The 57671-nt window shown below is 42.2% G+C and carries 50 protein-coding genes (1 of these 50 running past the window's edge); 17 read left to right on the top strand and 33 right to left on the bottom strand.

Going from position 1 to position 57671, the window contains the following annotated elements:
* Positions 1-303 carry the final stretch of a Dyp-type peroxidase gene (locus tag NLF92_RS10070; RefSeq protein WP_254101440.1) on the top strand. Its footprint begins 621 nt before the window's first position, so only the last 303 of its 924 coding nucleotides appear in the window; its start codon lies off the left edge, out of view; it ends in the stop codon at positions 301-303.
* Positions 304-308: 5 nt separating this feature from the next.
* On the opposite strand, the gene NLF92_RS10065 is transcribed toward NLF92_RS10070, so the two are convergent.
* The 4 genes from NLF92_RS10065 to NLF92_RS10050 all read right to left on the bottom strand — a co-directional run bounded on the left by NLF92_RS10065 (position 309) and on the right by NLF92_RS10050 (position 4548).
* The gene (locus tag NLF92_RS10065; protein ID WP_254101438.1) at positions 309-1328 is read right to left on the bottom strand and encodes an adenylate/guanylate cyclase domain-containing protein; all 1020 of its coding nucleotides are present in this window, start codon (positions 1326-1328) and stop codon (positions 309-311) included.
* Between the two features lie 132 nt (positions 1329-1460).
* Positions 1461-2753: a glutamate-1-semialdehyde 2,1-aminomutase gene (hemL, locus tag NLF92_RS10060; RefSeq protein ID WP_254101436.1), complete on the bottom strand. Its 1293-nt coding sequence runs from the start codon at positions 2751-2753 to the stop codon at positions 1461-1463.
* 8 nt (positions 2754-2761) lie between these two features.
* The gene (locus NLF92_RS10055; RefSeq protein ID WP_254101434.1) at positions 2762-3784 is read right to left on the bottom strand and encodes an aspartate carbamoyltransferase; all 1023 of its coding nucleotides are present in this window, start codon (positions 3782-3784) and stop codon (positions 2762-2764) included.
* Between the two features lie 68 nt (positions 3785-3852).
* A complete protein-coding gene (locus tag NLF92_RS10050; RefSeq protein WP_254101432.1) occupies positions 3853-4548 on the bottom strand; it encodes a TetR/AcrR family transcriptional regulator in 696 nt (231 codons plus the stop codon).
* A 124-nt stretch (positions 4549-4672) separates the two neighbouring features.
* Between NLF92_RS10050 and NLF92_RS10045 the strand changes: the two genes are divergently transcribed.
* The 3 genes from NLF92_RS10045 (at position 4673) to NLF92_RS10035 (ending at position 9807) form a co-directional block, all read left to right on the top strand.
* Complete coding sequence (locus tag NLF92_RS10045; RefSeq protein WP_254101430.1) at positions 4673-5836, top strand: efflux RND transporter periplasmic adaptor subunit; 1164 nt, start codon at positions 4673-4675, stop codon at positions 5834-5836.
* A gap of 14 nt (positions 5837-5850) precedes the next feature.
* Entirely contained in the window at positions 5851-8991 is a 3141-nt protein-coding gene (locus tag NLF92_RS10040) for an efflux RND transporter permease subunit (protein WP_254101428.1), read from the top strand.
* Between the two features lie 126 nt (positions 8992-9117).
* On the top strand, positions 9118-9807 hold the full coding sequence (locus NLF92_RS10035) for a DUF2982 domain-containing protein (protein ID WP_254101426.1): 690 nt from the start codon (positions 9118-9120) through the stop codon (positions 9805-9807).
* A 127-nt stretch (positions 9808-9934) separates the two neighbouring features.
* Here the strand turns inward: NLF92_RS10035 and NLF92_RS10030 are convergent, their stop codons facing one another.
* The gene (locus NLF92_RS10030) at positions 9935-12706 is read right to left on the bottom strand and encodes a response regulator (RefSeq protein WP_254101424.1); all 2772 of its coding nucleotides are present in this window, start codon (positions 12704-12706) and stop codon (positions 9935-9937) included.
* A gap of 115 nt (positions 12707-12821) precedes the next feature.
* Here NLF92_RS10030 and parC point away from each other — a divergent pair, with 115 nt between their 5' ends.
* Positions 12822-15155, top strand: a complete 2334-nt coding sequence (parC, locus tag NLF92_RS10025) for a DNA topoisomerase IV subunit A (protein WP_254101422.1) — start codon at positions 12822-12824, stop codon at positions 15153-15155.
* Positions 15156-15426: 271 nt separating this feature from the next.
* Positions 15427-17064, top strand: coding sequence for a methyl-accepting chemotaxis protein (locus NLF92_RS10020; protein WP_254101420.1), 1638 nt, complete (start codon positions 15427-15429; stop codon positions 17062-17064).
* On the opposite strand, the gene NLF92_RS10015 is transcribed toward NLF92_RS10020, so the two are convergent.
* The 9 genes from NLF92_RS10015 to rpe form a co-directional block, all read right to left on the bottom strand.
* Positions 17043-17786: a lipase family protein gene (locus NLF92_RS10015; RefSeq protein WP_254101418.1), complete on the bottom strand. Its 744-nt coding sequence runs from the start codon at positions 17784-17786 to the stop codon at positions 17043-17045. The genes NLF92_RS10020 and NLF92_RS10015 overlap by 22 nt on opposite strands.
* Before the next feature lie 185 nt (positions 17787-17971).
* Complete coding sequence (locus NLF92_RS10010; RefSeq protein ID WP_254101416.1) at positions 17972-18778, bottom strand: DUF1338 domain-containing protein; 807 nt, start codon at positions 18776-18778, stop codon at positions 17972-17974.
* Between the two features lie 42 nt (positions 18779-18820).
* Positions 18821-20290, bottom strand: coding sequence for a succinylglutamate-semialdehyde dehydrogenase (astD, locus tag NLF92_RS10005; protein WP_254101414.1), 1470 nt, complete (start codon positions 20288-20290; stop codon positions 18821-18823).
* Positions 20291-20310: 20 nt separating this feature from the next.
* Positions 20311-21321: an arginine N-succinyltransferase gene (astA, locus tag NLF92_RS10000; RefSeq protein ID WP_254101412.1), complete on the bottom strand. Its 1011-nt coding sequence runs from the start codon at positions 21319-21321 to the stop codon at positions 20311-20313.
* A 1-nt stretch (position 21322) separates the two neighbouring features.
* Positions 21323-22549: an aspartate aminotransferase family protein gene (locus tag NLF92_RS09995; RefSeq protein WP_254101410.1), complete on the bottom strand. Its 1227-nt coding sequence runs from the start codon at positions 22547-22549 to the stop codon at positions 21323-21325.
* Between the two features lie 247 nt (positions 22550-22796).
* On the bottom strand, positions 22797-23921 hold the full coding sequence (locus tag NLF92_RS09990) for an HDOD domain-containing protein (RefSeq protein ID WP_254101408.1): 1125 nt from the start codon (positions 23919-23921) through the stop codon (positions 22797-22799).
* Between the two features lie 62 nt (positions 23922-23983).
* The gene (locus NLF92_RS09985) at positions 23984-24571 is read right to left on the bottom strand and encodes an anthranilate synthase component II (RefSeq protein ID WP_254101406.1); all 588 of its coding nucleotides are present in this window, start codon (positions 24569-24571) and stop codon (positions 23984-23986) included.
* 8 nt (positions 24572-24579) lie between these two features.
* Positions 24580-25590: a tryptophan--tRNA ligase gene (gene trpS, locus NLF92_RS09980; protein ID WP_254101404.1), complete on the bottom strand. Its 1011-nt coding sequence runs from the start codon at positions 25588-25590 to the stop codon at positions 24580-24582.
* Positions 25591-25667: 77 nt separating this feature from the next.
* Positions 25668-26336 (bottom strand): ribulose-phosphate 3-epimerase, encoded by a 669-nt coding sequence (rpe, locus tag NLF92_RS09975; protein ID WP_254101402.1) that lies wholly within the window; start codon positions 26334-26336, stop codon positions 25668-25670.
* Positions 26337-26697: 361 nt separating this feature from the next.
* Between rpe and NLF92_RS09970 the strand changes: the two genes are divergently transcribed.
* From NLF92_RS09970 to NLF92_RS09960, 3 genes are all read left to right on the top strand, one after another.
* Positions 26698-27315 (top strand): TorF family putative porin, encoded by a 618-nt coding sequence (locus NLF92_RS09970; protein ID WP_254101400.1) that lies wholly within the window; start codon positions 26698-26700, stop codon positions 27313-27315.
* A 212-nt stretch (positions 27316-27527) separates the two neighbouring features.
* Positions 27528-27929, top strand: coding sequence for a hypothetical protein (locus tag NLF92_RS09965; protein ID WP_254101398.1), 402 nt, complete (start codon positions 27528-27530; stop codon positions 27927-27929).
* A gap of 19 nt (positions 27930-27948) precedes the next feature.
* A complete protein-coding gene (locus NLF92_RS09960; RefSeq protein WP_254101396.1) occupies positions 27949-28140 on the top strand; it encodes a DUF2970 domain-containing protein in 192 nt (63 codons plus the stop codon).
* A 96-nt stretch (positions 28141-28236) separates the two neighbouring features.
* Here the strand turns inward: NLF92_RS09960 and NLF92_RS09955 are convergent, their stop codons facing one another.
* From NLF92_RS09955 to pilM, 9 genes are all read right to left on the bottom strand, one after another.
* Positions 28237-29076, bottom strand: coding sequence for a Dam family site-specific DNA-(adenine-N6)-methyltransferase (locus tag NLF92_RS09955; protein ID WP_254101394.1), 840 nt, complete (start codon positions 29074-29076; stop codon positions 28237-28239).
* The gene (locus NLF92_RS09950) at positions 29063-30478 is read right to left on the bottom strand and encodes an SPOR domain-containing protein (RefSeq protein ID WP_254101392.1); all 1416 of its coding nucleotides are present in this window, start codon (positions 30476-30478) and stop codon (positions 29063-29065) included. The genes NLF92_RS09955 and NLF92_RS09950 overlap by 14 nt, the downstream gene beginning before the upstream one ends.
* Positions 30479-30507: 29 nt before the next feature.
* A complete protein-coding gene (gene aroB / locus NLF92_RS09945; protein ID WP_254101390.1) occupies positions 30508-31584 on the bottom strand; it encodes a 3-dehydroquinate synthase in 1077 nt (358 codons plus the stop codon).
* Positions 31585-31603: 19 nt separating this feature from the next.
* Positions 31604-32119 carry a shikimate kinase AroK gene (gene aroK / locus NLF92_RS09940; protein WP_254101388.1) on the bottom strand — a complete coding sequence of 172 codons (516 nt, stop codon included), beginning with the start codon at positions 32117-32119 and terminating at the stop codon, positions 31604-31606.
* 189 nt (positions 32120-32308) lie between these two features.
* Positions 32309-34006, bottom strand: coding sequence for a type IV pilus secretin PilQ (locus NLF92_RS09935; RefSeq protein WP_432420222.1), 1698 nt, complete (start codon positions 34004-34006; stop codon positions 32309-32311).
* A gap of 103 nt (positions 34007-34109) precedes the next feature.
* Positions 34110-34646: a pilus assembly protein PilP gene (locus tag NLF92_RS09930; protein WP_254101384.1), complete on the bottom strand. Its 537-nt coding sequence runs from the start codon at positions 34644-34646 to the stop codon at positions 34110-34112.
* Complete coding sequence (locus NLF92_RS09925; protein WP_254101381.1) at positions 34643-35251, bottom strand: type IV pilus inner membrane component PilO; 609 nt, start codon at positions 35249-35251, stop codon at positions 34643-34645. The genes NLF92_RS09930 and NLF92_RS09925 overlap by 4 nt, the downstream gene beginning before the upstream one ends.
* Entirely contained in the window at positions 35248-35835 is a 588-nt protein-coding gene (locus NLF92_RS09920; RefSeq protein ID WP_254101379.1) for a PilN domain-containing protein, read from the bottom strand. The genes NLF92_RS09925 and NLF92_RS09920 overlap by 4 nt, the downstream gene beginning before the upstream one ends.
* Positions 35823-36899 carry a type IV pilus assembly protein PilM gene (pilM, locus tag NLF92_RS09915; protein ID WP_254101377.1) on the bottom strand — a complete coding sequence of 359 codons (1077 nt, stop codon included), beginning with the start codon at positions 36897-36899 and terminating at the stop codon, positions 35823-35825. The genes NLF92_RS09920 and pilM overlap by 13 nt, the downstream gene beginning before the upstream one ends.
* A gap of 201 nt (positions 36900-37100) precedes the next feature.
* On the opposite strand from pilM, the gene NLF92_RS09910 reads away from it, so the two are divergent.
* Both NLF92_RS09910 and NLF92_RS09905 read left to right on the top strand, forming a co-directional pair.
* Positions 37101-39953, top strand: coding sequence for a penicillin-binding protein 1A (locus NLF92_RS09910; RefSeq protein WP_432420221.1), 2853 nt, complete (start codon positions 37101-37103; stop codon positions 39951-39953).
* 75 nt (positions 39954-40028) lie between these two features.
* Complete coding sequence (locus NLF92_RS09905; RefSeq protein ID WP_254101373.1) at positions 40029-41714, top strand: NAD-dependent malic enzyme; 1686 nt, start codon at positions 40029-40031, stop codon at positions 41712-41714.
* A gap of 54 nt (positions 41715-41768) precedes the next feature.
* Here NLF92_RS09905 and argA read toward each other — a convergent pair whose 3' ends face one another.
* The 6 genes from argA to argC form a co-directional block, all read right to left on the bottom strand.
* The gene (argA, locus tag NLF92_RS09900) at positions 41769-43076 is read right to left on the bottom strand and encodes an amino-acid N-acetyltransferase (RefSeq protein WP_254101371.1); all 1308 of its coding nucleotides are present in this window, start codon (positions 43074-43076) and stop codon (positions 41769-41771) included.
* Between the two features lie 51 nt (positions 43077-43127).
* Positions 43128-44522: an argininosuccinate lyase gene (gene argH, locus NLF92_RS09895; RefSeq protein ID WP_254101369.1), complete on the bottom strand. Its 1395-nt coding sequence runs from the start codon at positions 44520-44522 to the stop codon at positions 43128-43130.
* 17 nt (positions 44523-44539) lie between these two features.
* Complete coding sequence (locus NLF92_RS09890; protein ID WP_254101367.1) at positions 44540-45757, bottom strand: argininosuccinate synthase; 1218 nt, start codon at positions 45755-45757, stop codon at positions 44540-44542.
* Between the two features lie 2 nt (positions 45758-45759).
* Positions 45760-46677 (bottom strand): ornithine carbamoyltransferase, encoded by a 918-nt coding sequence (locus tag NLF92_RS09885; RefSeq protein WP_254101365.1) that lies wholly within the window; start codon positions 46675-46677, stop codon positions 45760-45762.
* Positions 46678-46755: 78 nt separating this feature from the next.
* A complete protein-coding gene (gene argB / locus NLF92_RS09880; protein ID WP_254101363.1) occupies positions 46756-47532 on the bottom strand; it encodes an acetylglutamate kinase in 777 nt (258 codons plus the stop codon).
* Positions 47529-48554, bottom strand: a complete 1026-nt coding sequence (gene argC, locus NLF92_RS09875) for an N-acetyl-gamma-glutamyl-phosphate reductase (protein WP_254101361.1) — start codon at positions 48552-48554, stop codon at positions 47529-47531. The genes argB and argC overlap by 4 nt, the downstream gene beginning before the upstream one ends.
* A gap of 485 nt (positions 48555-49039) precedes the next feature.
* Here argC and NLF92_RS09870 point away from each other — a divergent pair, with 485 nt between their 5' ends.
* From NLF92_RS09870 to trmL, 3 genes are all read left to right on the top strand, one after another.
* A complete protein-coding gene (locus NLF92_RS09870; RefSeq protein WP_254101359.1) occupies positions 49040-49696 on the top strand; it encodes a GrpB family protein in 657 nt (218 codons plus the stop codon).
* Positions 49693-50652, top strand: coding sequence for an alpha/beta fold hydrolase (locus NLF92_RS09865; protein ID WP_254101357.1), 960 nt, complete (start codon positions 49693-49695; stop codon positions 50650-50652). The genes NLF92_RS09870 and NLF92_RS09865 overlap by 4 nt, the downstream gene beginning before the upstream one ends.
* A gap of 67 nt (positions 50653-50719) precedes the next feature.
* The gene (gene trmL / locus NLF92_RS09860) at positions 50720-51184 is read left to right on the top strand and encodes a tRNA (uridine(34)/cytosine(34)/5-carboxymethylaminomethyluridine(34)-2'-O)-methyltransferase TrmL (protein ID WP_254101355.1); all 465 of its coding nucleotides are present in this window, start codon (positions 50720-50722) and stop codon (positions 51182-51184) included.
* Between the two features lie 71 nt (positions 51185-51255).
* Here trmL and gpsA read toward each other — a convergent pair whose 3' ends face one another.
* From gpsA to NLF92_RS09840, 4 genes are read right to left on the bottom strand one after another with little or no spacing between them, the layout of a single operon-like run.
* The gene (gpsA, locus tag NLF92_RS09855; protein WP_254101353.1) at positions 51256-52257 is read right to left on the bottom strand and encodes an NAD(P)H-dependent glycerol-3-phosphate dehydrogenase; all 1002 of its coding nucleotides are present in this window, start codon (positions 52255-52257) and stop codon (positions 51256-51258) included.
* 3 nt (positions 52258-52260) lie between these two features.
* Complete coding sequence (secB, locus tag NLF92_RS09850; protein WP_254101351.1) at positions 52261-52752, bottom strand: protein-export chaperone SecB; 492 nt, start codon at positions 52750-52752, stop codon at positions 52261-52263.
* Between the two features lie 21 nt (positions 52753-52773).
* Positions 52774-53028, bottom strand: coding sequence for a glutaredoxin 3 (grxC, locus tag NLF92_RS09845; protein ID WP_254101349.1), 255 nt, complete (start codon positions 53026-53028; stop codon positions 52774-52776).
* A 22-nt stretch (positions 53029-53050) separates the two neighbouring features.
* Complete coding sequence (locus tag NLF92_RS09840) at positions 53051-53476, bottom strand: rhodanese-like domain-containing protein (protein WP_254101347.1); 426 nt, start codon at positions 53474-53476, stop codon at positions 53051-53053.
* A 186-nt stretch (positions 53477-53662) separates the two neighbouring features.
* On the opposite strand from NLF92_RS09840, the gene gpmI reads away from it, so the two are divergent.
* The 3 genes from gpmI (at position 53663) to NLF92_RS09825 (ending at position 57139) form a co-directional block, all read left to right on the top strand.
* Positions 53663-55216 carry a 2,3-bisphosphoglycerate-independent phosphoglycerate mutase gene (gene gpmI, locus NLF92_RS09835; RefSeq protein ID WP_254101345.1) on the top strand — a complete coding sequence of 518 codons (1554 nt, stop codon included), beginning with the start codon at positions 53663-53665 and terminating at the stop codon, positions 55214-55216.
* Between the two features lie 73 nt (positions 55217-55289).
* Positions 55290-56378: a murein hydrolase activator EnvC family protein gene (locus tag NLF92_RS09830; RefSeq protein WP_254101343.1), complete on the top strand. Its 1089-nt coding sequence runs from the start codon at positions 55290-55292 to the stop codon at positions 56376-56378.
* On the top strand, positions 56378-57139 hold the full coding sequence (locus tag NLF92_RS09825; RefSeq protein WP_254101341.1) for a divergent polysaccharide deacetylase family protein: 762 nt from the start codon (positions 56378-56380) through the stop codon (positions 57137-57139). Before NLF92_RS09830 ends, NLF92_RS09825 begins: the two co-directional genes overlap by 1 nt.
* The last annotated feature ends 532 nt before the right edge of the window (positions 57140-57671 follow it).

Genomic DNA, 57671 nt, shown 5'->3' with positions numbered 1-57671 from the left:
CCCAGTGCGGAAGCGAATGCCAGTTCCCATTATATTCGCACCCGCAATGCTGATGATGGTTTTCATGACAATCATAACCAGATTGTCAGGCAGTCCATGCCATATGCAAATATCCAAGTACAAGGCTTATTTCAAGTCACGTGTAGTGCATCCACAAAACCATTTAAGTCGATGTTGCATTCTATGATTTTTGGCGGTCCAGACGGTGAATACGATGCGTGGTTAGATTATACCAACGCAGAATCAGGAGGAGCTTATTTTGCCCCTTCAATTGAGTTTATTCGTAAAAGAGCCCAAGATTAATCATTTCATTCTGTGACATCTGTAGAAGTTGGATTTAGGCGCTGTTCTGCGGTTTGATAAAAACGCTTAAATACGACTTCTCTTGGATGGATTGCCTGTAGATTTGCAGCAAGACTGATCAACTTGTGGTATTCATGTGTCTCTGCCAGCGCTATACACCGGTTGATATCATCTTGTAATGCTAGTTTATCTTCTTGTATTGCCTTTGGTAGGTGATTTAACACCTCATAGATAACATGGGGTTGTGATTCTCCTTTTACCTCTACATATGAAATTTTACGTAAAAGATAAGAATGGTCGGTAGGTAAGTTCTGTACCATTGCCTCAGAAATTATAATATCGCTTTGGAAATGTTTGGCTAAATATTCTAGATAGTTTGCAGTATTCACTGTTTGTCCTAACACGGTTGTATCCATCCGATCATCTGAGCCCACTGTGCCTATAATAACTGGCCCAAAATGGACCCCTATACCGATATTGATACTGGCATAGCCAGACTTTTGTCTATGTGAATTATAAAGATCCAGTGCTTGTCTGAGACCAATAGCAGCATTCAAAGCGTCGCATACTTTTATTTCAGGTGTGCCTTTCGGGTGGTCAAATAAAGCGAGAATAGCGTCACCAATGAATTTGTCTACAAAACCATAATTGGCGTGAATGGGGGCATTCATACGCATAAAAAAAGCATTTAAAAAATTAAGCGTTTGCTGTGGGGTAAGTTGTTGAGATAATTCACTGAATTTTCGAATATCTAAAAACATCACTGCGATGTCTTCTTCATCAGCTTTGCCCAAGCGTAACTCTCTTTCATCATGCTCTGTTAGATGCTCGATGAATTGGGTCGGAATAAACTTGCGAAAAGTGTCATGAAGATCCATCGCTTCAAGCGCTTTTGCCTCTAGCGCTTCTTGTGTCGATAAAGTTGTTGGATGGTAAGGCTTTGCTGTATCAGTGCGAGCTTGTGTAGAGGAATAGCTACCTAGCTCGGCAGACAGTGTTTTCTGCTTGATAAACCAAAATAGCATAAGCCCCGATTTGACTAAAAAAATCAGGGAAAAAAGGGCAATAACCCAAAAAGGGACAGCAAATGATTGGGTGAACAATACAACACTCCAGTACAAAAAAATGCACCGAGAGGTTGTATTCTCAGTCCATTGTTAGCTTAAATGCGCAACATCTGCGAAGACTTTATCTGCAGCAGCTAGCGTTGCATCAATAATCTCAGCGGTATGAGCCTTGGAAACAAAGCCCGCTTCAAAGATTGCTGGCGCAAGGTAGACACCGGCTTCTAACATGCCATGATAAAACGCTTTAAATTGCTCGTTATTACACGAAATCGCTTGTTGGTAATTAGTCACTTTTTCGGCCTCAGTAAAGAAGATACCGAACATAGAGCCTGCGACATTGTAGGTCATTGGTATACCGTGTTTATGTGCAAGTTTAGTAAGTCCCTCAGCAAGCGCTTGGGTGTTACTAAAGATACTAGTATATAAGTCAGGTTCTTCAAGTTGATTCAGTGCAGCCAAACCTGCTGCCATGGCCACTGGATTACCAGAAAGCGTACCTGCTTGGTAGATCGGGCCAGTTGGAGCGATATGGGTAATGATTTTCGCCTTCCCACCAAAACAACCGACAGGCATACCACCACCGATAACTTTCCCTAAACAAGTCAAGTCAGGTGTCACACCAAAACGTTCTTGTGCGCCACCACGGGAAACACGGAAGCCTGTCATCACCTCATCAAAGATCAGAACGGCACCATACTCATCACATACCTCGCGCAACCCTTCAAGGAAGCCTTCTACAGGAGGAATACAATTCATGTTCCCCGCTACAGGCTCCACAATAATACAAGAGATATCATCAGGGCATTCAGCAAATGCTTGTTTAACACTTTCTAGGTTGTTGAATTCTACGGTTATCGTGTGTTTAGCAAAGTCATCAGGTACCCCAGGAGATGACGGTACGCCCAAGGTTAATGCGCCAGAACCGGCTTTTACTAAAAGCGAGTCAGCATGCCCGTGATAGCAACCTTCAAATTTTAAAATTTTATTGCGACTGGTGTAGCCACGGGCCAGACGTATAGCTGACATGGTCGCCTCGGTACCTGAGTTGACCATTCTAACCATTTCCATAGAGGGTACCAGTTGGCTGACTTTTTCGGCCATGTGGATTTCGGCTTCAGTAGGTGCACCAAAACTTAATCCTTCATAGCTAGCTGTGATCACAGCATTGCGAATTTTTTCGTTGTTGTGGCCTAGGACCATTGGGCCCCAAGATTGAATATAATCAATATAGCGATGACCATCGGCATCCCAAATATAGGGGCCGTCAGCTTTTGTGATAAAGCGAGGTGTACCACCAACTGCTTTAAAAGCTCTGACGGGAGAGTTCACGCCACCGGGAATCGTTTTTTGTGCGCGAGCGAATAATTCTTCTGATTTAGTCATACTATCTTTTACTCTTCAATATTTTTATTAGTGTGCCACAACACCGGTTGTTCATGTTTGTGGAGAATATTTGAAACACCCAAGGTCAGTGCAAACAAGGCCATTCTGACTAAAACACCATTATCAGTTTGTCGAAAAATAGCTAGGTTAGGGTGGCTGTTTAAATCATTATCGAGCTCGTTCGCTTCAGCACGGGAATCTCGAGGGAGGGGATGCATAATCACGGTTTTTGATTGAAAATGTTTGGTGTAAATCTGTTGATCCAAACGAAATTTGCCACGGTATTTATCTGCTTCATCCTGGTTCGCAAAGCGCTCTTCTTGGACACGAGTTTGATAACAAATATCGGCATCTAAACTGCCTTCTAACTGTTCGGTGATGGTAATTTTATGTCCAGCTGAGGCTATAACATCCAATATGGCTTGTGGCATGGCTAATGCTGTAGGTGCGACGAGAGTAAAGTGAATATTGTTATAAAGACTCAATAGCTTGGCTAGAGAATGCACCGTTCGACCATATTTAAGATCGCCAATCATCGCAATATGCAAACCATCAATAGCTTGGCCATGCGCTAAACATTCTTTTTCGATTGTGAAGAGATCTAATAAAGCTTGTGTGGGATGTTCATTGGCACCGTCACCACCATTAATCACAGGAACTCGACTTCCTGAGGCAAATTCTGCTACAGAGCCGGCATCTGGGTGACGCATAGCAACAATATCAGAATAGCCGCTAAGTACTCTAGCGGTATCATATAATGATTCACCCTTGGCCAATGCCGAATTGCTCATACCGGTGGTTTCTCTAACTTCACCACCGAGTAAGTTGAAAGCAGTGCCAAAACTCACTCGTGTGCGCGTACTAGGTTCGAAAAATAAGTTACCTAAAATAGCACCGCGCAGTACTTCAGTACGTTTTTGGCGTAAAGCATAGGGTTGCATTTGATTAGCAACAGCAAATACTTCTTCTATAGCGTCTCGGTTAAATTGATTGACCGATAATATGTGGTGGCCAGTAAATTGGGCAGTCATATGAAATGCAGATCTCTACGCAGGAATAATACTTTGATTATATCAAAAAAAATGGTTTAAAGACTAATTTACTCTGCTAACTCTAGCGTTAATATTGCTTGGAATTTTTTACAACATATAGCAGCAAAACTTCTTTGTTCTAACAAGGTCATTGGGGTGGATAAGCCAAGGAGACTTTTCATATGGAAATCGCTTTTCAGTAAATTATAAAAATCGACACTCAATCCATGGATTTTTGCACTATCTAATTTGGGATAGGTCTGTTTAATGCAGTCGGAAACAAAATCGATTGCCTGTTGTGGACCTGTCAGATAGAACATTTCAGCGACTTCTGGATGGGTTTTCGCTTCGGCTATGACAACGTTATACATGGCAACGACTAATTCGTCATGTATCAAAGCAATAAAATGTTCTGCGATTTGCGTCAATTTTTCATCTAGACTACATGGGGACTCTAGCAATGTTTGATCGTTGAGTTGGTATTGAGTGCATTTTTCGTTGATCACCGCTTGGAATAAAACGGCTTTATTTTTGAAATGTGAATATACGGTTTGTTTTGATACGTCAGATGCTTTCGCTACTTGGTCCATAGAAGTATTCGTAAAACCTTGGCGTAAAAACAATAATGAAGCCTGTTGCAGTACTTGTTGTCTTTTTTGTAGGTTTTTCGGCCGACCAGCACAAGCGTGGGGTTCGCTAGTTATAATATGTGCATCAGTATTTTTAACCGTTGTATTTTTATCTGAGCTAAGTTGTGCTGGCATTAGGTCGCCTCCAATAAATATACAACGAATTAATACTGCTTATTTAATAATCATACTGGACAGTCTAGTAATTCCATATTAGCATTAGTTCATTAATTGTTCATCTTCTTTTTTAGGAAAACATATGACAGGTACTACGTCACAAAACAGGACCAATACAGTCAGCGCGACGGCTGCAAAAAGTTCACCAACCACTTTATTCGGTTTAGTTTTGGTCGGTCTTTTAGGCTTAGTTGTCTTAATGATGTTTTCTGGCAGTGGCATCGCTCAACAAGAAGCTCCGCCGGTGGTTGAGCAGCCCGTATTAGTTGTTCCTATTGCTTACCAAACACAATATGCCAAACCTTATCGCGCGACAGGTAAGGTAGAGTCTAATCAACAAGCATTAATCGGTTTTGAAAATGGTGGAAAAGTTGCGCAGATATTGGTGGAAGATGGTGCGCAAATCAGTGCCGGTCAAATACTTGCTAAGCTGGATATACAACGCCTAGAAGCTCAATTAGCTGAATTAACTGCCGCGCAAAGTTTAGTTGAAGCAGAAGTACGCCTAGCGAAAAATACGAAAGAGCGCGTGGTGGATTTAGTCTCGCGAAAATTGGATTCTGCACAGCGTTTGGACGAAGTATCGGAAAATTTAAATATTGCCCAAGCACGTCTGACACAGATTACCGCTCAGTTAAACACTGTGCGTCTGGAAGTCAAAAAATCAACCATTTATGCCAGTACTGACGGCAACATAATCAAACGTATGGTCGACCCTGGAGCTGTCGTTGGGGTAGGTCAACCTATTTTTGAAATAGCATCGAATACTGAATTACAAGCCCGTATTCCACTTCCACCAGAGGTAGCAACGACCCTAAATCAAGGCGATTTCACGGCTTTGAGTGTTGGCAATATATCGTTAAATGGGCAGTTAAGTGCTTTAGGTAGCCAGCGCAATCTCCGGACTCGTACATTGGATGCATTCTTCTCTTTACCCGCTAATGCTAATGTCTTGGTGGGGGATTTGGTGAGAGCAAACCTGACCGTTACCGTGGCACAAACCGGTGCGTGGGTTCCAGTCTCAGCTTTGGCCAATGGTATTCGGGGAATGTGGACGGTGTTGGTTGCCCAAAACACCGGCGAGACATTATTAGAAAGTCGTACCGTAGAAGTTATTTATACCGATGGCGATATGGCATATATCACCGGTGCGCTACAAACCAATGAGCTGGTTGTCTTGGCGGGTACACATCGCTTTATTGCCGGACAAAAAGTGACTGCAGCACTGTATTCACAATTGCCATAAAAGGGAGATTTTAGATGTCTAATACGGATAAAAAATACCCATGGTATACAATGTTTGTCAGAAGTGGGCACTTACTTTCATTGGCGATAATTATTGTTATGGTGGCAGGGCTTTCAGCGATTAATAATTTACCCAGGTTAGAGGATCCGCGCATTGATTTGCGCTATACCTTAGTGCTGACTTTCTTCCCAGGGGCGTCTGCAGAACGCGTTGAAGCATTGGTTTCCGATGTTTTAGAAGACGAGTTACGTGAGCTGTATGAAATTAAAAAGGTTGAATCAACTTCTAAAGCAGGTTTCTCATTATTGACCATCGAATTACAAGATTGGGTCGATAATCGCACCAATCAACAAATATTTGGGAAAATTCGAGACCGATTAGATGATGCCGCAGAGCGTTTTCCAGAGGGTGCTATGGATCCTATTATGGAGGATAATCGAGGTGCTACAGCATATACGGTTCAGTATGCGTTGAGTGCGAAATATCCTGATACATCTTCTGTGAATATGGTTTCACGTTTTGCCCAAGAGTTTGCGGATAACTTGCGCAATGTCTCGGGTACTGAAGTAGTCAATATTTATGGTGCACCTGTAGAAGAGATCACGGTCAGTATTGATCCTAATAAATTGGCGGTTGTAGGCCTCACACCTATGGATATAAGTGCTGCGATATCCGGTGCTGATCCCAAATTACCCGCAGGTATAGTGTATACCGATAATCTCAACTTACGTGTCCAAGTCGCCCAAGAATTATCCAGCCTAGATGTCATCAACAACATTCCTTTGCTGGAGGTTAACGGGGATTATTTGCGTGTTGCAGATGTTGCTGCAGTTACTCGGGGCTACCAAAGCCCACGTCAAACATATGCCTTGTTAGAAGAACAAGACGTTATTTTTGTCGCTGCTCGAATGCAAACATCGGTGCGCGTGGACCAATGGACTGAGCAAATAAAAGCGCAAGCTGCAACATTTGAGCAAATGTACGGTGCATCCGTGAATGTTGATATAGTATTTGAGCAAAACCGTTATACCGAAGAGCGACTCAGTGAACTCAGTGGTAATTTACTGCTAGGTTGTGTCGTTGTCATGTTAGTTATTCTGCTGTTTATGGGGTACAAAGCATCTTGGATAGTCGGTTTATCTCTGCCGTTATGTGCTTTTTTTGCCGTTTTTTCACTCGGTTTCTTTGGTGAGTCCATCCACCAAATGTCGATATTTGGGATCATCATTGCGATAGGTTTGTTGATTGATAACGCCATCGTGATGACTGACGAGATTAGACAAAACTTATTATTACCGGGAATGAGTCGGGTAGGTGCTTTGGTAAAAAGTGTCAATCATTTATTTGTTCCTTTGTTTGCTTCAACACTGACAACGATCTTGGGCTTTATGCCGATTTTCTTATTAAATGGGAATATTGGTGATTTTATTGGGTCGATTGCGATCAGTGTTGTGATGGCTTTGTTCGGTTCTTTTTGGATTTCCTTATCCATCATAGCCGCGCTTGCTGCACGGTTCCTACCGAAATCTCATGCGGAAAATACCCCATGGTATGTCCAAGGTTTACAGCGTCCACAAATATCCAATGCGTTCCAAATGCTGTTGAAAAAAGGGCTGACGAAACCCTTACAAATTTTACCTATAATCATTGTGATTTGCATTATGGGGTTTATCTTAGCCGGTAATCTAGCGAATGTATTCTTCCCATCGGCTGATCGCGACCAATTTGCGATAGAGGTAAATCTACCGGTTGGAGCAAACATCGAAAGCACTTATGCGTTGACCAAACAAATTCATCAAAAAATTAAATCCTATGAAGGGGTTGAGCAGGTACATTGGTTGATCGGTAGCTCTATTCCAACGGTCTACTATAACCAAGTGATGAATCGTGATAATTCACCAGAATATGCTAATGGCGTTATAAAAGTAGATACGATGAACCGCGCCGCTCAGCTTATTGACCGTTTGCAATTTGATATACAAGCCGCATTTCCACAAGCAAAAATTGTGGTGAAAGCATTTGGTCAAGGTCCTCCTATTCCAGCACCTGTAGAAGTTGATATTTTTGGACCAGACCTCGTTGTGTTAGAAGAGATTGGTCGCGATGTGCGTTTGATCTTTTCGCAGACGCCTGGGATTTCTCAATCGTTTGCATCTATTTCTTTGAATGAGCCCGAAGTCATAGTGAACACCTCCCGTGATCAAGTAAGTTTGTCAGGTTTATCCTTAAATGATCTGTCTTTACAGCTGCAGCTTGCACTTAACGGCGTGGTAGGTGGTTCTATCGTTGAGCAGACCGAAGAAGTCCCCATCCGAGTGCGTATTTCAGATGCAGATCGCAGTGATTTAACTAGCTTGGCGGCTTTACCTTTGGCGAGTACTCAGTACGATATTAATAATCCATTTCTACAAGTGTCTGCCTTAGGTGATTTCTCAGTCGTACCTTCCTTGACTGGGATTACACGAAAAAACAGTGAGCGGGTAAATCGCATTCAAGGTTTTTTACTCCAGGGCGTACCTGCAGTGAGTGTCGCGCAACAAATTGCTGCTGCACTCGAAGATTATCAATTACCCCCCGGCTATTCGATAAAAATGGCTGGCGATGCCGATAAACAAAATGAAGCACTCGGTCAGTTAGGAACTTATGCACCGGTGCTATTGGTCATGATGATTACCACTTTGATTTTATCATTCCAAAGCGTTCGGTTTGCCATCGTGATTGGTTCCGTGGCGATTTTGTCTGTTGGTCTGGGGATGCTGAGCTTATGGTTATCAGGACTGCCAATCGGGTTTAACCCCTTGTTAGGCTGTGCGGGGTTAATTGGAGTGGCAATAAATGGCTCCATAGTCGTGATTGCAGCCATTAAAGCTAACCCTAAGGCCATGTCAGGTGATACGGATGAGATAGTTGCGGAAACAATGAGCTGTAGTCGTCACATATTGTCCACAACATTTACCACTGTGGGAGGGTTAATTCCCTTGTTGTTATTTACCGCAGGATCATTTTGGCCTCCACTTGCTGTCGTATTAGCTGGTGGAGTAGGCTTTTCTGTCATGTTATCTTTGGTTTATACACCTATACTTATCGGTACACTGTGTCGTATTCGTCAACGAAAAATAGTCCGTGCAGAGCAAAAACGTCTCGCCCATAGGTAGATAAAGTGAACCAAAAACCCAGCAAAGGCTTAAAAAGGCTATTACATACGAATTGCGCACGTTGTAAACGCATGCGTGCTATCATTTTATTTACCATTTTAGCTTTCGGGATATATTACATTTGGTATGGCTGAACAACGCATAAACATTAAAGCGAACTCCAAGGGCAACGGTATTACTTCATCCATTATTGGAGGCACTGCACTGGCACTTGGTTTTATTTTGCTGACGTCCTTACCAAAATCTCTTATTTTAATTGCGATTGGGGTTATTAGCTTGGGTATTATTGCCTCGGTTATTGGGTTTTATAAAATTAAAGAGCCGGAATATAGTATTGTTTTGGACCAAATGGGTATCTCCTACCATCATCGTCATGGGCAATGGCATATCCCTTGGGATAATATCCAACGGATTGACCAACCGCGTGTTACTCGCGGGATTGAACAAGTCGATTTACATTTAGTGGGGATAAAGTTGAAAACGTATCCCGCCTTTTTGGCTTCGATTTCACGTCGCCTTATGACCAATACGTTGATTGAACAGCGCCCATTGCTGATGCAAAACCCAGATGCTCAGTGTAGTAGTGGGATGTGTGGGGCTGATGATTTAATCGAAAAAGATCGCTTCAAATTGCCTGATGGTTCTTTTGTGACAGGTGTTCAGGGCATGTTTGCTAATCGTATGGATAAGTTGCGCAGTCGCTTAGGATTTGATGTATATATCAATGAAGCTGAGTTAGATCGTCCAGTAGATGAGTTTGTCCAACTTTTACGAGCCTGTCAGGCTGATATTGTAACAAAACAGTCGTCAGTATAAACGATTTAGCTTCTTGGTTACGATACGTACTTGTACACGATAAACCTATTAGTGCGCAGTATAACAATGAATTTTCCAATGGGTGTACCTATGAGTCTGCGAGCCCATAGAAACAGCCTATATAAAATTATGAGGCGTTGGTAAACGCCTCGTCCTCAACTGTTTTAATAACTTCTCTAGCCTCAATTACGACTCGCTCGGCTTCATTGAGTAACATATCCACTTGAGCACTGAGATCTTGGGTAATCCCATTTTTATAATCTCTTTCTATCGTAAAGCAGAGCTTCTGGAGTTGCGGAACACCGGTGTAACAGCATGCACCATGAAGTTTGTGAATATTCGCTTGGAGTTCTTTGGTCTTGGACTGAGTAAATTGGCGTTTTATATCCCGCATAATCTTCGGTAGCATGATCATGAACTCACCGAGCAACTCTTTTGCCGCACTGCTGTTGTAGTTTGCGCGTCGGATAGCTAACTCCCAATCAACACTCTTAATCTCTTGTAAGCCTTCTACCAAGCCATCAGGTAAAATAATATCGGGTAGAGTTTCTGGAGGTTGGCACCACATTTCAATCAAGTCTAATAACGCAGATAAATCGATGGGTTTAGCAATAAAATCATCAAAACCAGATTTTAGGAAATGCTCTCTGTCTTCATTAAAACCATGTGCGGTGAGAGCAACAACAGGTGTCCCCATATTTCTGTCTGTTTTGCGAATATGAGAGGTTGTAACCACACCGTCCATATTCGGCATTTGAATATCCATCAAAATCATATCAAAGTCTTCATCAGCACATTTTTCAAGTGCTTCGTGGCCTGAATTCGCTAGCACTAATGTGATATTTGTTGTCTTTAGCCAGGTTTCGAGGAGACGCAGATTTATGGGCAAGTCGTCTACAGCGAGTATTTTTAATGGCGGCAGTGCTTTCATGCGGATCTGCATGGGATTAATACGATTTTTAAGTTGCGTGTTTTCGAGTTGTTCCACTTTACTAGGCGTCAATGGCAGTGATAACTCTGCAAAAATATCAGGGGTAAACTTTGGATGCTGTTCCAAAGGTTTGATGCCAGAATATAATACGACGGGTTTTTTGATCTTAAACTTTTCAACTTGGTTTAAGATGCTCAAACGCTGCAATGAGTGGGCTTGTGGACAAGCAAAAAACGCATAGTCGAATTTATTTTCGGTCTGGCAAGAGAGCGCTTGTAAATATTCAAAGCTATCTACAGAGGTTGTACGCATGCCAATGTTATGGAGAAGCTTGGCTGTTGCCGAACGCGATTCATGCAGAGGGTCAAACACCAAAGCATGCTTCCCACGCAGTGTCGATTGCACATCAAATATTTGTTCTTTTGACGCTAGTTGTTGTTTTATGGCCACCGTAAATGTGCTCCCAAATCCTTCGGTTGATTCTATCGAAATGTGTCCTTTCATCATCTTTATAATCTCTCGGGAGATTACTAGACCAAGACCGCTACCTTGGAACTGTCGATTTACATCGTCATCAATCTGACTAAAAGCAGAAAAAAGCTTTCTGATATTTTCTGGTGATATGCCAATCCCAGTATCGGAGACTTTTATGATTAGTTCAACTTTATTACGCTGTAAGATTCTGCTTACAACCGATAACTTAATAATGCCTGTGTCGGTAAATTTCAAGGCATTGCTAAGCAAGTTGTTTAGAACCTGCTTCAATCTCAATACATCACCAGTCAGTTTAGCCGGTAGGTTATTAGTTTCGAAAATAAATTCTAAATGTTTTAGCTGGGCAGATTTTGCTGTAACTTCACTGAGTTCTTCAAATAATGATAGAGGCGAGTACTCAGCAGTTTTAATATTGAGTTTGCCAGCTTCAATTTTTGAAAAATCTAGTACATCATTGACCAAAGCATTGAGGTTATTTGCGGCAAAATTAATAAGATTTATTTGCTCTTTTTTCTCAGTGGGTAAATTCGCGGATTGTAACTCGCGACTGAATCCGACAATGGCATTTAATGGTGTTCTAATTTCATGGGATATATTTGCTAAAAAACGTGATTTAGCGTTACTCGATTTTAATGCTGTCTTTCGAGCAATGTCTAAACTTGCATTTTGTTCTTCAATAAATAACAAATTGGTTTGTAGGTCATGCGTAATGTCGTTGATCTCTGCGAGTAGCTTAATCCGTTCTTTTTGATTTAATGCAACGGTAAATAATAGGCTTTGGACAAATAACAACAGTGAGATCCCAAACAGCGTAAAACTTGGGGCTTGCCCAAAGAGGCCGATAGATAGAAGGTGTAGAAAAATTGCAATGAGGGGAAGAAGTATCGCTAGTGAAGCAAAAAATAGAGGGGATTGTACAGTCTGAGTGTGTTTGCAAGAGATATAGGCCAAGGCCGATAAACTTAATATAACAACCACAATCAATGGCACATAATACAGCGGCGAATTTACTTCAAAAGCGAGTAATGCGGTAAAACACAAGCCGCATAAGACATTAACAAACATGTGTGTTTGTTTGACCAATGGTGTTTTTTCTTCTTCTGTAAATAGGTGATACAAGAAACCTGCTATCGCCACAATACAAAATAGCACCAACGAAGGGTTATTAATATTTTCACTATATGGAAAAACACTAGTCGGTTTAAAATCATAAGTACCATAAGCAAGGTACGTCAAAACGCTAATCGTATACAATGAAAAAGTCAGTGAAGAATAGTCACGAGAGGTCAAAAATAAAAGCAGATTGTATGCTGCCAAAATCACTAGGCCACCGACAATCGAACCAAAATAAAAGAAATTATTAGAGCTTGGGGAGACTGTTAGAGTATCAGCACTGACGGTACTCGAAAGAGCCAAACACAGTAATAGAGAGAGGCTGAGGGTAAAACGCTTAATCTGAGTCAAACCAATCATTTTTTGAGTATTCTTTTATTAATGAATTTTCATATTAACACATTAAGTCGTGTAATTTAGCATCGACCTGTATTATTATTCGTACAAGTATAACCCATAATAATAAAGATAGCTGATGAGTAATGAAGTCACAATAAATCAAGATGGTATTGAACAACTTCCTATGCGTCGCTTTACGGAAGAAGCGTATTTGAATTATTCGATGTACGTTATCATGGACCGAGCCTTACCGCATATTGGTGACGGTTTAAAACCGGTTCAGCGACGTATCATTTACGCTATGTCTGATCTGGGATTAAGTGCTAATGCCAAATACAAAAAGTCAGCCCGAACGGTTGGTGATGTTCTAGGTAAGTTTCACCCGCATGGTGACAGTGCTTGCTATGAAGCCATGGTATTGATGGCTCAGCCATTCACATATCGTTATCCTCTGGTCGATGGCCAAGGTAATTGGGGTGCCCCTGACGACCCTAAATCATTTGCTGCTATGCGTTATACCGAGGCGCGGCTATCAAAGTTTTCCGAAGTTCTGCTGGCAGAATTGGGACAAGGTACGGCTGATTGGCAACCTAATTTTGATGGTACCATTGAAGAACCTAAAGTATTACCGGCACGTTTGCCGCACATATTACTGAACGGTATTACAGGGATAGCGGTTGGTATGGCCACCGATATTCCACCGCACAATGTACGTGAGCTTGCCAATGCGTGTGCCAAGCTACTCGATAATTCTAAAACAGAATTATCCGAGTTACTTGAAGATGTACAAGGACCAGATTATCCGACTGACGCCGAAATCATTACACCTCGTGCAGATATTCAAAAAATCTACGAAACGGGTCGTGGCTCAATTAAGATGCGAGCTGTGTATAGTGATGAAGGGGGTGAAATTGTTATTACAGCTTTGCCACATCAAGCCTCAGGCGCCAAAATTTTAGAGCAAATTGCCAATCAAATGCAGAACAAAAAACTGCCTATGGTGAGTGATTTACGAGATGAGTCTGATCATGAAAATCCGACTCGTTTGGTGGTAACGCCTCGTTCTAATAGAGTTGATATAGAACAGCTGATGCAGCATTTATTTGCGACTACCGATTTAGAAAAAAACTATCGGGTCAACATCAACATGATTGGTTTGGATGGGCGTCCCAAAGTCAAAGATTTAAAGACCATCTTATCAGAATGGCTGGAGTATCGACGTGATACGGTGACTCGTCGTTTGCAATTCCGTTTGGACAAAATTTTAGCGCGCCTCCATATTTTAGAAGGCTTAATGATAGCCTTCCTGAATATCGATGAAGTCATTGAAATTATTCGCAATGAAGAAAAACCCAAGCAAGAGTTGATGGCGCGTTTTGGTTTGTCGGACATCCAAGCAGAAGCGATTCTGGATTTAAAATTACGCCATCTTGCAAAACTAGAAGAGATGAAAATCAAGGGTGAGCAAGACGAGCTTGCCGCTGAGCGTGACAAACTCCAATTGTTACTTAGCTCAGATCGTCGTATGAAGACGTTGATCAAAAAGGAAATCTTGGCGGATGCCGAAACTTATGGTGATGATCGTCGCTCTCCTATAGTCGAGCGCGGTGAAGCGAAAGCACTGAGTGAAAAAGAATTAGTACCATCAGAACCTGTTACCGTTGTGCTATCTGAAAAAGGTTGGGCACGTTGTGCTAAAGGCCATGATGTTGACGCAGCTGGGCTCAGCTATAAAGGTGATGACAAATATTTAGCCAGTGCCAAAGGACGTTCGAATCAACCTGCCGTGTTTATTGATACCTCAGGTCGAACATTTAGCTGTGATGCGCATGGTCTACCTTCTGCCAGAAGCCAAGGTGAGCCATTGTCAGGCCGTTTTGGCATCGTTGCTGGAGAGAATTTTACAGATGTCATCATGGGTAAGGATGAACAGCAATTCTTAGTCTCTTGTGATGCTGGATATGGTTTTGTGGGCACATTCAAAGATATGTTGAGTAAAGCCAAAGCAGGTAAAGCGTATTTATCATTACCACCAGCTGCCAAAGTAATCACACCACAACCCGTTAACGATATTGCAACGGACTTGTGTCTGTTTATATCTAACGAAGGGCGGATGTTGCTCTTCCCATTAAGAGATTTACCCTCTTTAGGCAAAGGGAAAGGTAACAAACTCATCAATATTCCTTCTGCGAAAGCGAAAACCCGAGAAGAGTTTGTGGTACATGCTGCGGTTGTACCGATTGATGCAGAGGTTAAAATCATTTCAGGAAAACGAGGAATGACGTTAAAACCCTCTGATTTAGCTCATTACATTGGAGAAAGAGGGCGTCGTGGCAATAAATTACCACGTGGTTTGCAACGGGTCGATGAGATCCTGATTTCCCGAACAGAGGATGTCGTAGAGGATCCAGAATTGGGTGCAGAAAATTCTGCATTAGAGAGCTCATCAGGACAACAGACCGAGCTTTAAAAGCGTCTAAATAGTACTGTGAAAGTGATAAAGCTGAAGGTAGTCAAAGATTACCTTCAGCTTTTTTGTTTTAAATTTTCAGTAATGCCTAATTTTATATCTTTGTTTATGCTAACTTTTTTTACGCACTATGAAAAAGGATTGATTTATATCAATATCTGGCACTACATTCAGCCCCTTTCTGGCCGTTAAATTAAGTGTAATAAATTCGTTACACTAAATCTAACACTGATAACAATAAGAATAAGATACATCCCAGCAAGGACATACCATGATAGCAACAGAAAACGCTTCTGTGGCAGCGCAAGGAAAGCAAACTCGTACTTCTCGTGCGGTTATATCTGATCGCGTCACACAAAATAATATCCCAGTAAAACCTGGAACCAATATTTTATCCGTTACGAATAAAGATTCTCAGATTACTTATGTCAACAATGACTTCGTGCAATATGCAGGATTAACTACGGAACAACTCTATGGCGAATATCATAATATTATTCGTCATCCGGACATGCCTAAGGCCGCCTTTGCGGAACTATGGCGACGTCTTCAGGCCGGCCAATCTTGGATGGGGATCGTTAAAAACAAAAGTGCGAATGGCGATCATTACTGGGTGGATGCCTTCGCATCACCACTGCTAACGGCTAAAGGTGAAACAGAGTACCAATCCGTTCGTGTTAAGGCTTCAGAAGCCGTTATTGCCAGAGCACAGTTTGTGTATCACCAGATAAACCAAGGTAAAGATTTTCTGAAGACCAACAAGCTGAAAAATATATTTTTGAGTCCGTTTAGTGCTATTGCCGCGAGTTTTGCTGGATCATTGGGGCTGACCTTTGCCATAGCGTCTGAACAAGCCGTAGTACTTTCTCCTGTGTTAATCGGAGCTCACGCTATTTGTGCCTTGGCGATGGCACACATGAATAAACGTTGGGATCCCGTCGTTCGTCATGCTAAATCTATTATTGATGATCCGCTAGCACAGTTTATTTATACCGCAGATACATCAGCAGTGGGACAAGTCAAACTTGCTCTGGAAGCCTCGAAAAAACAACAAGGGGCTATTCTTGGCCGACTAAAAGAAACAGGGGGAATGATTGATAGAACCTTACAGGATGTTGCAAACTATAGCGAAGAGACTGCGAAAAACTGCTCTGAACAAGAACATGAAGTGAGTCAGGTTTCTACTGCAATTACCGAAATGTCAGCAAGTTTCGCCGAAGTTGGGCACTCGAGCCATCGCGTGTTAGATTTGATGAATCAAAATGCAACAGATATCAACCAAACATTAGCTAATACCCAAAAAACGGTTGCGGTGATGGAGCAATTAGATAACCAAGTCTCATCAGTAAAACAAACGACTGAATCATTATCCGTACAAACCCAACAAGTAACGGGTATTGTTAATATTATTCAAAGCATTGCTGACCAAACCAATTTGTTGGCATTAAATGCTGCGATTGAAGCCGCTCGTGCTGGTGAACACGGGCGCGGATTTGCAGTGGTTGCAAATGAAGTGCGCGAGTTAGCTAATAAGACACATGCCTCTACCCAGCAAATTATCGATACCGTATCCGCGTTAAACGAACAAACAGACTCGACGGTTGGCTTAATTAAGCAAGTGAACAAAAATATCGATATTGCACGTGATGCAGCTATTCAATCAGAACAAAATGTTGAGCGTATTCAGGCGGCGAGTGATGAAATTGTTAGTCAAAATACGCAAATTGCTGCGGCTTTAGAGGAGCAGGTTTTTGTGTCTGAATCGATTAATCAAAGTGTCCACAAAATTTACGAGGTCTCTCAAGCTTGTTCTTCATTAGCACAGCAATCTAATGAAGAAAGTCAAAAAGCCCAAAGAGAAGTACAGCAATTAGCCGCTGTTGGTGATTATTTCTGGAAAAATTTATAAGTAGAGGGGGCGAGTGCGTGTGTAATTTGCACGCACATGTCTGTATTTATACACGTTCCGAAACGTTCTTGGTTGGCATGGATAAAAGTGGTACGCATCTCGACTTGTGCAGACTGCTGAGCCTTGAGTGGGGATGTTTTACCAATCATAACAACTTGACCAATTATTTCGGGTAGCTTTTCTTGTAGTTCAGCACACAACAAATTACCAAAACTACAACCGATCAATGAGATGGGCTGTTGTGCCTTGGTATATAACCCACATATCTCTTTGGTAACAGCCGCTAAATATTTCTCTAAATCAGAAGGCTTGATGGTGAGTTCTAGTTGATAAACAGAGTAATTAAGATATTTTAATAACTGGGCTAATAATTCTAAAGAACGTTTATCAGTAAAATATCCTGGCGCTATTACGACAGGTTCCCCGTGGCCTCTGGGAAAAGAGAGTATTTGAGGGAACCGAAAGACAATCGACACCCAATCCAAAGGGGAAGAAACGGCATGTAAACAAGGTGATTGCTTATTGGCTAACAACTCAATAACAGGGCTAGATGTAAATGGAACCTGATGTGTTGTAGATGCCTTTGGCGAATCAGCTAGTTGCTCATCGGCAAAGTTGTCTTGTTCTTGAGAAGCTAAAAACACAGAAGAGTTGTCGACTAATGTCCGCTTTATTTTTTTTGCTAGCACTTCTGAGGTTTTGTATGGAACACTTATGATCAAAATATTACATCCTTGTATGCCTACAGTTAGATTTACGTCAATGAACGCTCTTGCCAACTTATGTTTACGCCAAATATCCTTTTTTAGCTCATTAGACTATGGTCTAGCAGTGTAAATATAAAAAGTTTACTCGAGTAAACTCAAGCCACTAGACGAAGCCTAATAGGATTGTTAAAAATACCCGCTTAATTGACGTTTGTACTTTCAAAAATTTTATCTGCAGATGCAGCAACAAATCCATGGTATAGCTTACCATTATTCAAAGGATAACGTTGTGCAAATTCATAGAAACAACTTGGAATATTTTTTTCTAGATCACTGAATTTGACCAATGCGTGATCGGCCATGGTAGCCGATTGGGCTAAACAGACATCCTCGCCCCCTTTGATGACTCCACCAGATTGATTTAATACAAAGCCATGATCTTGGAGTAATGCATTCATTTGTGTCAGTTCAGTAATTTTTTGTAAATGGTTGATACTGACAGTAAAGTGATTAGCTCTGAATCCCCACGCCGCTAACCAAGCTGCATATTCACTCTCTGCTAGCAGCTGGGTATAATCTTCATAACTAATTGCCCAATGCGTACCTGAATACAAAAAGTCAGTTTGCTGAGCGAGATCGCTGGGCAACGTTTTCGTCAAGTTATGAATAATCGCCTGAGCTCGAGCGGAAAGTTCATCGACTCTTAATTCACTAATAAACACTTTAGGTTGATTCTCATCAGAGTGTTCGTAGTGAAACGCATTCAATTTTTTACTGGAGAAGTCATATTCGCCAGCCTGGCGATAGCCTAACTGCACAAAGTGCTCGGCTAGGTCCGTCACACGCATGCCCGGTAAAGCAAAGGTACGCAAAGCAATATGATCATTGACAATATTCGCTTGCTCATCTTCCGCTTGAATCAGTTTGTGGATCTGCATTGCTGAGGGGGTAATGGTTAAGTAATCCTCCCATAAACCAGCAAATAAACTTTCGATTTGAGTATGCATCTCTTTATCCTTATTTGGTCAGTCGAAATCAGTCGCTACTTGTTATTCAAAATTTAAACCTGGGTTTAATGTACCAGGTAGTTCGCCTTGCTCAAGTTCGACTGAAGCAACAGGGTAAGCACAGTAATCAGCGGCATAAAACGCACTCGCACGATGATTACCACTGTCACCAATACCACCGAATGGTGCCGCACCTGATGCGCCGGTAATCGGTCGGTTCCAGTTCACAATACCGGCTCTAATATGCGTGTAGAAGATCTCCCAAAGTGCGGGATCATCAGCCAGTAAACCCGCTGATAAACCATACTTGGTATTATTCGCTTCAGTAATTGCAGCAGAGAAATCTGTGTACCGGATCACTTTCACTAGAGGACCAAAATGTTCTTCATCAGGTAACGCCTCAAGGATAGACGTCACATCGATAATCCCAGGTGATACCAAACCTGTCTTCGTGTCTAAATGTGTCAATGGTAATAAGCTTTGTGCACCTAAGGCGGTTAAATCGGCTTGGGCTCTCACCATCATGTTAGCTACCTGCGCTGAGATCATGGCGCCCATAAATGGTTGTTCGACTGCATCATAAACTCCGACACGAATTTTTTTGGTAACTTCAACGAGGCGTGCCAACACCTGATCACCATATTGGCCGGTTGGAATAAACAAGCGTCTCGCACAAGTACAACGTTGTCCAGAAGTGATAAAAGCCGATTGGACGATATCGTGAACGGTCGCGTCTATATTTGCGGTTTCAGCGACAATCAAAGGATTGTTGCCACCCATTTCTAATGCGAGGATTTTACCTGGATGTCCGGCAAATTGCTCATGGAGTAATTTGCCAGTATTTGACGAGCCCGTGAAAAATAGTCCATCAATTTGTGGGTGTGCTGCTAATGCTTTGCCGGTCTCAACACGTCCTTGCACAAGGTTTAGAACACCTTTGGGGAGCCCAGCTTTGGCCCAAAGTTGGACCATGATTTGGGCAACCTTTGGTGTCAGGTCACTGGGTTTAAATACCACGGTATTACCTGCTAGTAATGCAGGAACAATATGTCCATTAGGTAAATGACCAGGGAAGTTGTAAGGGCCAAACACTGCCACAACACCATGCGGCTTATGCCGAATAAACGCTTTGCCAAGCGGCATTGGGTTTTCGGTAACACCTGTGCGTTGCTGGTAGGATTTTTCTGACAAGGCAATTTTACCGACCATTGCAGCTGCTTCGGTAGCGGTTTCCCACAAAGGTTTACCCGTTTCTTCGGCGATGGTTCGAGCGAGTAATTCTTTATTTGCGACCAGCTCTCGACCATATGCTTGGACGTAAGCTTGACGCTCTGCAAATGTCAATAAAGACCAATCTTGAAAGGCTGAACGAGCACTGGCAATAGCGGCATCGACCTGTGTGTCTGAGGCAGCTTGCCCAGTCCAAATGACTGAGTTTTTTGCTGGATCCGTTGATTCAATAGTCGCGCCTAAGCCAGCGACCCATTGGCCGTCAATAAAATGTGTCGTCATGATACTTCCTAATTCTGTCGTTAAACTGGACTGACTCTCACGATATCGCCATTTTTTATGTGCAATGTCTCCATTGCTTGTTGGCTCATAATGATATGGTCGTCAGTAATTCTGATAGGCTGACAAACTGCTCGAAAATCAGCAACTTCAGTGTTTATTATTATGTGTAAATTATCTTCTGGAACAGCCCCTGCTATGGCAGGTTTACGGGTTGATTCACGAATTGTTTTGATCTGGTCAATATCAGCTTCAACTGCTGGTCCAGCATCAAATATGTCGACATAGCCACGGTTTTTAAAACCTTCCTTTTCTAACAAAGCGAGTGCGGGCTTAGTTTTTTCATGAACAGCACCGATCACCGCTTGGGCAGCTTCAGAAAGTAGGTTAACGTAAATTGGATATTTGGGCATAAGCTCAGCAATAAAGACTTTATTGCCAATGCCAGTCAAATAATCTGCAGTGGGAAAATCGAGTGAGAAGAAATGTTTTTCAAGCCAATCCCAGAACGGAGAACGACCATTTTCGTCACTTACGCCACGCATTTCAGCGAAAATTTTGTCAGTAAAGCGTTCTTTGTGTTCAGCAATAAAGAGAAAGCGAGATTTGGACAAGAACTTACCCACATTCGGTAACCGTGCTTGCTCCCTTAGAAATAGGGTGCAAATCTCGCTCATTCCAGTGTAATCATTACAAAAAGTGAGGATCTCAACCGTGTTGTGTATGTTTAGCTCTCGTGAAGAATGGACGACTTTACCCACATGGTAATTATAAAAGGCATCATCAACGCCCACACTCGATTCGATACCACAGGTCCCAACCACTGTGCTTGTGTCGGTATCCTCTAATACAAAAAGGTAACCTTCATCTTCTGGGTGTGCGACCACTTTAGTAAATGAATGAGTAGCCCTGTGTATTTTATTTTCTAGCAACGTGTCGTTGTCAGGTAATGACGTAAAGCCAATACCTGATTCAATTGCCACTGCCTTTAATGAGGAAAAATCTTGCGCCGCAATAGGGCGAATCACTAGCATGTTAGACTGTCTCTGCTAATTTATCGTTAGCGACTACATGGGCAATACCTGCTTCAAAGCGTTTTAGACCCTCAACAATATCAGCATCAGGGATCACGAGTGATGGTGCAAAACGCACAACATTCATACCAGCTACTAGGCACATTAGGCCTTGTTCGGTAGCAGCCATCATAAAGTCACGTGCACGACCTTGATATTTTTCATTCATGGCACAGCCCAACAACATCCCTTTACCACGGATTTCAGAGAAAATATGATATTTGGCATTGATGCGCTCGAGGTGCTCTCGAAATAACGCTTCTTTGCTTTTAACACCATCAAGAATAGCCTGGTCATTAATGATATCTAGCGTCTTTTCAGCAATGGCACAAGCCAACGGGTTACCCCCATAGGTCGAGCCGTGAGTCCCTGGTTTTAAACTGGCTGCAATTTTAGCCGTAGTCAGCATTGCACCGATAGGGATGCCTCCACCTAGGGACTTCGCCGTAGTTAAAATATCAGGAATAACATCTAAACCCATATAAGCATAAAGGTGACCTGTACGACCCACACCGGATTGGACTTCATCAAAAATAAGGAGTGCGTTGTGTTTCTCACATAATGCTTTGACACCTTTCACGAAATCAGGATCAGGGGTAATAATCCCACCTTCACCCTGTAATGGTTCCATCATAACGGCACAAGTATCATCGTTGATTAATTCAGCAAACGCAGCTAAATCATTGTACGCACAATGCTCTACAGCACCTGGTTTAGGTCCAAACCCATCAGAGTAAGCGGCTTGGCCACCTACGGTCACGGTGAAGAAAGTACGACCATGGAAACCTTGGGTAAAGGCGATTATTTTGTCTTTACTGGGGGAAAAGTGCTCTAGCGCATATCTACGAGCAAGCTTTAAAGCCGCTTCGTTCACTTCTGCACCTGAATTTGCAAAATACACACGTTCTGAGAAGGTCGCATCATTGAGCTTCTTGGCTAAGCGAATAGCCGGCTCATTGGTGTAAACATTCGACAGATGCCATAATTGTTCGCCTTGCTCTTTTAACACTTTGACCAGTTCAGGATGACAATGGCCCAAAACATTAACCGCAATACCACCTGCGAAATCGATGTATTCCTTACCCTCTTGGTCCCAAACGCGGGAACCCTCACCTTTCACAGGCACCATACTAGCAGGGTTGTAATTGGGAACCATTACTTCGTCAAATAATTCACGAGTGACTTGCATAATCTTAACCTCAAAACTGTAAATACCTATACAAAATACTCCTTTTTAGCCCCCTTGTAAATCTAATAAAGCCCGTCATAACAAGGGTTTGGCTGATATTGCATAAAAAATGCATAAGTATTTACATAATGATTTTATAACAGTTTTGTTGTTCTGATTGATAAGTGGGTGTGCAACGAGGTTGTTAAGAAAATCATTGCAGAATGCGAAACGGCTATTTATGTAAAAATAAATTTCTCACTTTTGCTTATTCGGTCTTGGCAAAATGCAATTTAGTAATATTCATTTGATTAATTTCCGTGAATTCCTCGACGGATAAATGGAGTGTTTTATTCCATTGTAAGATCTCAGAGGCTGGGATGAGTTTTTGTTGGATGAGACTTCTTAGTTCAGCGTATTCTTTGGCTTTAGCAACTAATACCGAGTCGATAAAGGTATGGTCAGCCTCTTGAATACCCTCATACAAAGCAGCAATTGGGAGGTAGGAAAGATGCATTTGTTGAAAAAACTTGACCGTTAATCGCATTGCGTGTTTTTCGACTAAGCTTTGCAAGATATCCAAGTCAGGGGTCACTTTACTGACTAAATCATGCTTTTCTTGCATACGTGCTCTTTCTGCACTGAGTAATTGTTCTTGATGCAAGTGATCGAATGCTTTAAAGAATATTCTGATAAGGATATTTTTGCCTACATTTAGAAACAATGCGGAAGTATACAGTAAAGGTTTATTTCTCTCTCTGACTCGAGATAAGAACATAGCAGTATTTGCAGAACTGATGGCATGTTCCCAAATGCGTTTTTTGATCTCAGGATACGGATCGGTGATTTGCGGAATAGTGCGTTTGAACACAATAGCTGGAATTAAGACTTGTAAGTTCGATATGCCAATAAAGCTGATTGCGGTGCGCAAATTATCAACAATAATGGTTTTCCCATAACTGTCAGTGCGCCGAAACTGTTCACCATTTACTAATTTCATCAAGGTATCTTGGAGCCATGGGAATTCAGCGACAGCACTCTCTAACCGACTAAAACTACAGGAAGGTTTCGCTAAAAGCTCAATACATTCGCCAATTGCAGGATCGACGTTACCAATTCCTTTGAGCAAGACTTCAGGGTGTTGTAATTCTTTTTCAACCTCCAAACTCAATAATTTATGAAAGCTACGACTTTCATTCGTGAGTTTTTCTTGAGCGGACACCTCGGCCGCATTGCGATGCTTTACGGCGTCTTTTTCAATGTCTAATTTATATGGAATAGAATCTTGTAGGTTTTGGGCAATGGCAGAGAAGTCCTCACCATTAGCACGTGATTTTGCAAATGCACGACTGTAGCTCAAGGCATGGTACAAAGATTGCTGTTGTTGATTCACTAATTAATACGCCCATAAATGCATAGATTCACCGCTTAGAGTGGAGTACACCTATGGATTTATCAATCAATAGGCGTTGTTGCCACCAAGAAGTTTTGTAAAATATCGTGACCCGCTTCGGTTAATAATGATTCAGGGTGAAATTGCACGCCATAGATATGTTGCGCGTTATCTTCGATTGCCATTATTTCTCTCGTGTCATCCATTTCACACCATGCGGTCACTGTAAAATTTGTGCTGAGAGTATCCGGTTTTATCAATAAAGAATGATAGCGCGTGGCTACAAACGGATTCTCGATATCTACAAATAATCGACCAGTACTATGATTAACTTTAGCTGTTTTTCCATGTAATACATGTTTTGCACGAATTATTTTTGCACCGAAGACTTGAGCAATGGCTTGATGACCAAGACAAACACCTAACATGGGGATTTTACCAGCAAAGGTAGCGATTGCCTCTAAAGTGATCCCTGATTCGTTAGGAGTACATGGCCCAGGAGATAAGACGAGATATTGAGGGTTTAGTGCTGCGATTTCGGCACAACTTATGGCATCGTTACGCACGACTTTGACTTCCTGACCTAGCTCAACAAAATAGCGAGCTAGGTTGTGGGTAAAGGAATCGTAATTGTCGATAAGTAAAAGCATATGGTAAATTAACGCTGTGGAGTAATAAAACCTACCGCTTCATACGCTTTGGCTAATGTTTTGGATGCTTTTTCAGAGGCTTTAGCCGCACCTTGCTGCATAACGGATTCAAGATAAGCCTGATCCGCTCTGATGGTGGCATATCGTTCTTGGATTGGTGTGAGCATTGCGACTACCGCTTCGGCAACATCACCTTTTAAATGCCCATACATTTTATCAGTATATTCTGGCACCAACTCATCAATAGAACGGCCGGTAGTACACGACAGTAATGATAATAAATTCGATACGCCAGCTTTATTTTCCGGGTCAAAATAAATATTGGCCGCTTCGTCAGAATCCGTCACAGCACGTTTAATTTTTTTGGTAATCTTTTTGATATCTTCTAATAAACCCACAAAATTATTTGGGTTCTCATCAGATTTAGACATTTTTTTGTTCGGTTCTTGCAGGCTCATTACTTTAGCCCCGCCGGATTTCGGAATATATGGGTTGGGTAATGTGAAAACATCGCCGTATATATTGTTAAATCGAGTTGCAATATCACGGGTTAATTCAAGGTGCTGCTTTTGATCTTCGCCAACAGGTACTTCAGCGGCTTGGTATAGTAGGATATCTGCAGCTTGGAGTACCGGATAGCCATACAGACCGACATTGATATTCGTGATGTTCTTGGCTGATTTATCTTTGAACTGAGTCATACGGTTGAGCTCACCCATTTGGGCGTAACAATTTAAGACCCACCCTAGCTGCGCATGTTCTGGTACGTGTGATTGCATAAATATAGTACTTTTTTCTGGGTCTATGCCACATGCTAAATACAATGCCAAACCATCCAAGCAAGCTGCTCTCAGTGCTGCTGGGTCTTGGCGAACTGTAATCGCGTGTAAATCTGCAATCATGAAGAGACAATCATGCGTATCTTGCATTGCGACCCATTGGCGTAAAGCTCCCATATAGTTACCAATAGTTAACTGACCAGAGGGTTGGCAACCGCTTAATACAATAGGTTTTTGCATAATCATTCTTCTTCTTTTGAACATAAGGGCACAAGCTTATATTGTGCGACCTTTGGGAATTATTACTTGAGTGATTTTTATACGCTGGCGAGTTTTTCGCGCATCGTTTTGATCACAGCTGCATAGTCAGGCTGGTTAAAAATCGCAGAGCCCGCAACAAACATATCCGCTCCAGCTGCTGCAACTTCTTGAATATTTTGGGTGTTGATACCGCCATCGACTTCTATTTTAACATGAGGGTTACGATGTTGAATAAAACTTTTCACTTGGCGAATTTTATCCAAGGTATGTGGGATGAACTTTTGTCCACCAAACCCAGGGTTTACTGACATCAATAACACGTAATCAAGTTTGTGAATAACATGCTCCAAAACACTAAGAGGTGTTGCTGGGTTAAGCACTAAGCCAGCCTGACACCGGCCATTTTTGATGAGCTCAATACTGCGGTCAACATGCAGTGATGCTTCTGGGTGAAAACTAATCATGGAGGCACCTGCGGCAATGAATTGTTCAATCAAACTATCCACTGGCGTGACCATTAAATGAACATCAATAGGTGCGGTAATCCCATAGTTACGCAGAGCTTGACAAATGGGCGCGCCAAAAGACAAATTGGGCACATAATGATTGTCCATGACATCAAAGTGCACAATATCCGCTCCGGCTGACAAAACATTAGCTACATCTTCACCCAAGCGAGCAAAATCAGCAGAAAGTATGGATGGCGCAATGAGATGTGTGGTCATATAAGTTCCATTATTTAGATCTATGATAGTGAGATTATGCCACATTGAGAGAAATATGGGGAATGAGTATCGACCAAAGCACCATATAAAATAAGCTAGCAACTACCCATATAAGAGAATATGAGACGTCCTTTGATTGTGCGACATTGATCAATTTTGGTGCGTAATAGATTTAAATAGATCTGAAAAAGTGTAGACATGATTAAAAAGATATTTAAAATCAACGTCTTGAGTGGCATTATAAAAAATGGCACGATGTGTGTATAAATACATACAGAATTATATATTAATATTCTAATTTACTTGTCGATAGGTTGATAAGTAAAAGAAAACATTACACATACTATAAACGGAGTTACACATGAAACTACTTAAATTAACTGCAATCAGCGCAGCACTTTTATCAACATCAGCGATGGCTGATTGGTCAGCAAACGTTGGCTTAGTTAGTGACTATCATTTCCGTGGTATTCAACAAACTGAGTCTGCTTCTGCTTCTGCCGGAATCGACTATGAAAACGGCGGTATTTATGCAGGTGTTTGGACAGCTGAAGTTGAAGATGGCCTAGAAGTTGATATCTACGGTGGTTATGGACACGAATTTGAAAGTGGCCTAGGTTTAGGCATCGGCTATACCTCATATCAATATACAGGTGATTTTGATTCACAGTATGGCGAAGTGAACCTAAGCGCATCTTTTGGCATTGTCAGCCTTGAATATAGTTTTGGTGATTGGAAAGGACCAGTTGACGAGCCTATGGATATGGATTATTCCTTTACTGGTATCACACTAGAGCACAGCGGTTTTTATGGTACTTTTGGTACTTGGGGTGAAGACTTCGAAGGCGAATATTTAGAGTTTGGTTATGGTACAGATTACCAAGGCTTTGATTTAGGTATTAGTTTAGTATCTAGTGGTTCAGATTTAGATGATTCAGAATCACTATACTTCTCGATCGGTAAATCATTTGATTTATAAAAAGTATTATTATTCAGTACGTTATAGCTAAACCATCGCAGTGTTGTGGTGGTAAGTAAGACTGGATAAAGATGCTCAAGACCAGTTGTGAACAATGTTCAGGATGAATTTTGTATTACACTGGTCTTTTTTCATTTTTGAACTATAATCATTGGTGGAAAGTTTTAGAATTTAGACAGTTAAATAAATGTCTCTGCTTAGGGGTTAACAATATGTACATATCGAACAAGGTAGTTGGTTTGTCACTCGCCGCATTTGCAGTTGTTGCAATTGACTTTTTTGCGACAAGCTCAGATTCGTCAAAGCAGAGATGCTTAGAACTTGCTACTTCATCCTCTGTATTTGTTATTCCTAACCTCACTCCCAATACATCTTCATTTTCTCAACAAATTAATCAAGCAACTTTTGGTAGTGCACCCCAGACTAAGATTGAGCCTTTGACCAAAGCACAAATTGAACGTTGCTTGGCACCAGAACAAAACCAAGTAAGTTGGTTAGAATGGGTCTTTTCTGATAGTGATTCTGCGACTTTTCATTATTTAGACTTATTAGAGCTCCTAACACCAAGTCAGGGCGATGATAATTCAAGTTCACAGAGACCGACGACTCAGTAATATATACAAAGTAAACGATATGCCAAGTAATCCATCCTTATGGCAAGTTATCAAATCTGTGGCAGCTAGTGCGATAGGTGTCCAATCGTCTAAAAACTACGAACAAGATTTTGCGACAAGTAATCCACTTCCTTTTATTATCGTAGGTGTTATTTTTGTAATTTGTTTTATTGCGGCTTTAGTGGTGTGGGTAAATTACATGCTTGCATAATAGGCGTAAAACAGAAAAACAGAAAAGATAGAGCAAAAATGAGGATAAAATAAGTCATTCACTGTCGTACTGCGATATGCTGGGTGAACCCCTTGCTTAGATGCTTCGTTTTTTCTTATACAGGGCCATCAGTTCTCCCACCTTTACTCGCTCCTGACCTTTTCGGCTAATTGAACGATGCACTGACAATTTATGGATTTTATCAGCTGTTTGATAGATTTCTCGAGTAAAGGGCACATCGTGATTTGAAATCAATACCACTGTGCCTTGATTCACAACATGTTCTGTGACTTGTACCAACCGTTTTTGTTCACCTGGTCCAAATTGATTGCCAGCATAGGCCGTAAAGTTAGAAATTTGCTTAACAGGTGCGTAAGGTGGATCGCAGTAAATCATATCTGTGGAATTCGCGTGTGCAAAAGCTTCCGCAAAATCACCTTGGATAAACGTCGCACGTTTTGCTTTCTGGGCAAAAAAAAGGATTTCATCTTCTGGGAAATAAGGCTTTTTATAACGTCCAAATGGTACGTTGTAACCACCGCTTTTATTGTAACGACAAAGGCCATTGTAGCCATGTCGATTCAAGTATAAGAAAAGTGACGCTCGCTCCATGGGTACTGAGGAATCATTAAATTCCTGACGCAAAGCATAATATGTTTCTGGGGTATTATGTGCTGGAGTGAAATAGCGTCGAGCATGGTCAATAAAATCCGCACAATCGGTTTTAATGATACTAAAAAGGTTAATCAGATCTGCATTCGTATCCATCAACAGATACTCATCGAAATCTAGATTTAAAAAAACCGAACCTCCTCCGACAAACGGCTCAATTAATCGAGTTCGCTGACGTTTGGGTAATAAGTGATGGATATCAGAAACGAGTTTCTTTTTACCACCAGCCCATTTTAAAAAGGAACGATGTTTAGGAGTTATCATCTACTCGATTGATTTCGATTATGACAGCCTGGGCACTTTTAACAAACGGTGACATGGCTTTTATTTCAGGTGTGAAAGAGTTTATCCTGAGAAGTGCATCTTGCCTAGTTGAAAAATGATTATTTAAAAGCACAACGGACCAATCTCCGCCAAACCGTTGTGTTGTGTAATACCAAGCTTCGTTTTGTAAATCAAATTTATTGATGAATTCTTGCGCAACTGTTGGGTTTGCCATTCCCGATAACTGTATCACAAAGTAAGTATTCGGCACCTTGGCTAGAAAATCATTGCGATTATCACTATAAATGACTGGTTCAGGTACTGTATCGACAACTTTATCCCGCTGGTTAGTTGTTACAGTATCATCTGCAGCAACAGCTGTAACGTTGCTTACAGAAACTGCACTACTCTCTTGTGCTGCAGTACTTCTTTCTACAGAGGCGCTACTGGGCAGTTGCATAACAAAAGTGGTGTCTTTTACTGCAGTCGTCTTCTCTTTATTTTGGTTATGTGCGAGAGCCTGTTGCCAAGTCATGTAAGGTAACTCAGCAGTTGATGCATAAGTCTCACCTTCAGTTCCTATCAGCGCATGAGGTGCCACAGCATGCTTATCGAATACAGCGATAGGGGAATCGCTCGACTCTGAAGTGGATAGTATTGTTGTATTGTTGGGTAAGCTGTTGAATAAGTTGGCAAAAAAGGCTTTACCTTGCGGGTATTGCAATGCAACCAACATAACAGCGAGAATAAATAATAGGCTCACCATACTCGCGAGAAAAAACGTACTGTGTATGAAATGCCTTTTAAGAGCTTGTTCCGGAAGAGGAGCATTCCTTTGGGCGATACGTTGAGCAAAAGCCTCACGTTTTTGCGCAATCATTTGATCTAATTCAGAACCTTGGTACTCATATGTGAATGCATCGTTGGTCAAGATAATAGGAGGTTCATCTTGTTGATAAGCCAGCGCTAATTGTGCGGCTTGAGCCCATTGGGTATCTGCAAATAAAATGATGTTTAAATGTAATTGGTTGGCCCCGAAGCGGCTTTGTAATACGAGTTTCCATAACTCATTCAACATGGCTTCCGACAAGTGCTGAGCATGGGTCAGGCAGATTAAAACAGGATCAGGGATGTGATTTAATTCATGTAAAAGTTCGTTTAGTGGGCGCTCAAATCCAGAGCTATTGACATGCATAAGTTGTGCACAAATAGAGCTTCTAAGACTGTCTGATGTGTCGTCGACGCCTACTTGGATGAAGGCGATTTCGACATTTTCGTCTTGTTGAGTAAGAAAGTTCTCTAGATTTTGTTGTTGCTGGGCAACAGTGTCACTTCCCACAAAAATTAGTTGGGCAGAGTTTGTTACTAAATCTTCAAGTCTGTCATGTATTTGTGCTATCACAATGCGCCTCTTACTTGAGGCGTCATTTTTTAGCTCTCAAGTACCTGTTTTATTTCTTCGTTACTAACTTCGTCTGTCACAATCGCTTGGCCGATACCTGTTGGTATAATGAAACGTATTTTACCAGATAAGACTTTCTTATCATGGGCCATGTGTTTCATATAAGTGGCACAATTCATATCTGCTGGACCACTAACGGGTAAACCAAAAGCTGCGTGTAACTCAACAATGCGTCGGACTTCTGACTCAGTCAGCCAACCTTTTACCTGTGCTACCTGTGATGCAATTACAGTACCAGCTGCAACAGCTTCACCATGTAACCAGTTGCCATAGCCCATTTCTGCTTCAATGGCATGACCAAAGGTATGGCCAAGGTTGAGGAGTGCGCGTAAGCCTTTTTCTCGTTCATCCTGAGCAACAATTTCAGCCTTAATTGCACAGCAGCGACTAATCACATGGCTAAGGGTTGCCGGTTCCAGGGCCTGCAAAGCAGTAATGTTGTGCTCTAACCAAGAGAAAAGTTCGGCATCGTAAATAATGCCGTATTTGATCACTTCAGCCATTCCAGCAGCAAACTCTCGAGGCGGTAAAGTCGCTAATGTTTCGGTATCAATAAATACTGCTTGGGGCTGATAAAATGCGCCAATCATATTTTTACCCAAAGGATGGTTGACTGCAGTTTTTCCACCAACAGAAGAATCAACTTGTGAGAGTAAAGTAGTCGGGACTTGAATAAAATCTATGCCACGCTGGTAACACGCAGCAGCAAACCCTGTAATGTCGCCAATCACCCCACCACCTAGAGCAATTAATGTGGTATCTCTGGCAGCATGAACCGCTAACAAAGCACTTTGGATGATTTCAAAGTGGTGTAAATCTTTGTATTGTTCACCATCGGGTAGGATTAGTTCACTTATTTGACAATTGGTAGCATCACTCAACGTAGTTTTTAAGCGCTCGAGATAAAGAGGAGCGATCGTGTCATTAGTGACTATGACAACATGTTGGCTTTTTATGTGAGAAAAAAGAGATGCGTTTTGGGTACAGCCTGCGCTGACATAAATGGGGTAACTACGCGCCCCAAGTTCAACTGTTAGAGTAGTCATGGGGCGAGCTCCTTGGGTATTACAGGCCGATTTTTTGAATGATTTGATTGGCTACAGAACGGGCACTTTGCTCATCTGTATCAACGACATAATCCGCCACTTCTTCATAGAGCGGATTACGTTCTTCGGCAAGATTTCTTAATACTGTTTCAGGATCGTCTTTTTGTAATAAAGGACGACGTTTGTCACGTTGGGTACGCGCGACTTGTTTGTCGATAGTCGTTTGTAAATAAACAACAATGCCACGTGCAGAAAGACGATTGCGCACTGCAGGTGTAACAATCGAGCCACCGCCCGTTGCTAATACAATGCCTTGCTTATCGGTTAATTCGTTAATTGTGTTTGCTTCGCGCTCACGGAAGCCATCTTCGCCTTCAAGATCAAATATCCAAGCGATATCTGCGCCAGTTTTGCGCTCAATTTCTTGATCCGAATCGAAAAATTCTAAATGTAGTTCGTCTGCTAGGTGGCGACCAATTGTGCTTTTACCAGCACCCATAGGGCCTACCAAAAAGATATTACGTTTTTCAGCCATATCTGCTTAATTCGCTTTTTTTGAAAGTGAAAGATGTTAATGGGGAGGTAAGTTTCTAATAAACCCCATTAGTTGTTATGTCTAAGCGCTTGGCTTTGTGACACAACGCCTCATACCTCGTACTAATTTCGAGTGGGCGGATTATCGCAGTGTTGGCTATGGTATTCAAGTAATTCTATAGGCTAATTTCTATTCGATGATGATTTTAGGAGTCACAAAGATCAATAACTCACGTTTTTGTTCAATACTCACCTTGTTTCGAAATAATCCTCCCATTACAGGCAGATCGCCAAGGATAGGAACTTTAGTAACATCATCGGTACTAATTTGTTGAAAGATACCTCCTAAAACAATGGTTTCACCATTTTCGACTAAAACTTGTGTTTTGATTTCTTGGGTATCAATAGCAACCGCAGGACCTGTTGATGTAGAAACCGTTTCGCCACGGGTATCTTGAGTCACAATCAAGTCTAAGATAATCCGGTTATCCGGCGTAATATGCGGGGTGACTTTAAGGCTCAAAACCGCTTTTTTAAACTCAACTGAGGTGGCGCCGCTAGATGTGGCTTGGACATAAGGTATCTCGGTCCCTTGTTCGATATAGGCTTCTTGTTGATTAGCGACGGTAATGCGTGGGCTGGCAATGATTTCCCCCTTGTTTTCAGACTCGAGGGCAGAGAGCTCTAGATCTAAAATGGCCCCATCGATTAAACTAGCAATCTGCACACCTACTCTACCAGCAGCATTGGTCACCGGTAAACTCACATTGAGACGGTCAGACAGCTCTGCGTTGATGAATCCGCCATTTGCAATATTGTTCGCTCCAGCTGCTGAGCCAGAGAATGTATTCCCATTTGATTGACTGCCTGAAAAGCCCCATCTTACACCGAGTTGCTCATCGACATTATCACGGACGGTAACCATACGAGATTCAATTAAGACTTGTTTGACGGGAATATCTAATTCGTTGAGTAAACTTTGTGCCTCGTCTAACGAGCTTTGAGTATCTCTAAGGAGTAGGGTGTTAGTCCGACTATCGACAGCAACTGAGCCTCGTGCAGATAGAATGCCACCTTGTGCAGATTTGAGAATGTTGGCCATATCTTCGGCCTTGGCATAATTCACTTTAATATTTTTTGACAGTAAAGGTGCGAGTTGTTGCACTTGCTGCTGAGATTGTAACAATGCGGTTTCTTGGGCGGTGAGTTCGTCTTGGGGAGCAATTAACAAAATATTACCTTCGATACGTTTATCCAAACCGCGAATTTTCAAGATCATATCCAACGCTTGGTCCCAAGGGACATCTTTTAAATTAATGGTGACATTACCGACCACAGAGTCGGTAGTCACCAAATTAAAGTCATTAACTTGCGCGATAATTTGGAGTATTTGACGAACTGGGACATCTTGGAAATCCAAAGAAATCGGCTTTCCATCATAGCCTGCAACTTGCTGATGTAGTTCGGATTTTTGTTCTGTAGGCGCTAAAGTCAACCATAAACGGTTGGCCTCTTGTACTTGTGTGATAGTGATTAATTGGGAAGCACGAATCGCTAAGGTAACTTCGTTGTCAGTACTAAAACTCTCAATATTTTTAATACTTGTGGCAAATTGACTCACATCAAGCACGGCTAGTTGGTCAGGGTTTAGCGTTAGCTGGGGAAAGGTGAGTTTGGTTTCTGTTCCGCTTTGCATAATGTTGCTCAAAGGGGCGGTTTGGTTAAAGGTGAGCTCTAACACACCTTGACCTTGTTCATTACGTAAAAAGTTAATCTGCTCTAACGAGGTTTGGGCAGGTTTAGCTGAGCTTGGTACGAGGACTTCTGGGCGACCACTTTGCTGAACATTTTCTAATGCCCATACTTTGGCGCTTAAGATCATACACATAACACCTACTAAACTTGCGTAGACCCAAAAGCTAGTGCGTTTTTGGTGGTGCGCGCATGCTTGCATAATATGTTCGACATAGCGGATTACAGGGGGAGTGGAATTAAGCATTGTCAGTATCTCCTGTACGCTGTGAACCTAGCGAAATGCGTTTCTTTTGGTAGCATCCTGCGCCATCTGGGATAAGTTGCAAGATATCAATATTTTGTGCACTAATTCCGGTGATCTCACCATGAAATAATCCTATATAATCGCCACGCTGAGCCTTGTGTACTTTGCCGTCATTAGTCGTGAATAACGCATATTTTTGATTGGCAGAATGCAGTACTCCAGAAAATTGGATGGCATCCACACCATAATATTCTAGTCCTTGTTTGGGGCGACTGAAATCAGGAGTAAGGCAGTTTTTTTGGACCACTTGTACTGCCATTGGGCTGTTTGTTATGGGTAATATGAAAGGGCTACGCAATGCCGTTGAGCGATACTCATACGGGGGGAGTGTGGCAAAGGTTGGTGCTGGTTCAATCGCCACTTGGGTTTGACTTTGCACACTGTGCGTAAACGTTACCAAATCATCGGTATTATGGGTACAGGCTGTAGTCACCACAACGAGGGCTATGATATACAATAAACGGTTCATAAAGGCTCCTGGGCTTCAATTTGCGTTACCGCTCGGTAAGTTTTTGCTTGAAGCTGTAAATACAAGCCGTCCGTTTCTTGTCTTAATATGAAATCATGTAATGTCACGATTCTAGGTAAGCTGGCTATTTTGGTAACAAATGCACCGAAATCATGATATTTACCTGAAACTTCTATTTGTATCGGCAGTTCAGTATAAAACTCCTTGATTAATTCAGGTTGCCAGTTCAAAAGCTTGAAACCTAAACCTGAAGTAGTACCAACATATGTGATGTCGTCCAATAAACCAGGAGTTTCATTACTCGTAGGAAGGGCTTTTAACATTGTCGAAAAATCAGCTTCGATTTGCTTCAGTTGTGCTTCATATGCTGCCAAATTAACTGCGATACGGTACTTTGCTTGATATTGGTTTTTCAGTGCTTGTTCTTGAGCCGCTGCTTCATCAAGTAGAGGAAGTTTTGGTTGAATGACGAGATAGAAGCTCAACCCTAAGACGCCTAGTGCCGTTAGTAAACACACAAATATTTTGATTTCTTTAGGCCAAATTGCGATGTCTTCAAAATCCAAAGCGTTGAGTTGTTTTAGTTGCTGGAAGTCAAAATTCATTGTGCCTCTCCGGTGGTAGTAGAGATGTTCAACCGAGGCGCAATATGGCTGGCGATATTAAACGTCAAACGAAAACGATTGACTCCTTGGGCTGAGTTAGGATCTGCAGTAATTGATGAAATTTCTGGGTCGACAAATATCTGAGAATCTCCTAAAGCACGCATAAATGCAGCTAGACGATTATTTGAACTCGATGTGCCTTCTAAAATGAGAATATTATCAATGCGATTAAGCTCTTGAAATACGATGCCACCTGGTATGATTTGAGCAAGTTCATCAATGATGATGGGAGTGGCATTACGAGAAATTTGCAGCTGTTCGATTAATTTCATCTTTTGCTCTAAGGCTTCTTTGCTAACACGAACGGCTTTAATTTTTTCGATTTTTATATCCAGTACGGCGATCTCTTGCTGTAAAAAAGCATTACGTGTTTGTTGGACAGAAAGTAAATGTTCTACACCTACTCCAATCAACCAAATACATATAAAAGCCAGACTTGCGATACTACCAAGTAACGCTAAATAACGTTTCTTTTGTTGTTCGCGTTGAGCCGTCCGCCAAGGTAATAAGTTTATCGATGACATGGATTAGTACTCCGTCCGGATAAACCGATAGCAAGGGTCATTAGCGGAAGTAAGTGCTCACATCTTTTTGCTAGTTCAGGTTTGTTTGCAGGCCAGTGCAAGGTCCCTTGAAATACTACTTGCGCACAAGGTACGCCAAGTTCCGTACTTAAAAAAGTGCAGATATTAGGTAGCATTGCAACGGCGCCAGATAGGACAATTTGCTGCGTGGTATGATCTGAGACAGTATGTTGCATGAGCTGTAATGCACGACTGATATTTTGCTGTAGTTGACTATAAAAAATTGGTAATACACGTTCTTCCCAACCATCGGGTAGGGTCTTTTCTGTGAGCTTCTGAACGGCTTCTTGACGTTCTAATTGGTAGGCTAACATAATGTCTTGGAGTAATGCTTCTGTACCAAAATTATGGTCTTTGGCATAAACAACGGTTTCATTCTCCAGGACTAATACATGTAACAACTGGGTACCGATATGTAAAAACACCGTGGTCTTTTGTCGATCTTGTGCGGGGTAAATGAGTTGATATGCATTGGCTAATGCATTCAGTTCCGTATCCACCACAACTGGGTTAAGCTTCTCTTCTCGCAATAATGTGTTGCGTGTATCTACCACATTACGATGGGCTGCCGTTAACAGGATATCTTCTTTACCTGAGTGTGTCGTACTTGCACCTAAGCTTTCAAAATCCAAATACACTTCTTCTAAAGGATAGGGAATAAGACTGTCAGCTTCGATCAATAATTGCTCTTCCAACCAATGATCAGCTAAGTTTTCCTCCATTTGTACCACTTTAGAAATAATAGATGGACCGGCCACGGCAATGACTGAATTCGCATGTTGGAGTTGTAATTGGTGTTTGATTTTTTTTAAGGTATGACTGATGGCATCAAAATCTTTAATGTCACGCTCAACAAAAGCATTACCAATGATATTTTCATGAGCACAGCCTAAAATCAAAAAACCATCTGCTTGGGGTTGCAGATAAATTGCTTTAATGGATGTAGACCCGATATCTATTCCCAATAAAGGTTTGGTTTTCTTGTTAAAAACGGTAAACTTCACAACGTTAATATCCTGTTTTGTTAAGCGAATCAGACTGTTGCTATATGTCAGCATGTTCGTTTCGAAAAATTCTTTCTGCTAACATCTGCAGAACATGATTTAGTTATAGCAAAGGAGACCGATATTATGGGTTCCAATAAACACACATACGTATAGAAATATATGACATAGGGAATTTTTTGCGCACTTATGCAGGCAATTATCAAGATATTCAGAACTTTAGTGGTGTTGTTTGGCATCGGTATAGCCGGTGGTTTAGTCGTTACAGCAGGCTTATATTTTTATCTTAAAGCTGATCTTCCTTCAGTGGATGTGTTGAAAGATATTCGCCTCCAAACACCCATGAAAATCTATACCAAAGATGGTTTATTGATGTCGCAATACGGTGTCAAACGTCGTATCCCTGTGGCGATTGAAGATGTGCCTGAAACCCTTATTCAAGCAGTATTGGCGACTGAAGATTCACGCTTTTACCAACATGAAGGTATTGACCCTATTGGCATGGCTAGGGCTGTGGTCAATTTGGTAGCCACTGGCGAAAAAGGTCAAGGAGGCAGTACCTTGACTATGCAATTGGCACGTGGGTTTTTCTTAACACGAGAAAAAACCTACATTCGCAAGATTAAAGAAATCTTCATTGCTTGGCACATTGAACAGACGCTGACCAAAGACGAAATTCTCGAACTGTATTTGAATAAAGTAGAATTAGGTCATCGTGCTTTCGGTTTTGGCGCTGCAGCACAAGTGTATTATGGTAAAACACTCTCTGAACTCACGCTTGCACAAACAGCAACACTCGCAGGACTACCACAAGCTCCATCAGTGCTAAATCCAATCAGTCGACCAGAACGGTCGGTAGAACGCCGTCGCATCGTTCTAGGTAGAATGTTGCGTGAAGGGTATATTGATAATGATACCTATAGAATCGCCCGTGATGAACCAGTAACGGCTCGTAAGCATGGGGCAGAGATTGAGATCAATGCCCCCTATCTAGGAAATCTAGTTTACAATGAAATGATTGAGATGTTCGGCAAGGAGCAAGCCGAAACCAACGGGTACAAAGTCTACGCAACAGCAACAAGTGAATTACAGCAAGCTGCCCAAAAAGCGGTGATTCAAAACTTGCATGATTACGATGAGCGTCACGGTTACCGAGGACATATCACGCACATCACAGATCTTCATTTAGAGTATCCTGAAGATGCAGAAACCTCAGTTGCAATCACCCTAAATGAAACGTCTTTAGCAGATGAGAGTGCAGCGGCAATTGATTTACCAGATAGTCAATATGCGACACCAGCAAAAATAGTCAATCCTGGCTTAGCGGAAATTGAATTAACCCCAGAAGAACAAGCGGAACAAGCTCGTCAAAAGCTCACTCAAAGTATCTTAGCGGATGAAGAGCGCACCATTTACTTACTTGACCAAATTGCGCCAATTCGTCCTATTATTCCAGCTGTTGTGTTAGATGTGTTTGCGCAAAGTGCGTTAGTGATGACACAAACAGGACAGCAAATCACACTCAATTGGCCTGGGTTGGCCTGGGCTCGACCTTATATTAACGATAAGCGCCAGGGGCCACACCCTGAATCAGCGGCTGCAGTTTTAGCGCTTGGAGATATTATTTATATTCGCGAAAAAACACAAAACGAATGGTACCTCAGTCAACTACCTGAAGTGAGTGGGGCGTTTGTTGCTTTGGATCCCAATACTGGGGCAGTGCAAGCAATCATTGGTGGTTATAACTTCTATCAAAGTCAGTTTAACCGAGCAACACAAGCAAAACGTCAAGTGGGCTCCAACATTAAACCATTTATTTATTCAGCGGCATTGGAGCATGGTTATACGCTTGCTAGCGTGATCAATGATGCGCCAATTAACCAATGGGATGCCAGTAGTGGTGTTGCTTGGCGACCGCAAAACTCACCGGCAGTCTACGATGGTCCGATTCGTATGCGAGTCGCTTTAGGTAAATCTAAGAACGTGGTATCCGTGCGCTTGCTCCGAGGTGTAGGGATTGAAAATGCGGCTCGATATTTGGCCAATTTTGGGTTTGATATTGATGAAATACCCAGAGATGAAACGTTGTCTTTAGGTTCAGGTTCACATACCCCCATGGAAGTTGCTACGGGCTTTGCTGTGTTGGCAAATGGTGGGTTTGCGATTGAGCCCTATTTTATAGAAAAAATAACAGACGCCGAAGACAATATTATTTGGCAAGCCCAACCTTTAGTTGCATGTCCCACATGTTTAGAACCCAAAGACGATGCGACCGAACCAGCAGCCTCGAATGATGCTTTTGTCCTAAATGATGACGCAGCCCTTGAAGAAGCTCTTGCTAAAGAGCTAGCGATGCTTGATGACCTGATGGATGCTGGTACAAATCAGACTGACATCGTTCAAAATAAAGCTCAAGAGACAGGACCTGAATACCTACAAGCACCTAGAGTGATATCTGAACAAAACGCTTTCTTAGTAAAGCATATGTTGAGCACAGCTGTTCGAGCGAATGGTAATTGGAACAAAAAGACGTATTGGTTAGGTACTGGTTGGCGCGCACGTAATATTCTACAACGCACTGATATTGGCGGTAAAACAGGAACAACAAACGACTCTAGAGATACTTGGTTTACCGGCTATGCGCCAGGTTTAGTTGCTACCAGTTGGGTCGGGTTTGATGATAGCCAAAGACAGCTTGGCAGTACTACCCGAAATCAAAACTTGGTCAATTTAAACCCAGAAAAGTTTAATTGGATTGGGAATGGTTTGATTGGCTCTGAAGACGGTGCCAAAGCGGCACAGCCAGCTTGGATACGCTTCATGGAAGTCGCTTTAGCCGATACGCCAGAAACACCACTAAACATTCCTCCTGCAGTCACGCAGGTTCGGATTGATAGAAATACTGGAAAATTGACAAAGCGTACTGACCATACAGCTATGTTTGAATTTTTTGCTGCAGGTACTGAACCGACTCTCATGGTTCGCGATGATCAAGTTATCGATCCACTCGATGATGCACAGACACAAGTTGAAGATGAAGATGATATTTTTTAGTGTCGGTCAATAATCAAACATCAATAATCAAAACACCATAGAACAACACCAACGACAATTAATGGACAACATTGAATGAAAAACGAATCGTTTTTATATATTCCACACGCAGGACCAGCTTTACTTGAAACCCCTTTGTTGAATAAAGGCAGTGCATTTTCTGAAAGGGAGCGTAAATCGTTTAACCTGATGGGCTTGCTACCCCCGCGTTATGAAACGATTGAAGAGCAAGTTTCGCGAGCTTATCAACAGTACAAAAGTTTTGATGAGCCCATCAACAAGCACATTTACCTGCGCGCGATACAAGATAATAATGAGACATTATATTTTCGGTTAGTCCAAACGCACATCGAAGAAATGATGCCCATCATTTACACCCCTACAGTTGGGGATGCCTGTGAGATGTTTTCGGATATTTACCGTTCTTCACGAGGACTCTTCTTGTCGTATCGTGAGCGCCATAACTTGGATGATATTTTACGCAATGTCACTAAAAGTAAAGTCAAAGTGATTGTCGTAACTGATGGCGAGCGCATTTTAGGTTTGGGCGATCAAGGGATCGGTGGCATGGGGATCCCTATTGGGAAATTGGCATTATATACTGCATGTGGTGGGATCAGCCCCGCTTACACTTTGCCAATTACGTTAGATATGGGGACCAATAACGAAAAATTACTTAATGACCCAATGTACATGGGTGAGCGACATACCCGTGTTGATAAAGAAACATATGATGAATTTATTGAATTGTTCATGCAAGCAGTGAAGCGTCGTTGGCCAGAAGCCATGGTCCAATTTGAAGATTTTGCCCAACCCAATGCCATGCCCATATTAAATAAATATCGTCACGACTACTGTTGTTTTAATGATGATATACAGGGGACTGCTGCTGTTGCTTTAGGCACCTTGTTATCGGCTTGTCGTTTAGCTAACAAAAAGCTTTCACAGATGCATGTTGCTTTTGTTGGTGGTGGCTCTGCAGGTTGTGGAATTGCCGAGATGTTGATTCAACAAATGGTGTATGAGGGGTTAGACGACACTGCTGCACGCCAAAGAGTATTTATGGTTGACCGCCATGGCCTCATAACATCAGGTATGATGGGTTTGATGGATTTCCAAGAAAAGTTAGCTCAGGATGGCTCAGCACTAACGGATTGGGATATTGCAGGTGAATATGCTTCTTTACTTGAAGTCGTTCAGCAAGCCAAGCCCGATATTCTAATAGGTGTTTCAGGTGTGGCAGGTTTATTCACCCAAGAAGTGATTGAAACCATGGCAAAAAATCACGATTTACCGATTATTTTCCCATTATCAAACCCATCTAAGAGGGTGGAAGCACACCCTAAAGATGTCGTCGAATGGACGAAGGGGCAGGTTATTTTGGCGACGGGGAGTCCTTTTGCTGATGTTGAATACAATGGTCAAGTATTTCCTATAGCCCAATGTAACAACAGTTATATTTTCCCTGGTATTGGTCTAGGTGCTTTGGTGGTTAAAGCAAAAGTAATAAGTGATGAAATGCTGATGGCTAGCTCAAATGTGTTAGCAGAGGTTTCCCCTATAGCGAATACTGGTAAAGGGGCTTTACTACCACCTATTACCGACATCCAAGATATTAGCAAGCGGATTGCTTTTGCTGTTGCTAAAGTGGCGATTGCCCAAGGTCACGCATTAGCTGTGGATGATGAAATTTTACAGCAAAGAATTGGCAAGTATTTTTGGACACCAAAGTATCGTGAATATAAACGTGTCAGTCTGTAAGTTACCGTTATGCTTTTCATAAAAACATAACGGTATGGGTATTTACCTTAGCCCTTAAATTTCTAGGGTAAATACTTTTGAGTTTCTTTGGAAATTATACAGCTCTTGTTTAGCACTCGGTAATACATCTTTATCCGCCTCTATGAAACCTTGCTCTAGGAACCAGTGCGCGGTCAAAGTAGTGAGGACAAATAGCGTATTAATATCTTGGAGGCGCGCTTGGGTAGACAAAGCTTCAAGCAAACGCTCACCACGGTTTTTACCGCGATACTGGGTATGTGTAGCAACGCATGCAATCTCCCCAAAGCCATCTGGATAAGGGTATAAAGCAGCACAAGCTATGATCATGCCGTCTCGTTCTATGACAGTAAACTGCGCAATTTCTTGCTCTAAACGCTCTCTCGAACGCTTGACCAATGCACCGCTCTCTTCAAGTGGTTTAATCAACTGTAATATGCCGCCCACATCTTCAATTTGTGCAGGCCGTAAGCGTTCGTAATGGTTTTCAGTCACAAGTGAGCCGGTACCATCACGGGTAAACAGCTCTTTAAGTAAAGACCCATCAATCGCAAAACTAACACAGTGCGCACGGGGCGTACCCGCTCTTACAGAATCAGCAAGAGCGTGAATCACAGAAGGTTCATTAATGAGTGCGTTTTCTGCAATCAGCTGCTCAAATTTAGCTAATTCAACATTGCGTAATAACGTATCATCTTGGGTAATCAGTCCTTTATGAGAGGAAAAAGCAATTAACTTATCTGCTTTCATTGCATCAGCAGCACAGGTTGCCACTTCTTCATGAGAAAGATTAAATACTTCACCTGTGGGGGAGTAACCAACGGGTGATAACAACACGATATAGCCATCATTTAGGTGATTTCTAATACCTTCTGAATCAATGCGACGCACATAACCTGTGTTTTCGTAATCCACACCATCACGAACCCCCATGGGTTTTGCTACCACTAAATTGCCTGAAGCTACACGAATCTGTGAACCGTGCATGGGGGAATTGGCGAGTCCCATCGTTAATAACGCTTCGATTTGAGAACGAACAGAGCCAGAGGCGTCTTTGACACACTCTAATGTAGTTTTATCGGTGATCCGTACATCATCGTTAAAACGTCCTTGAATTTGGCGCATAGCGATACGTTCTTCGATTTGTGGACGAGCACCATGGACGATGATTAAACGTACGCCTAAGGAGTTCAATAGCGCAATATCGTGAATGATCGTTGGCAAGTTGTCACTCGCTACAGCTTCACCACTGAGCATAATCACAAACGTTTTACCCCGGTGCGCATTGATATAAGGCGCTGAGTTTCGGAATAATGAAATCATGTCTAAGTGACTTAGAACCATACTACTTCTCTATCTAAAAGCATGGGGATGGACTGTCCCCTTATGTTTTAATTAAGGCTGAGTCGCTTGCTGTGCCGCAACAAACTGTTGTGCTGCACTGACGGCTTGTGCCACCGGCTCAATCCCTGTACCACCTAGGATATTGCGTTTATCAACGAGATATTCTAACTGTAATATCGGGTATACATCTTCCTCGATCACCGCTGAAAACTGTTGTAATTCGGCAACGGAAAGCTCTTCTAAAGGTTTGTGTTGACTGATAGCAAATACCACTGCTTGGCCTGAGATATCATGGGCTGTCCGGAAAGGAATCCCTTTGTCAACCAAGTAATCAGCTAGTTCTGTTGCATTTGCGTAACCTTGTTGTGCAGCTTGTTGGCAACGCTCCTTATCAACCACCACACTATCTAATACTTCAACCGCAATAGACAAACAAATATGCCATTGGGTTACCGCATCCATAGCGCCTTCTTTGTCTTCTTGCATATCTTTGTTGTAGGCTAAAGGCAAACCTTTCATAGTCACCAAAAGCCCTTGTAATGAACCAAACACACGGCCACATTTACCACGCATTAGCTCCAACGCATCTGGATTTTTCTTTTGTGGCATAAGGGATGAACCAGAGGTTACTGCATCACCTAATTGGATAAAGCCAGATTCGCCAGAGTTGTAGAAAATCATATCTTCAGCCATACGTGATATATGCATCATGCTGGTGGAAGCACAGAATAACAGCTCTAGGACAAAATCTCGGTCAGATACTGCGTCCAGACTATTCGTACAAGGCGCAGTAAAACCCAATTGATCGGCTATAGCTTGGCGATCAACAGGGTAGGTTGTCCCTGCTAATGCACCACAACCTAAGGGGCTAAAGTTCATTCGAGCAAGTGCATCATCCAAGCGCGATACATCGCGTTTAAACATTTCTACATAAGCCAGTGCCCAGTGGGCAAAACGCACAGGTTGTGCACGTTGTAAGTGCGTATAACCCGGAAATATAATGTCTTGGCTACGGGCTGCTAATTCGGTCAGTGCAGCGATAACGCCTACTAAATCGGTACGTAACATGGCTATATGGTCTTTACACCACAGTCTAAAGTCAGTAGCAACTTGATCGTTACGGCTACGTCCGGTGTGTAATTTACGGGCAATATCGCCTAGTGTTGCTGTCAGTTCAGCTTCAACAAACGCGTGAATATCTTCTTCTTGAGTTTGACTGAAGTCTAAGGTGCCAGCTTGCGCTTGGTCTAATAGTGATTGTAAACCCGCCTCGAGTTGAGTTTGCTCATCAGCAGTTAATACACCAGCACCTTGTAAGGCACGAGACCAAATAATTGAACCAAAGATATCCTGGCTTGCCATTACTTGGTCAAAGCCAATAGAATCATTTACTTGGCGAAACATATTACTGCTTCCACCACTAAAGCGACCGCCCCATAAAGCCATGTTATTTATCCTTTTAGTTATTTTTTATCAGCGTCGTGCATTGCTTTAATGCGTGAAGATAAGCTGAATAAACGAATAAAGCCTTCGGCGTGAGATTGGTCGTAGACATCGTCGGCACCAAATGTTGCAAAATCTTCAGAATATAGTGAATTAGGTGATTGACGCTGAATAACCGTCGCTGTGCCTTTATATACTTTGACCACGATTTCGCCCGTAACTAACTGGGCAAAAGAATTTGCTGCAGCTAACAAGGAGTCGTTTAAGGCAGTAAACCAGCGGCCGTCATACATGACATGTGAAAATTCTAGGCCTAATTGCTCACGGAATTTTAATGCTGATTTATCAAGTACTAGGGTTTCTAGTGCTTTATACGCTTTCATTAACACCGTACCGCCAGGAGTTTCGTAACAGCCACGCGACTTCATGCCCACAAGACGGTTTTCTACAATATCAATCCGTCCAACACCATGCGGTGCCGCTAAGTTATTTAACTCAACCAAGGCGTCATAGGCACTCAGTGCTTGGCCGTTAACGTGAGTTAATTCACCTTCTTTAAAGGTTAAGTTAATCTTTGCTGGAGTATCTGGCGCATCCATCGGATCAGTGGTTAAGGTCCAAACACCTTTGGTTGGCTCACACCAAGGATCTTCTAATTCGCCACCTTCATGTGATATGTGCCATGCATTGGCATCACGGCTGTAGATTTTGGTTGCAGAAGCCGTCGTCGGAATATTGCGCTCGGCGAGATAATCCAACAAATCTTCACGTGACACCATATCCCATTCACGCCATGGCGCAATAACAGTCAATTCTGGCGCTAGTGCAGCAAATGCACCTTCAAAACGCACTTGGTCGTTACCTTTACCAGTACAACCGTGGCATAAAGCATCCGCACCGACTTTACGAGCTACTTCAACCTGAGCTTTAGCGATAACTGGACGTGCCATAGATGTGCCTAGCAGATATTCACCTTCATAGACAGCACCCGTTTTAATCGTAGGGAAAATAAAATCTTGCACAAACTCTTGTTTCAAATCAACAATGTGGCATTCAGAAGCCCCAGAAGCGATAGCTTTCTCATGCAAGCCTTCTAGCTCTTCATCGCCTTGACCAACATCTGCAGCAAAAGCAACCACTTCACAGTTATAATTTTCTTTTAACCATGGCACGATGGCTGACGTATCTAAGCCACCCGAATAAGCTAAAACAACTTTTTTGATTGTCTGTTTTGACATAATTATATTCTCTCACCTAAAAGCTGGATCATGATGGCATTTTGCGCATGCATGCGATTCTCAGCTTGTAACATTAATAATGACGCTTCTGAGTCAATCAGTGCGCCTGTAATTTCTAAATCTCTATGAGCCGGCTGGCAGTGCATCACGTATTGGGCACCACTTTGTTGCAGTAAATCATGATTGATTTGATAAGGCATAAACTTTTCTTTGATATCTGCTAGTGGGGTGTCATCACCCATCGATAGCCACGTATCAGTATACAACACATCAACATTTTCTAATGAAGAAATATCATGAGTTTCGCGAATATCTGCACCGGTGGTTTGTGCTAGATTACGTGCCAACGAGACAATTTCAGGATTTGCTTCATGGCCCTTTGGCGTCACTACAACTTGGTGTACGCCCAATAACGCACCTACAATTAATAAAGAATGTGTGACGTTATTGCCATCACCGATATACGCCATTGTTTTCCCTTTTACATCATGGAAAACTTCAGCCATCGCTAAATAATCTGCCAAAGCCTGGCAAGGATGATACAAATCACAAAGTGCGTTGATCACAGGGACTGATGCATGGGCTTGTAATTCTTCAAGGGTGCTATGAGAATAAACACGGGCGATAATCCCATCGGCCCAACAAGAAAGGTTTAAAGCCATGTCTTTAGTATCTTCACGGCCAGCTAAGTTGTTTGCCTGTGCATCAAGATAAACGAGGTGGCCACCTAATTTTTGAATACCAATATCAAAACTCACTCGTGTGCGCAACGATGGTTTTTCAAACAGCGCAACCAATGATTTACCTTGTAGAGTGTTTCGAAAATCTGAAGGTGCACGTTTGACATGTAAAGCCAAAGCCAATAACTCTTGCATTTGTGCTGGAGTGGTATCTTTAAATGTCAATAAATCCTGTTGCATGTCATCATCCTATATTCTGTATTCATTTATTTTTTGTTTGGCATAAGTTGGTTCATTTCGTATGGAGCATACCTATTTTTATAGTGTTTGCTCAGGAATAATATGAGTGCCAAACTCACTCAAGTTTTCTCCATCGATTTCTTGCATTTTAGACCAATCACCAATAATCACTCGACGTTTTAATATGTCCGCTGATTCTAAAGCAGCAGCTACTTTTACGACCATACCGTCAGTAATCACCTGAGAATCAACCAAAGCAGTAAATGTCGCTTGATCGATGGTGGCTAGTTTTTGCTTGTTCTGATCGAGTACCCCTGGGACATCTGAAAGTAACATTAAATCAGCATCTGCCAAGGTTGCTATTACCGTTGCAGCTTGGTCAGCATTGACGTTCATTAACTCACCATTTGTGTCAGCGCCAATAGAATTGATTATTGGTAGAAAACCGTTTTGGCATAACTGGTTCAGCAATAGCGGCTGTTTAGCAGATGGGATCCCGACGTTACCAACATCCAATGGATGTTTGGCACATTCCGTCATGTTGCCATCAGCCAGAGTTAAGCTAACGGGTAATAGGCCAACTCCCAGTGCAAAGCTTAGCATTTTTGTGGCGTATTGTCCGGCTAATGCTCCTGCAACATAAGGAATGTGGGCTTTTGGTGTGACTCTTAATCCTGATACTTTTTCACTCGTGAATCCTAATTTGCCCAAGAGGTCTTGGACACCTGCGCCACCACCATGAACTAAGATCACTGCACGATGTTGCAAGATTTTTTGGACACTAGCAAAAAACTCGGTTTGCCCAGAAGGAGCATCAATAAATGCTCCGCCTACCTTGATGACCAAAGGGTTCATAATTGGCCCTCTGGGACTAATCCGCTCATAATGGGTAAACCTTGGGTTAAGTTAGCACACTGAATCGCTTGTGCAGCCGCACCTTTTAGCACGTTGTCTATCGCCGTAGTGACTACAACGTAATTTTTTTGTGCACAATGCGCAAAATGGACGTCACAAAATGGCGTATGTACAACATCATCAATCTTGGGAGCCGAATCTCTCAAACGAATACACGGGGTCTCAGCATATGCTTGGGTAAAAGCTGAACGGATTTGTTCTGTGGTCGTACCCGGTTGAACTTCAACGGTGATGGTCGCTAATATACCACGCTTAAAGTTACCTAAGTGTGGTGTGAAGATGACTTCTTGGCCTAGATATGCCTCGATTTCAGGCATGTGTCGATGTTGTAATAAACCATATGCTTGAAGGCTAACCTCGCAGAAACTATTACCTAATGCGGCTTTACGACCCGCTCCACTTACTCCAGAGACCGCATTGATAATAGGTAATGTTGCAGTGAGTAAGCCGGCAGCCTTGAGTGGTTTTAGACCAGTTAAGCTCGCGGTTGGATAGCAGCCTGGCACCGCAACCAATGAGGCTTCCGCAATTTGTGCCGGATACCATTCGGCGAGTCCATAAATGGCGGCTTCGCGCCACACGTCATCGGTATGCGGAAAACCGTAATACGTTGCAAACACGTCAGCATCTTTAATTCTAAAGGCTCCAGACAAATCCAGTACTACAGCTCGTTTTCCTGCAAGCTGTTGCATCCAATCGTGAGATGCTTCGTGTGGGGTGGCCAAGAAAATAACATCATAGTCCCAGGCAAGCTGCTCTAAGATAGTATCGTTTAATGGTTGTAGAGGATCTGAATTAATCCCGATTAACCCACTATGCAAACTATTAATAGGTTTGTGCGCATCTGCAGAACGCTCAGATACATAAAGACCAGCAAGATTATAACTATCATGGAGGCTGAGATATTTGACAAGTTCAGCGCCAGTATAACCGCTAGCGCCTAAGATACAGGTTTTAATCATTGTAGAAGTCCCTGGGGATATATTTATTCAAAAAGAAAAATCCTTTTTACCTTTATCAGCAACTACAACAAACTACTGATAAAGGTAAAAAGAGCTGTATATTGGGTGTAAACTACGCACTCATCGTAGCACAAAACCCATATTACAAAGGCAGGGAGAGTGTAAAATTGTTGATAATTGATTTTGCATGCTAGCGATTCACAAAAATATATATAATCGGATTAACCATGATCAGGCGGTTAATATCTAAATCTGGTGTTAATTATACAAAAGATAAATACTTATTCAACAAAAATGTATAAATATTCATTTTATTTGCATAATACATCAGTCGGTAGTACCTCGTTTCAGCTAGACACTTGCTAAAGGCGTTTGTGTACTCACATTAAAACAAACATAACAGGCCTAACTTTACCTCAATAGATGTTATCGGCTGGACATATTTTCTTGTATACTAATCTACAAAATAAACATTATTATTACTAATGCACTTTAGTCTATACCACTATTCACCTGCCGAGTATGCGGCTTATGATCCAATGAGTCGCGTTGTTGCACAGAGGTTAATTCATGCTCTGCGCAAACATTTTGCGCTATCTACCTCACACAATATAAATGGCATTGTTCCTGTTATAGAGCACATCGGGTCAACTGCTATAGGGGTAAGTGGCAAGGGAATTATTGATATTGCAATGTATCTCAGCCCATCTACTCCTGAGTCAGCAAGAGCACAGTCCATGTGCCAATCATTAGAAAATTTGTCACATGCTGAAAAAATTGAACTACTCATGATGGCACTAACCAAGTTGAATTTTGTGTTTGAGCATGGCGCTAAGCAATTTGATATTCATCGCCCCCGTTTAGATGTCACTGTAGTATCGGAAGAGAAGTCATATAAGGTGCATTGTCATTTGCTGGTTCAAGGTAGTATAGAACAACAAAAACAACGGTATTTTCGTCAGCGTCTGTTAATGTCGCCAGTATTACGTCACCAATATGAAGAATTAAAGCAGCAGATAGTAGGCGCAGGGATTACCGAACATTTACAATATGGCCAAGCGAAAAGACATTTTGTGAAATCTATTTTAGCTGAATTAGACGAGCATCTATGGAGTCATACAACAGTCAAGGCAGTAACATGAGTATCGGATTAACGACAGAAGCTGAATTGTTAAATGGGGCAGGAGAGCTGATAGATGCTTGGTTTGCTCAACAAGTACACACCAACACGTTAACCACACCAGATGGTATTCGTTTGGCCTATGCTTGGGTAGCACCAAAACCAGATTTACCCACCATCGTGATTTCCAGCGGACGTGTTGAAAGTTATGTAAAATATAAAGAAGTGATTTTCGATTTGGTGCAGCACGGTTTTGCGGTATTTATACATGATCATCGTGGTCAAGGTTTATCTCAGAAAACGTCATATCACGCGCAGCACGGACACATTGATGATTTTGCTGAATACGTTGCTGACCTGAAGTATTTTGTCTGCGAAATAGTCCAACCATATAGTCCTCAACCACATCTACTTTGCCATTCGATGGGCGGCGCAATTGGTCTTTTGACGACGCTCAAATACCCAGCATTATTTGCCAAGATAGCTATGACTGCACCGATGTTGGGTTTGCGTGTACCAGTGCCCATGTGGCTTGCCCACACTGCGATGTGGCTAGGATTATCATGGTCAAAGCTCACTCAAAAAGCACATTACTTCTTGGGGCAAAAAGATTATACCGAAGTCGCATTTTCTGAGAACAAATTAACCCGTTCTCAAGTACGTTATCAACGCTTTAAAAATACGCAATATACATTGCCCGAAACTCAACTAGGAGGGGTGACTGTCCAGTGGGTTGCGGCCGCCAATATCGCTCTTGGTCAAATCATGCAACAGGCACCGAATTGCGTCAATCAAGTACTTTGTTTAAGTGCCGAAAGCGAACAAGTCGTTGATAACGGGCCACAAGCTGAGGTCGTTAAGTTGATCCCTGATAGTATTTATTATGTTGTCAAAGAAGCGGAACACGAAATCTTGTTTGAACAAGACCATATTCGCAATCCCGCATTATTGAGTATCATTAATTTTTTGAAAAGTTAGTAATATTAATACACATGGTGATGGTGAGCGCTTACTACATCATACTTTTGTGTAGATGGAGAAATCAATGTTAGATATTGTATTATACGAACCAGAAATTCCACCGAACACTGGTAATATTATTCGTCTTTGTGCGAATTCAGGCTTTGCTCTGCACCTGATTGAACCTCTTGGGTTTGATTGGGATGATAAGAAAGTGAGACGTGCAGGTTTGGATTATCACGAGTTTGCAAACGTAAAACGCTACCCTAATTTGCAGGCGTACTTGGATGAAAGAAACCCCAAGCGGATTTTCGCCTGCACCACCAAAGGTTCTATGTTTCACTCAAAAGCCCAATATAGTCCTGGTGATGCTTTAATTTTTGGTCCTGAAACACGAGGGTTACCGCACGAGTTCATAATGAGTTTACCCGAGTCACAAAGAGTCCGCATTCCTATGCTTCCGGATAGTAGAAGTATGAATTTGTCCAACGCGGTTTCTGTATTTGTATATGAGGCTTGGCGTCAAATGGGGTTTCCTAACGCACAATAAGGTACAGGCCCCAATTAATACACAGATGCCCTCTAAATGAAGGAACCAGATGCCATCTTAACTTAGGCATACTATTCGCTGGTTTGTTCGCGTCCTAACAATGCCAGTGCTGCTTCTTTGGCATTTTTATTTTCATATAAGACAGCGTAGATTTGCTCAGTGATGGGCATCTCTACTTGGTATTGCTGGGCCAACGCAAAAACTTCTTGGGTATTTCTATGACCTTCAACGACTTGCCCTATTTCTGCAATCGCAGCCTCAACCGCTTTACCCGCGCCTAAAGCGAGTCCAAAGCGACGATTACGGGACTGATTATCAGTACAAGTAAGTACTAAATCACCTAAGCCTGCCATACCCATAAAGGTTTCTGGTGAAGCTCCGACAGCTGTTCCTAAACGGGTCATTTCAGCTAAGCCTCGAGTAATTAGTGCAGTTCGTGCATTTGCACCAAACCCTAAGCCATCAGCCAAGCCAGCACCAATAGCAATCACGTTTTTTACAGCACCGCCGAGTTGAACCCCAGTAAAATCAGGATTAAGGTAAACTCTAAATGATTTTGCACAGTGTAATTTTGCTGCAATATCCTGGGCAAATTGTGGGTCGGTGGCGGCTAAAGAAATTGCGGTAGGTAAACCAGCAGCCATTTCTTTGGCGAATGTAGGGCCAGATAATATGCCCATGGGACGAGCTGGACCTATAATTTCAGCTGCCACGTTTTGTAGGAGTCTGCCTGTTTCTGGTTCGAGTCCTTTAGTCGCCCACACGACACGATGTTGTGCAGTTAAATAAGGTGCTATTTGAGTTAGGCAATCAGCAAAGGCATGTGAAGGTACAACGACTAATATGTCATTAGAATGTGCCATTACCGCGGCAATTTCGGTATTTAGATACAGGCTTTCAGGAAATGGATAACCAGGCAGGTAGCGCGTATTTTCTCGTGCATCTGCCATAGTTTTGAGCATCGCCGAGTTGCGACCCCATAAGTGTGTGTCTACGCCATTGCGCGCTAAACACATTGCCAAAGCGGTGCCGTAAGAACCCGCACCAAGCACACTTATGGTTGCTCTAGACATAGATTAAGCGTCAGCCTGAGGTGCTTGACCTTCTTCTTCTTTCGCTCGATTTTGCAAATAGGCTTGGAACACAGCATCAAAGTTGACCGGAGCGAGGTTTAATGGTGGGAATGTACCACGGTTAACCAAGTTTGAAATAGCTTCACGTGCATATGGGAATAGCGTGTTAGGGCAAAATGCACCTAGTAATTGTGCGCGATTGGGTTCAGGGATATCTGCACCAATAATGAAAATACCTGCTTGTTGCACTTCACATAAGAAAGCAACTTGATCTTCTATAGACGCAGTAACGGTTACCGATAAAGTCACTTCGAATACATTTTCATCCAATTTAGCTGTTTTGGTGTCTAGATCTAATTTAACTTCTGGTTTCCACTCTTTGGCAAAAATGGCAGGTGAGTTAGGAGTCTCAAAGGAGATGTCTTTGGTGTAGATGCGTTGGATATTGAATTGTGCTTGTGCTTGATCTGCACCGTTTACTGCTTGTTCAGCCATGGGAGTTCCTGTTTTAGTTGGTTACGCAAGTAATGCGTCAAGTTTATTTTGTGATTCAAGAGCAAGGAGGTCATCACAACCACCGATATGAGTATCATTGATAAAAATCTGCGGTACTGTGGTTCTACCACCAGCGCGCTCAATCATTTCTGGACGTTTGTCTGGTTGCTCTTGGATTTCAATATTCGTATATTTGACACCTTTACCGTCAAATAAAGCTAGTGCGCGTTTACAAAACGGGCAGTAGTCTTTAGTATAAAGTTCGATATTTACCATTTGGATGATTCCTTAAATTTGCTTAACGAGTCACGGGTAAGCTTGCGCCAGACCATGCATTCATGCCACCTTTCAAAACATCTGCTTTGGTAAAGCCAGCTTTATGTAATTTGGTAGCGACTTTTTTCGCACTCATGCCCATATCACATACCACTATAATGGGTTGGTCTTTGTGTTTTTCAAGTTTGACAAAGTTACCTGTGCTGATCTCTTCAGGTTTAATTTGACGAGCGCCTAAAATATGACCTTTTTTGAACTCTTCAGCTTTGCGAATATCTAGTATAACAGCGTCTTCTTTGTTGATTTTGAATGTGGTTTCAGTGGTGTCTAATTCTTTATAAGGCGCCAAAAAGCCAGCGATGAAGCTATAAATCAAAAGCACTACGAGTGCTAGCCAGATGCCAGCAAGAAAAAAATTATTAGTCGCAAACTCGATGTACTGTTCCATAAAAAACCTGTTTAGATGTAAATTTTAGACGACAAAGTATATCGAAAATGAAGCGTTTGACCAGTATTTCACGCACAAACCTAAATATTCCATGTTATCTCTTGCCATTTCCTTTATTGATGCGGGGATAAATGGTAATTTATGAGGTAAGTAATTTTGTTCAAATAAAAGATTTATTGAGGTTATATGTCAAACGCGGAACACGCCACCCACTTACCTAAAAAAACCATCGCTTTGTTAATTCTAGATGGTTGGGGCTATCGTGAAAACCCTGAAAATAATGCTATTTTAGCAGCACGCACACCTAATTTAGATGCGCTTCAAGCAAAATACCCAGCTACTTTGATATCGGGTTCAGGCTTAGATGTAGGTTTACCAGAAGGACAAATGGGCAATTCAGAAGTTGGCCATGTCAATTTAGGTGCAGGCCGAGTGGTTTACCAAGATTTTACAAAAATTACTAAGGCGATCGCTGATAACGAATTTGCTACAAACCCAGTACTTGTCACGGCTATTGATAATGCTGTTGCCGCGGGTAAAGCAGTTCACTTGATGGGGTTGTTATCGCCAGGTGGCGTTCATTCACATGAAGATCATATTTTTGCAGCGATTGAACTAGCTGCACAACGTGGTGCCAAAGACATTTATTTACACGCATTTTTAGATGGTCGTGATACTCCTCCGAGATCTGCCGAAGCGAGTTTGCAAGCGGCTGATGCTGTTTTTGCTAAAGTCGGTTGTGGTAAAACAGCTTCGGTAGTGGGGCGTTATTATGCGATGGATCGTGATAATCGCTGGGACCGAGTTGAAATTGCTTACAACTTAATGACACAAGGCAAAGGTTTGCACCAAGCTAACAGTGCAACTGAAGCTTTAGCCGCCGCATACAGTAGAGATGAAAATGATGAATTTGTCCAAGCAACCACCATCGGTGAACCGGTGAGTATGAACGCTGGTGATGCTGTCATCTTCATGAATTTCCGAGCAGATCGTGCGCGCCAAATGGCGCATACCTTTGTCGATACCAATTTTGATGGTTTTGCCCGAGGTCCAGCGCTAGATTTATCTAGTTTTGTCATGTTGACTGAGTACGAAAGTAACCTAGATATTCCATGTGCTTACCCACCTGAAGCACTAGTAAACGTGTTAGGTGAATGGTTAGAAAAGAACAACAAAACGCAGTTGCGGATCTCAGAAACTGAAAAGTTTGCTCACGTCACCTTCTTTTTTAGCGGTGGTAAAGAAGATGAATTCGATGGTGAAAAGCGGATCCTAATCCCATCTCCTGATGTGGCGACCTATGATCTTCAGCCAGAAATGAATTCTGAGCTACTCACGGATAACTTAGTGGCGGCTATAGAGTCTGGTGAGCACGATGTCATTATTTGTAATTACCCGAACGGTGACATGGTAGGGCATACAGGAAACTTTGACGCTGCGGTAAAAGCGTGTGAAGCTGTTGACCATTGTATTGGTCGTGTGGTGGATGCCTTGGCGAAAACCGGTGGAGAGTGCTTAATTACCGCCGACCATGGTAATGCAGAGCAAATGCAAGACCCAAATACGGGGCAAGCGCATACCGCGCACACATCTGAGCCGGTGCCTTTTATCTATGTTGGCCGTGACGCAAATGTTCGTTCCGATGGCACATTAAGTGATGTTTCTCCTACAATTCTACATTTGTTGGGCATGGAGCAACCGCCAGAGATGACCGGGCAACCAATTATGGTTCTGAAGTAAGATTAAGCTGATGTCGTTTTGGCGAATTTTTAGCTGGCTTGGGGCACTGTTTTTTGTGTCCCATGGCAGCGCTATGTGGCAAACACAAACTGCTGCAGAAATGGCTGCCAATGACAGTGAAGTACAAGCTATCCAATCTGCACTTGAGCAATTAGCCAAGGAAAAAAAGCAGAAAGAACAGCGTCGGTCTAAGTTATTTTTAGACCTACAGAACCAAGAAGAAGCAATCGCTCGTATCGCCAAAAAAATTAATCAACTCAATATCCAAATTCAAACCAATCGCACTGAGACAGAGCAGCTCCAGTTAGAAGCACAAAAGCTACAAGCAGCAATTAAAGATCAACAATCAGCACTTGCTGCTCAGATGAAATCCGCATATGTGTCTGGTGATAATGACCTCACAAAAATGTTGTTTAGCCAAGAACAAGCCGGTGATGTCGAACGGATGCTGACATATTACCAATATTTTTACCAACAAAGAAAAATCAATATCGACAAATTCAAAGGTTTATTTGCCGAGCTTAAACAGGTCGAAACAGCGTTACGCCAAAAACAAACAGAGCTTACGCAAATAGTAGCGAAGCAAGAATCCGAACAGATAAATTTAGAAACTCAACAAGCTTCTCGGGAACTCGCTTTACAAGCAATTGAGCGAGATATCAAAGGGGATGAAGCCAAAATTGCACAGTTAAAAGCCGATGAACAACGCTTAGTTGATGCGATCAATGCAGCACAACAAACGTCCTCTAGTCAAAAATTAGAGCTTAACGGTTTGCGCCAACAAAAAGGCCAGCTGCTAGCACCGGCGTCAGGCAAACTCAGACGCTTATTTGCTACCCGTCGGCAAGGGCAGTTAAAGTGGAAAGGGATCATCATCAATGGTGAGGCAGGTTCACCGATTCAGTCTATCCATACAGGTAAGGTATTGTATTCAGGTTGGCTTAGAGGTTTTGGGTTAGTCTTGGTACTTGATCACGGTTTAGGGTTTATGAGCGTGTATGGTCATAATCAAGCTTTATTGAAAGAGCCTGGAGAATATGTCCGACGTGGCGAAACGATTGCACTGATGGGCCAAAGCGGCGGTCAAACTCGACCCAATCTATATTTCGAGTTACGCAATAAAGGGGTTCCTGTGAACCCAACTGCTTGGTTGGACTTTTAATGCTTATTAGGTTGCTATTTATTTTTTGGGTCATCAGTATTGTGCTTTCAAATGTCACAAGTGCCGCTATAGTGAGCTCCCAAGCTGACAAGCCTAAACCAATGGTCACGATTGTTATTGATGATATTGGGTATCAAGCCCGAGATTTTGGTTTTTTAGACTTGCCTTCAGAAATTACATTTTCGATTTTACCGAATGCTCAGTTTTCCACAATTTTAGCCCAACGGGCACATGCTCAGAATCGAGATGTTATGTTGCACATGCCGATGGAATCATTAGTACATAGCTCTGAATTAGGACATGCACCATTAATGAGTAGTATGGACCGACAGCAATTAGCTAGTACCTTTCAATCCGCATTGGCTTCGGTACCATTTGCTATAGGGGTCAATAACCATATGGGAAGTAAATTTACTCAATTATCAGGACCGTTACAAGGTGTCATGGATTTACTCGAAGATACGGGTATGTTCTTTTTGGACAGTCGCACTACGCCCTTTAGTAAAGCTTATGAAATCGCTAAGTCTTCTAATATTTCAGCGATACGCCGAGATATTTTTTTAGACCATGAAAATACGCCAGAATTTATGCAAACCCAACTTATCCGCTTGATAAATAAAGCCAAACAGCGCGGTAAAGCCCTAGCGATAGCACATCCTCATAAAAACACATTGGCTTTTTTACAAGAGATACGCCCCACTTTGCATGCCGCGGGTGTCGAACTCGTCGATATTCAAACGTACCAAAATACAAAGAATTAAAAGCAACAATAACAACAACGGCTTGCACTTAAAATTAAGCTAGGTATTATTTGACTATGCAAAGATACTCATTATTTACTATAACAATAATTGTCTTAAGCCTGTTATTTGGTCAGGTACGCTTTGTTATGACTGAAACATTAGTATCTACCCAACCGTGCACAATGGAAAATATGTCTTATGAGCATCTCACACACGATGCCTTGTTGACAGACAGCGATGCAGCTATGCAGTGCTGTGAATCGCCCAGCGTTCTGCATCAGTGTTGCGATAACGGTTGTCAGTGCAGCGGTGTCTCGCATATGCCAATCCTCGCTTTGGTGTTCTCATCCACACTGCTTGAACTTGCTGGTAATATGCAGATAATGACCTCGTTTTTTCACACACCACAATCCTTCTGGGACAATTTTAAACGCCCTCCGAAACCTTGGCTTTCTTAATTACATTTTTATTTTTTTAAGAAAAAAGCCTGACATATGAAGTGACCCCCGAAAGTTAGACAAAACCTTCGGGGGTTTTTTATGTACAAATC

It is taken from the genome of Opacimonas viscosa, assembly GCF_024199005.1.
Classification (GTDB): Bacteria; Pseudomonadota; Gammaproteobacteria; order Enterobacterales; family Alteromonadaceae; genus Opacimonas; species Opacimonas viscosa.
The sequence above is the reverse complement of the archived record's forward strand: the minus strand, read 5'-3'. Positions and strand labels throughout refer to the sequence as shown.

Bases quoted from the DNA above. Each gene is read 5' to 3' on its own strand.
- aroB (WP_254101390.1), bottom strand. From the start codon at position 31,584: ATGACTACTCTAACAGTTGAACTTGGGGCGCGTAGTTACCCCATTTAT.
- NLF92_RS09935 (WP_432420222.1), bottom strand. From the start codon at position 34,006: ATGTGTATGATCTTAAGCGCCAAAGTATGGGCATTAGAAAATGTTCAG.
- NLF92_RS09985 (WP_254101406.1), bottom strand. From the start codon at position 24,571: ATGCTTTTACTTATCGACAATTACGATTCCTTTACCCACAACCTAGCT.
- NLF92_RS09925 (WP_254101381.1), bottom strand. From the start codon at position 35,251: ATGAATTTTGACTTCCAGCAACTAAAACAACTCAACGCTTTGGATTTT.
- trmL (WP_254101355.1), top strand. From the start codon at position 50,720: ATGTTAGATATTGTATTATACGAACCAGAAATTCCACCGAACACTGGT.
- astD (WP_254101414.1), bottom strand. From the start codon at position 20,290: ATGACGACACATTTTATTGACGGCCAATGGGTCGCTGGCTTAGGCGCG.
- NLF92_RS09870 (WP_254101359.1), top strand. From the start codon at position 49,040: ATGCACTTTAGTCTATACCACTATTCACCTGCCGAGTATGCGGCTTAT.
- NLF92_RS09920 (WP_254101379.1), bottom strand. From the start codon at position 35,835: ATGTCATCGATAAACTTATTACCTTGGCGGACGGCTCAACGCGAACAA.
- NLF92_RS09840 (WP_254101347.1), bottom strand. From the start codon at position 53,476: ATGGAACAGTACATCGAGTTTGCGACTAATAATTTTTTTCTTGCTGGC.
- NLF92_RS09890 (WP_254101367.1), bottom strand. From the start codon at position 45,757: ATGTCAAAACAGACAATCAAAAAAGTTGTTTTAGCTTATTCGGGTGGC.
- NLF92_RS10065 (WP_254101438.1), bottom strand. From the start codon at position 1,328: ATGCTATTTTGGTTTATCAAGCAGAAAACACTGTCTGCCGAGCTAGGT.
- grxC (WP_254101349.1), bottom strand. From the start codon at position 53,028: ATGGTAAATATCGAACTTTATACTAAAGACTACTGCCCGTTTTGTAAA.
- secB (WP_254101351.1), bottom strand. From the start codon at position 52,752: ATGGCTGAACAAGCAGTAAACGGTGCAGATCAAGCACAAGCACAATTC.
- argA (WP_254101371.1), bottom strand. From the start codon at position 43,076: ATGGTTCTAAGTCACTTAGACATGATTTCATTATTCCGAAACTCAGCG.
- NLF92_RS09960 (WP_254101396.1), top strand. From the start codon at position 27,949: ATGCCAAGTAATCCATCCTTATGGCAAGTTATCAAATCTGTGGCAGCT.
- aroK (WP_254101388.1), bottom strand. From the start codon at position 32,119: ATGGCTGAAAAACGTAATATCTTTTTGGTAGGCCCTATGGGTGCTGGT.
- trpS (WP_254101404.1), bottom strand. From the start codon at position 25,590: ATGCAAAAACCTATTGTATTAAGCGGTTGCCAACCCTCTGGTCAGTTA.
- NLF92_RS10050 (WP_254101432.1), bottom strand. From the start codon at position 4,548: ATGCCAGCACAACTTAGCTCAGATAAAAATACAACGGTTAAAAATACT.
- astA (WP_254101412.1), bottom strand. From the start codon at position 21,321: ATGCTAGTGATTCGCCCTATTGCGGCGCAAGATTTTTCCTCATTAAAG.
- argH (WP_254101369.1), bottom strand. From the start codon at position 44,522: ATGGCTTTATGGGGCGGTCGCTTTAGTGGTGGAAGCAGTAATATGTTT.
- NLF92_RS09885 (WP_254101365.1), bottom strand. From the start codon at position 46,677: ATGCAACAGGATTTATTGACATTTAAAGATACCACTCCAGCACAAATG.
- NLF92_RS10040 (WP_254101428.1), top strand. From the start codon at position 5,851: ATGTCTAATACGGATAAAAAATACCCATGGTATACAATGTTTGTCAGA.
- NLF92_RS09865 (WP_254101357.1), top strand. From the start codon at position 49,693: ATGAGTATCGGATTAACGACAGAAGCTGAATTGTTAAATGGGGCAGGA.
- NLF92_RS10035 (WP_254101426.1), top strand. From the start codon at position 9,118: ATGGCTGAACAACGCATAAACATTAAAGCGAACTCCAAGGGCAACGGT.
- NLF92_RS10045 (WP_254101430.1), top strand. From the start codon at position 4,673: ATGACAGGTACTACGTCACAAAACAGGACCAATACAGTCAGCGCGACG.
- NLF92_RS09965 (WP_254101398.1), top strand. From the start codon at position 27,528: ATGTACATATCGAACAAGGTAGTTGGTTTGTCACTCGCCGCATTTGCA.
- hemL (WP_254101436.1), bottom strand. From the start codon at position 2,753: ATGACTAAATCAGAAGAATTATTCGCTCGCGCACAAAAAACGATTCCC.
- NLF92_RS09970 (WP_254101400.1), top strand. From the start codon at position 26,698: ATGAAACTACTTAAATTAACTGCAATCAGCGCAGCACTTTTATCAACA.
- rpe (WP_254101402.1), bottom strand. From the start codon at position 26,336: ATGACCACACATCTCATTGCGCCATCCATACTTTCTGCTGATTTTGCT.
- gpmI (WP_254101345.1), top strand. From the start codon at position 53,663: ATGTCAAACGCGGAACACGCCACCCACTTACCTAAAAAAACCATCGCT.
- gpsA (WP_254101353.1), bottom strand. From the start codon at position 52,257: ATGTCTAGAGCAACCATAAGTGTGCTTGGTGCGGGTTCTTACGGCACC.
- NLF92_RS09830 (WP_254101343.1), top strand. From the start codon at position 55,290: ATGTGGCAAACACAAACTGCTGCAGAAATGGCTGCCAATGACAGTGAA.
- NLF92_RS09995 (WP_254101410.1), bottom strand. From the start codon at position 22,549: ATGCAAGTCACTCGTGAATTATTTGACGAAGTAATGGTTCCCAATTAC.
- NLF92_RS09930 (WP_254101384.1), bottom strand. From the start codon at position 34,646: ATGAACCGTTTATTGTATATCATAGCCCTCGTTGTGGTGACTACAGCC.
- NLF92_RS09905 (WP_254101373.1), top strand. From the start codon at position 40,029: ATGAAAAACGAATCGTTTTTATATATTCCACACGCAGGACCAGCTTTA.
- NLF92_RS10010 (WP_254101416.1), bottom strand. From the start codon at position 18,778: ATGCATACTCAAATCGAAAGTTTATTTGCTGGTTTATGGGAGGATTAC.
- argB (WP_254101363.1), bottom strand. From the start codon at position 47,532: ATGAACCCTTTGGTCATCAAGGTAGGCGGAGCATTTATTGATGCTCCT.
- NLF92_RS09955 (WP_254101394.1), bottom strand. From the start codon at position 29,076: ATGATAACTCCTAAACATCGTTCCTTTTTAAAATGGGCTGGTGGTAAA.
- NLF92_RS10030 (WP_254101424.1), bottom strand. From the start codon at position 12,706: ATGATTGGTTTGACTCAGATTAAGCGTTTTACCCTCAGCCTCTCTCTA.
- NLF92_RS10055 (WP_254101434.1), bottom strand. From the start codon at position 3,784: ATGACTGCCCAATTTACTGGCCACCACATATTATCGGTCAATCAATTT.
- argC (WP_254101361.1), bottom strand. From the start codon at position 48,554: ATGATTAAAACCTGTATCTTAGGCGCTAGCGGTTATACTGGCGCTGAA.
- NLF92_RS09825 (WP_254101341.1), top strand. From the start codon at position 56,378: ATGCTTATTAGGTTGCTATTTATTTTTTGGGTCATCAGTATTGTGCTT.
- parC (WP_254101422.1), top strand. From the start codon at position 12,822: ATGAGTAATGAAGTCACAATAAATCAAGATGGTATTGAACAACTTCCT.
- NLF92_RS10020 (WP_254101420.1), top strand. From the start codon at position 15,427: ATGATAGCAACAGAAAACGCTTCTGTGGCAGCGCAAGGAAAGCAAACT.